61 protein-coding genes (2 of these 61 cut by a window edge) are annotated in these 57671 nt (G+C 37.2%); 6 read left to right on the top strand and 55 right to left on the bottom strand.

Features of this window, described 5'->3' with window-relative positions; all coding sequences use genetic code 11:
* The 10 genes from PGC35_RS02595 to PGC35_RS02640 all read right to left on the bottom strand — a co-directional run.
* Window positions 1–239, bottom strand: the beginning of a protein-coding gene (locus PGC35_RS02595; RefSeq protein ID WP_375218077.1) for an O-antigen ligase family protein. 961 nt of this gene lie to the left of the window's left edge; the window shows 239 of its 1200 coding nt (coding positions 1–239); it begins with the start codon at window positions 237–239; its stop codon lies off the left edge, out of view.
* Between the two features lie 51 nt (window positions 240–290).
* Window positions 291–1613, bottom strand: coding sequence for a lipopolysaccharide biosynthesis protein (locus tag PGC35_RS02600; RefSeq protein WP_375218078.1), 1323 nt, complete (start codon window positions 1611–1613; stop codon window positions 291–293).
* Window positions 1614–1678: 65 nt separating this feature from the next.
* Complete coding sequence (locus tag PGC35_RS02605) at window positions 1679–3499, bottom strand: polysaccharide biosynthesis protein (protein ID WP_375218079.1); 1821 nt, start codon at window positions 3497–3499, stop codon at window positions 1679–1681.
* A gap of 27 nt (window positions 3500–3526) precedes the next feature.
* Window positions 3527–4450 carry a Wzz/FepE/Etk N-terminal domain-containing protein gene (locus PGC35_RS02610; RefSeq protein ID WP_375218080.1) on the bottom strand — a complete coding sequence of 308 codons (924 nt, stop codon included), beginning with the start codon at window positions 4448–4450 and terminating at the stop codon, window positions 3527–3529.
* Window positions 4447–5994, bottom strand: a complete 1548-nt coding sequence (locus PGC35_RS02615; RefSeq protein ID WP_375218081.1) for an O-antigen ligase family protein — start codon at window positions 5992–5994, stop codon at window positions 4447–4449. Before PGC35_RS02615 ends, PGC35_RS02610 begins: the two co-directional genes overlap by 4 nt.
* 14 nt (window positions 5995–6008) lie before the next feature.
* Window positions 6009–6407, bottom strand: coding sequence for a tetratricopeptide repeat protein (locus tag PGC35_RS02620; RefSeq protein ID WP_375218082.1), 399 nt, complete (start codon window positions 6405–6407; stop codon window positions 6009–6011).
* 328 nt (window positions 6408–6735) lie between these two features.
* A complete protein-coding gene (locus PGC35_RS02625; RefSeq protein WP_375218083.1) occupies window positions 6736–9000 on the bottom strand; it encodes a hypothetical protein in 2265 nt (754 codons plus the stop codon).
* Window positions 9001–9842: 842 nt separating this feature from the next.
* A complete protein-coding gene (locus tag PGC35_RS02630; RefSeq protein ID WP_053590472.1) occupies window positions 9843–10571 on the bottom strand; it encodes an amino acid ABC transporter ATP-binding protein in 729 nt (242 codons plus the stop codon).
* A gap of 21 nt (window positions 10572–10592) precedes the next feature.
* Window positions 10593–11249 (bottom strand): amino acid ABC transporter permease, encoded by a 657-nt coding sequence (locus PGC35_RS02635; RefSeq protein ID WP_053590473.1) that lies wholly within the window; start codon window positions 11247–11249, stop codon window positions 10593–10595.
* 31 nt (window positions 11250–11280) lie between these two features.
* A complete protein-coding gene (locus tag PGC35_RS02640) occupies window positions 11281–12108 on the bottom strand; it encodes a transporter substrate-binding domain-containing protein (protein ID WP_375218084.1) in 828 nt (275 codons plus the stop codon).
* Window positions 12109–12376: 268 nt separating this feature from the next.
* Between PGC35_RS02640 and PGC35_RS02645 the strand changes: the two genes are divergently transcribed.
* Window positions 12377–12931 carry a helix-turn-helix domain-containing protein gene (locus tag PGC35_RS02645; RefSeq protein ID WP_375218085.1) on the top strand — a complete coding sequence of 185 codons (555 nt, stop codon included), beginning with the start codon at window positions 12377–12379 and terminating at the stop codon, window positions 12929–12931.
* Window positions 12932–13017: 86 nt separating this feature from the next.
* Here PGC35_RS02645 and PGC35_RS02650 read toward each other — a convergent pair whose 3' ends face one another.
* From PGC35_RS02650 to PGC35_RS02735, 18 genes are all read right to left on the bottom strand, one after another.
* Complete coding sequence (locus PGC35_RS02650) at window positions 13018–13398, bottom strand: DUF1761 domain-containing protein (RefSeq protein WP_375218086.1); 381 nt, start codon at window positions 13396–13398, stop codon at window positions 13018–13020.
* Window positions 13399–13413: 15 nt separating this feature from the next.
* A complete protein-coding gene (locus PGC35_RS02655) occupies window positions 13414–13869 on the bottom strand; it encodes an SRPBCC family protein (RefSeq protein ID WP_375218087.1) in 456 nt (151 codons plus the stop codon).
* Between the two features lie 212 nt (window positions 13870–14081).
* On the bottom strand, window positions 14082–15206 hold the full coding sequence (locus tag PGC35_RS02660) for an acetylornithine transaminase (RefSeq protein ID WP_375218088.1): 1125 nt from the start codon (window positions 15204–15206) through the stop codon (window positions 14082–14084).
* A complete protein-coding gene (gene argB / locus PGC35_RS02665; RefSeq protein WP_375218089.1) occupies window positions 15203–15982 on the bottom strand; it encodes an acetylglutamate kinase in 780 nt (259 codons plus the stop codon). The genes PGC35_RS02660 and argB overlap by 4 nt, the downstream gene beginning before the upstream one ends.
* On the bottom strand, window positions 15945–17171 hold the full coding sequence (gene argJ, locus PGC35_RS02670) for a bifunctional glutamate N-acetyltransferase/amino-acid acetyltransferase ArgJ (RefSeq protein ID WP_375218090.1): 1227 nt from the start codon (window positions 17169–17171) through the stop codon (window positions 15945–15947). Before argJ ends, argB begins: the two co-directional genes overlap by 38 nt.
* Before the next feature lie 45 nt (window positions 17172–17216).
* Entirely contained in the window at window positions 17217–18251 is a 1035-nt protein-coding gene (gene argC, locus PGC35_RS02675; protein ID WP_375218091.1) for an N-acetyl-gamma-glutamyl-phosphate reductase, read from the bottom strand.
* Between the two features lie 216 nt (window positions 18252–18467).
* Window positions 18468–19532: an anti-sigma factor domain-containing protein gene (locus PGC35_RS02680; protein ID WP_375218092.1), complete on the bottom strand. Its 1065-nt coding sequence runs from the start codon at window positions 19530–19532 to the stop codon at window positions 18468–18470.
* Window positions 19532–20290, bottom strand: coding sequence for an RNA polymerase sigma-I factor (gene sigI / locus PGC35_RS02685; protein ID WP_375218093.1), 759 nt, complete (start codon window positions 20288–20290; stop codon window positions 19532–19534). The genes PGC35_RS02680 and sigI overlap by 1 nt, the downstream gene beginning before the upstream one ends.
* Window positions 20291–20695: 405 nt before the next feature.
* On the bottom strand, window positions 20696–21385 hold the full coding sequence (locus PGC35_RS02690; protein ID WP_375218094.1) for a hypothetical protein: 690 nt from the start codon (window positions 21383–21385) through the stop codon (window positions 20696–20698).
* Window positions 21386–21565: 180 nt separating this feature from the next.
* The gene (locus tag PGC35_RS02695) at window positions 21566–22495 is read right to left on the bottom strand and encodes a DMT family transporter (protein ID WP_375218095.1); all 930 of its coding nucleotides are present in this window, start codon (window positions 22493–22495) and stop codon (window positions 21566–21568) included.
* Between the two features lie 15 nt (window positions 22496–22510).
* Complete coding sequence (gene panF, locus PGC35_RS02700) at window positions 22511–23956, bottom strand: sodium/pantothenate symporter (protein WP_375218096.1); 1446 nt, start codon at window positions 23954–23956, stop codon at window positions 22511–22513.
* Window positions 23953–24213 (bottom strand): YhdT family protein, encoded by a 261-nt coding sequence (locus tag PGC35_RS02705; protein WP_375218097.1) that lies wholly within the window; start codon window positions 24211–24213, stop codon window positions 23953–23955. Before PGC35_RS02705 ends, panF begins: the two co-directional genes overlap by 4 nt.
* 246 nt (window positions 24214–24459) lie before the next feature.
* Entirely contained in the window at window positions 24460–25719 is a 1260-nt protein-coding gene (locus tag PGC35_RS02710; protein ID WP_375218098.1) for an efflux RND transporter periplasmic adaptor subunit, read from the bottom strand.
* Window positions 25716–26393: a hypothetical protein gene (locus tag PGC35_RS02715; protein WP_375218099.1), complete on the bottom strand. Its 678-nt coding sequence runs from the start codon at window positions 26391–26393 to the stop codon at window positions 25716–25718. Before PGC35_RS02715 ends, PGC35_RS02710 begins: the two co-directional genes overlap by 4 nt.
* A gap of 15 nt (window positions 26394–26408) precedes the next feature.
* Window positions 26409–27791 carry a S41 family peptidase gene (locus PGC35_RS02720; RefSeq protein WP_375218100.1) on the bottom strand — a complete coding sequence of 461 codons (1383 nt, stop codon included), beginning with the start codon at window positions 27789–27791 and terminating at the stop codon, window positions 26409–26411.
* Between the two features lie 340 nt (window positions 27792–28131).
* The gene (locus PGC35_RS02725; RefSeq protein WP_375218101.1) at window positions 28132–28947 is read right to left on the bottom strand and encodes a flagellin N-terminal helical domain-containing protein; all 816 of its coding nucleotides are present in this window, start codon (window positions 28945–28947) and stop codon (window positions 28132–28134) included.
* Window positions 28948–29383: 436 nt separating this feature from the next.
* On the bottom strand, window positions 29384–29839 hold the full coding sequence (locus tag PGC35_RS02730; RefSeq protein ID WP_375218102.1) for a transcriptional regulator: 456 nt from the start codon (window positions 29837–29839) through the stop codon (window positions 29384–29386).
* Between the two features lie 129 nt (window positions 29840–29968).
* A complete protein-coding gene (locus PGC35_RS02735) occupies window positions 29969–30355 on the bottom strand; it encodes a hypothetical protein (RefSeq protein ID WP_375218103.1) in 387 nt (128 codons plus the stop codon).
* Between the two features lie 169 nt (window positions 30356–30524).
* Here PGC35_RS02735 and PGC35_RS02740 point away from each other — a divergent pair, with 169 nt between their 5' ends.
* From PGC35_RS02740 to PGC35_RS02750, 3 genes are all read left to right on the top strand, one after another.
* On the top strand, window positions 30525–30917 hold the full coding sequence (locus tag PGC35_RS02740) for a helix-turn-helix domain-containing protein (protein ID WP_375218104.1): 393 nt from the start codon (window positions 30525–30527) through the stop codon (window positions 30915–30917).
* 507 nt (window positions 30918–31424) lie between these two features.
* On the top strand, window positions 31425–33005 hold the full coding sequence (locus PGC35_RS02745; protein ID WP_375218105.1) for a hypothetical protein: 1581 nt from the start codon (window positions 31425–31427) through the stop codon (window positions 33003–33005).
* Window positions 33002–35716: a DEAD/DEAH box helicase gene (locus PGC35_RS02750; protein WP_375218106.1), complete on the top strand. Its 2715-nt coding sequence runs from the start codon at window positions 33002–33004 to the stop codon at window positions 35714–35716. The genes PGC35_RS02745 and PGC35_RS02750 overlap by 4 nt, the downstream gene beginning before the upstream one ends.
* 87 nt (window positions 35717–35803) lie before the next feature.
* Here the strand turns inward: PGC35_RS02750 and PGC35_RS02755 are convergent, their stop codons facing one another.
* Window positions 35804–36202 (bottom strand): single-stranded DNA-binding protein, encoded by a 399-nt coding sequence (locus PGC35_RS02755; RefSeq protein ID WP_375218107.1) that lies wholly within the window; start codon window positions 36200–36202, stop codon window positions 35804–35806.
* A gap of 267 nt (window positions 36203–36469) precedes the next feature.
* Here PGC35_RS02755 and PGC35_RS02760 point away from each other — a divergent pair, with 267 nt between their 5' ends.
* Window positions 36470–36910, top strand: coding sequence for a YwpF family protein (locus PGC35_RS02760; protein WP_375218108.1), 441 nt, complete (start codon window positions 36470–36472; stop codon window positions 36908–36910).
* Between the two features lie 22 nt (window positions 36911–36932).
* Here the strand turns inward: PGC35_RS02760 and PGC35_RS02765 are convergent, their stop codons facing one another.
* The 12 genes from PGC35_RS02765 to spoIID form a co-directional block, all read right to left on the bottom strand.
* On the bottom strand, window positions 36933–37289 hold the full coding sequence (locus tag PGC35_RS02765) for a hypothetical protein (RefSeq protein WP_375218109.1): 357 nt from the start codon (window positions 37287–37289) through the stop codon (window positions 36933–36935).
* Window positions 37290–37373: 84 nt separating this feature from the next.
* A complete protein-coding gene (locus PGC35_RS02770) occupies window positions 37374–37736 on the bottom strand; it encodes a hypothetical protein (RefSeq protein WP_375218110.1) in 363 nt (120 codons plus the stop codon).
* A 104-nt stretch (window positions 37737–37840) separates the two neighbouring features.
* Window positions 37841–38191, bottom strand: a complete 351-nt coding sequence (locus tag PGC35_RS02775; RefSeq protein WP_375218111.1) for a hypothetical protein — start codon at window positions 38189–38191, stop codon at window positions 37841–37843.
* Window positions 38192–38315: 124 nt separating this feature from the next.
* A complete protein-coding gene (locus PGC35_RS02780) occupies window positions 38316–38681 on the bottom strand; it encodes a hypothetical protein (protein WP_375218112.1) in 366 nt (121 codons plus the stop codon).
* A gap of 154 nt (window positions 38682–38835) precedes the next feature.
* Window positions 38836–39276: a 3-hydroxyacyl-ACP dehydratase FabZ gene (gene fabZ / locus PGC35_RS02785; RefSeq protein WP_053590503.1), complete on the bottom strand. Its 441-nt coding sequence runs from the start codon at window positions 39274–39276 to the stop codon at window positions 38836–38838.
* A gap of 21 nt (window positions 39277–39297) precedes the next feature.
* Entirely contained in the window at window positions 39298–39564 is a 267-nt protein-coding gene (locus tag PGC35_RS02790) for a DNA-directed RNA polymerase subunit beta (protein WP_375218113.1), read from the bottom strand.
* 24 nt (window positions 39565–39588) lie between these two features.
* Window positions 39589–40428, bottom strand: coding sequence for a flagellar hook-basal body protein (locus PGC35_RS02795; protein ID WP_375218114.1), 840 nt, complete (start codon window positions 40426–40428; stop codon window positions 39589–39591).
* Between the two features lie 91 nt (window positions 40429–40519).
* Window positions 40520–41359, bottom strand: coding sequence for a flagellar hook-basal body protein (locus tag PGC35_RS02800; RefSeq protein WP_375218115.1), 840 nt, complete (start codon window positions 41357–41359; stop codon window positions 40520–40522).
* Between the two features lie 39 nt (window positions 41360–41398).
* Window positions 41399–42391, bottom strand: coding sequence for a rod shape-determining protein (gene mreB / locus PGC35_RS02805; RefSeq protein ID WP_375218116.1), 993 nt, complete (start codon window positions 42389–42391; stop codon window positions 41399–41401).
* Window positions 42392–42773: 382 nt separating this feature from the next.
* A complete protein-coding gene (locus PGC35_RS02810) occupies window positions 42774–43049 on the bottom strand; it encodes a sporulation transcriptional regulator SpoIIID (RefSeq protein ID WP_053590508.1) in 276 nt (91 codons plus the stop codon).
* 255 nt (window positions 43050–43304) lie between these two features.
* Window positions 43305–43967: a M23 family metallopeptidase gene (locus PGC35_RS02815; RefSeq protein WP_053590509.1), complete on the bottom strand. Its 663-nt coding sequence runs from the start codon at window positions 43965–43967 to the stop codon at window positions 43305–43307.
* A 10-nt stretch (window positions 43968–43977) separates the two neighbouring features.
* Window positions 43978–44940: a stage II sporulation protein D gene (gene spoIID / locus PGC35_RS02820; RefSeq protein ID WP_375218117.1), complete on the bottom strand. Its 963-nt coding sequence runs from the start codon at window positions 44938–44940 to the stop codon at window positions 43978–43980.
* Window positions 44941–45290: 350 nt separating this feature from the next.
* Between spoIID and PGC35_RS02825 the strand changes: the two genes are divergently transcribed.
* Window positions 45291–46268: a nuclease-related domain-containing protein gene (locus PGC35_RS02825; protein WP_375218118.1), complete on the top strand. Its 978-nt coding sequence runs from the start codon at window positions 45291–45293 to the stop codon at window positions 46266–46268.
* Window positions 46269–46384: 116 nt separating this feature from the next.
* On the opposite strand, the gene murA is transcribed toward PGC35_RS02825, so the two are convergent.
* The 14 genes from murA to PGC35_RS02895 all read right to left on the bottom strand — a co-directional run.
* The gene (murA, locus tag PGC35_RS02830) at window positions 46385–47680 is read right to left on the bottom strand and encodes a UDP-N-acetylglucosamine 1-carboxyvinyltransferase (protein WP_375218119.1); all 1296 of its coding nucleotides are present in this window, start codon (window positions 47678–47680) and stop codon (window positions 46385–46387) included.
* A 333-nt stretch (window positions 47681–48013) separates the two neighbouring features.
* Window positions 48014–48250 (bottom strand): DUF1146 family protein, encoded by a 237-nt coding sequence (locus tag PGC35_RS02835; RefSeq protein WP_375218120.1) that lies wholly within the window; start codon window positions 48248–48250, stop codon window positions 48014–48016.
* Window positions 48251–48432: 182 nt separating this feature from the next.
* On the bottom strand, window positions 48433–48837 hold the full coding sequence (locus PGC35_RS02840) for a F0F1 ATP synthase subunit epsilon (protein ID WP_375218121.1): 405 nt from the start codon (window positions 48835–48837) through the stop codon (window positions 48433–48435).
* 24 nt (window positions 48838–48861) lie between these two features.
* Entirely contained in the window at window positions 48862–50277 is a 1416-nt protein-coding gene (atpD, locus tag PGC35_RS02845) for a F0F1 ATP synthase subunit beta (protein ID WP_375218122.1), read from the bottom strand.
* A 34-nt stretch (window positions 50278–50311) separates the two neighbouring features.
* Window positions 50312–51172, bottom strand: a complete 861-nt coding sequence (locus PGC35_RS02850) for a F0F1 ATP synthase subunit gamma (protein WP_053590516.1) — start codon at window positions 51170–51172, stop codon at window positions 50312–50314.
* Between the two features lie 44 nt (window positions 51173–51216).
* Window positions 51217–52725: a F0F1 ATP synthase subunit alpha gene (gene atpA, locus PGC35_RS02855; protein WP_375218123.1), complete on the bottom strand. Its 1509-nt coding sequence runs from the start codon at window positions 52723–52725 to the stop codon at window positions 51217–51219.
* A gap of 27 nt (window positions 52726–52752) precedes the next feature.
* Window positions 52753–53289, bottom strand: a complete 537-nt coding sequence (locus tag PGC35_RS02860; RefSeq protein WP_053590518.1) for a F0F1 ATP synthase subunit delta — start codon at window positions 53287–53289, stop codon at window positions 52753–52755.
* Window positions 53286–53810 carry a F0F1 ATP synthase subunit B gene (gene atpF, locus PGC35_RS02865; RefSeq protein WP_053590519.1) on the bottom strand — a complete coding sequence of 175 codons (525 nt, stop codon included), beginning with the start codon at window positions 53808–53810 and terminating at the stop codon, window positions 53286–53288. Before atpF ends, PGC35_RS02860 begins: the two co-directional genes overlap by 4 nt.
* A gap of 131 nt (window positions 53811–53941) precedes the next feature.
* Entirely contained in the window at window positions 53942–54166 is a 225-nt protein-coding gene (gene atpE / locus PGC35_RS02870) for a F0F1 ATP synthase subunit C (protein WP_053590520.1), read from the bottom strand.
* 68 nt (window positions 54167–54234) lie between these two features.
* Complete coding sequence (atpB, locus tag PGC35_RS02875) at window positions 54235–54948, bottom strand: F0F1 ATP synthase subunit A (protein ID WP_053590521.1); 714 nt, start codon at window positions 54946–54948, stop codon at window positions 54235–54237.
* A 32-nt stretch (window positions 54949–54980) separates the two neighbouring features.
* Window positions 54981–55349 (bottom strand): ATP synthase subunit I, encoded by a 369-nt coding sequence (locus PGC35_RS02880; RefSeq protein ID WP_375218124.1) that lies wholly within the window; start codon window positions 55347–55349, stop codon window positions 54981–54983.
* Window positions 55350–55355: 6 nt separating this feature from the next.
* Window positions 55356–55574, bottom strand: coding sequence for an AtpZ/AtpI family protein (locus tag PGC35_RS02885; protein WP_053590523.1), 219 nt, complete (start codon window positions 55572–55574; stop codon window positions 55356–55358).
* Window positions 55575–55826: 252 nt separating this feature from the next.
* Window positions 55827–56456 (bottom strand): uracil phosphoribosyltransferase, encoded by a 630-nt coding sequence (upp, locus tag PGC35_RS02890; protein ID WP_053590524.1) that lies wholly within the window; start codon window positions 56454–56456, stop codon window positions 55827–55829.
* 310 nt (window positions 56457–56766) lie between these two features.
* Window positions 56767–57671: the 3' portion of a serine hydroxymethyltransferase gene (locus PGC35_RS02895; RefSeq protein ID WP_375218125.1), read on the bottom strand. It continues 331 nt past the right edge of the window; only the last 905 of its 1236 coding nucleotides appear in the window; the start codon falls outside the window, past its right edge; the stop codon is at window positions 56767–56769.

The following is a 57671-nucleotide window of genomic DNA, read 5'->3' on the forward strand; positions in this document are numbered from 1 at the left end:
TGAACAAAAAACTCATAATCTGGACTATTAATAGAGCTTGTAAGAATACCCAATAATAATGTTAGAACCCCAATTCCTAAAAACGGACTTACTTTAATACCCTTTTTAAAGAAGTCTTTCATCATATAAGGAAATATCAACAGCGCCCAAGCTATCCAATGTATGAAAGGGAATACTGTTACTTTAAGATCCGCTGAAAATGTTAAAAAGATAAATAAAAGTATTGATATTTTCCTCATAAGTACTCTCCCAATATCAAGCGTAATCATTTTGCAACTTGAAACAATCTTCTAATTTGTAAATAATATTAATAAAACAACAACAGAAAGAAATACCCCAAAATTAAACAATAATGTAGAGATCCATTTTCTAAACTTTAAATCTTTAATTGCAGAGTAATCCATTACTAGGCTATAAAATAATTGACTACCTAACCAACTTAACCCGACAGCATACAGACCAATCTTATCTACAATCAAATAAAATCCTACTATCATTGATATTAGTACAGTTACGCTAATTATAATTACTTCCTTTAGTCTTGAATCGGCTTGTAAAAACTCATAACTAAGATTTGTATGTGCGTTTAAACATACTCCTAATAATAATAAGAAAAATAAATTAAAGTCCTCAATTAACAATATATTAGGTATATTCGGGTAGATAAAAAATACAATCAAAAAGCATACATTATATAAAATCCAACTTCCTTTTAAATATACTCCTAATTTATTTAAAAGTGCCTTTTTACTATTCTTATCTGTAATTAAATTTGAAAATCTTGGAAAAATAACCATACCTAGACCATTTGATAGAAACCATACTTTGGTTGCAATATCAAATGAAGATTTATATATTCCAACTTCAACTAATGAAAAATTCTTATTCACTAGATACGTCCCAACTGCTAATATCGTAATTTGTAATAATTGTGCAGCCGATAAAAAAAGAGAGTGATTAATAATCTTTAGAAACTCACCTTTTTTATAGGTAGGTTTCCAAGCACCTTCTGGAAGAGGGTCCAAATATCTAAATGCGTACACCAAATCAAAAAATCTTCTTATAACGATAATACATATTAATACTATTACAGATTTAAAAAGTAGTACTCCGCAAATCAAAAATGCATGTCTTGTTATTCCAGAAATCAAATTGTATTTGGATATTTTATAGAATTGTTCTTTCCCTGTATTGAACGCTAATAATATTGCTACAGGTATTGAAAAGAGATAATCTAAAATCGAAAGGATTACCATCTTACCTATAATTCCATTCTCATCAAGAATAAAAATGTATTTTGGTATTATATATAAAAGAAATGGCATTAAACATAAAAGAATTAAAGCGATTCTAATATATGTTCCAACAGCAGTTTGCATTTTATTTCGTTGATCCTCAACTAGATAAGTCTGAGCGATTGTTCTAGTGAAGTATTTAGCAACACCCATTTCTACAAAATATATGTAGGACGTTAATATAATGAAAATAGAATAAATTCCATATCCTTCCGCTCCAAGCGAATGGAGAGCTAACGGAATAAAAGCAAGTCCTGCCAAACCATTTACAAAGTTAACACCATAAACATATAATAGGTTTTTCTTCATAGCGCTCATACTACATTCCCCTAATTTCACAAAAGTATCCTCATATATCTGAAATAGATAATCATCTATCAAAACTAATATGAAACAATTTCTATATTTTCTATTCTATTTGTATTTTTAATAAGTGTATTCCTCAAATTTTCTTCATTCATTTCCAATAAATTTTCTAATACAAAATTCATTTCAGCTTTACTAATCGGAGTCGCTTTTCCAATATGGATTTTAGGAAAAACATAGCCATTCTGTATTTCATTCTCATTCAACAATTCTTCATATAGTTTCTCACCAGGTCTAATACCTGTAAATTCAATGTTTATTTCATCTTCAGTATAGCCTGATAACCTTATTACATTTCGAGCTAAGTCTACAATTTTTACAGGTTCTCCCATATCAAGAACAAACACTTCACCATCATTGGCAAGTGTACCTGCTTGGATTACTAGTTTTGACGCTTCGGGTATCGTCATGAAATAGCGAGTCATTTCAGGGTCTGTAACTGTTACTGGACCACCTTTTGCAATTTGCTTCTTAAATAATGGTATAACAGATCCACGCGAACCAAGAACGTTCCCAAAACGCACTGCTGCAAAATTCGTATCACTTTCTTTTGCTAAATTTTGTACAATCATTTCAGCAAAACGTTTTGTTGCTCCCATTACATTCGGTGGGTTAACTGCCTTATCGGTTGAGATCATAACAAAATAACCAATACCAAAAGTATCTGCTGCTTCCGCTATATTTTTGGTACCAAAAATGTTATTTTTCACAGCTTCCATTGGATTATATTCCATAAGCGGAACATGTTTATGCGCTGCTGCATGATAAATAACATCCGGTTTATATTGTGAAATAAGGTCGAAAATTCGATTTCGATCTTGTACATCTGCGATTATTGGAATAATTTGTGTTCTTGAAAATGTATTTTGACGAAGCTCCATGTCGATTTGATAAATGGAATTTTCTCCATGTCCTAATAGTAAAATTTTCTTCGGATTAAACTTCATTACTTGCCTGCAAATTTCTGACCCTATTGATCCACCGGCACCAGTAACAAGAATTGTTTTATTTGTTAGTTTTCCAGAAATGGCTTCCATGTCTAACTCCACTTCTTCACGCCCAAGTAAATCTTCAATGTTTACTTCTCTCATTTCACTTACGGACAATTTTCCAGTCATAACACCTTCAATGCTTGGCATAATTTTTACTTTTGCTTTTGTCTTAGAGCAGTGTTCGAATATAGCCTGTATGTCTGCTTTAGTTAATGATGGAATTGCAATGATAATATGGTCAATTGCATATGATTCTACTATTTTAGGAATATCTTTCACTGTCCCTTGAACAGTAATATCTAATACTTTTAATTTCTGTTTATTTGGATCATCATCTACGAATGCTATTGGTACTAGATCTGAATTTACAGACTGCCTCATTTGCTTAGCTAGAATAGTGCCTGCTTGTCCTGCACCAACGATTAACGCACGATGTTTCGGATGCTCTGTCTGCAACATCTTTTGTTCGCTTAACACACGAAGGGCAAACCTTGATCCACCAATTGCTAGAATATGAAGCATCCATGTTACTGCCATAACTCGAAAGTATACGTCTTGTTGAACGGCATACTGTAGAATACTTGCTGTTCCTATTGAGATAGTGACAGAATTTACAATCGTTAATAATTCACTGACAGAGGCAACGCTCCAAATTCGATCGTATAAGTGAAAGAAATACGCAGCAATGTGATGTGAAACTAACAATGTAATAGCACTCAATATCATCATAGGAAGTCCATACACGTTAAGTGTCGGGTGCAATAAAAAATAACTAAAAAATATAGCTGTTAGTACAATTATGGAGTCTAAAATGACAAATGTTGCAATTCTCAGACTGTAACCCACGTATCATCACCCCTTACTTACTACATTTCACTTCTCTACTGGATTCGTTTCTGTCCAATACTTTCTAAAAAACACAATACCTAAACCGATTATGGCACCTAACACAATACTAATTGTACTATTCAACAAAGTATTTGGTGAACTTGGTGTTTCAGGTAATGTAGGAGCTATTACTGTTTTGATCAACGGATCTGGTCTAAAGCTTTCAATGTTTGTTAGCACTGATTGATATTGATCTAACACTTTTCTATATTCTTCAGACTTAGAAGAAATTTTTGCTTGGAGTTGCATTAGCTCATTTTGTAATGCCCCATCAATGTTCACAAGTGTTGCTTGTTGTTCAGTAGACAAATCAATGATTAACTCATTAGGAATCATTGATTGTAATATTAAGATTTCTGGTAAGTTGTTTGTTTTTATTGTTTCATTATATAGCTTGATCAAATCACGAATTTCATTCGACAGTCTTTCACTTTCTTTTGTATACGAGTCTGCTAATAATGTGAATTCGTTTGTCAAAGTTTCCGACATGTACTTTTTTTGCTCATCTATAAGCGTTGATAGTATTTTTTGAGCACCGTCTGAACTTCCGCTTGTGTATGATAGACTAATCATATTTGTTTGTACATCCACATTCACGGCAAGATTTTTATTACTTACCACTTTTTTTCCAGATTCATTAAAAATTTGGTCAATAAATGCTTGGTTTTTCATTCTTTCCGCAAAGACTTGACTAGTAAATTCACTATCAATATATTGCTTTACAATACCCTCTGCATTTGTATTTGCAGTAACCTGTACCGTAGCTTCCGATACATATTTCTTATCTAAAACAATAAAACTTAAAACAGTTGCTATTAATATTGATACTACCATTGATAAAATGATAATTTTCTTACCGTTCCAAACTATTTCTACTAATTCTCTTAAACTGATTGTTTCTTCGTTCATGATATCTCCTCTACTGGTTGTTCATTTTTTTGAACTGTATACAAGATTGCTCCTATAAGTAATGGTGCAATTGTTAAACCTATAACAGAGTCATTAAATAATGCTTGTATTAAGAACGCACCAAACCCCATTGAGAGAGCTATAAAATAAGGGTTAGTACTGGAGATTTTTCTGTAAACACCCTTTAAAATAGTTGCTGTGAAAATTAGTAATGTAGCGACAAATACTAGGAAACCAAATATTCCTGTTCCCCACAGAATTCCTAAATACATATTATGTGGCTTGTCTACTAATACAGTTTCATCCAAGAAATCCGCACGCTTATCTAACTCATTTTGAGGAAAGTGGAATAGCATTGTGTCCAACCCATAACCAACGAATGGTTTATCTTGAATTAATTCCAACATTGTTGACCAAATATAGACGCGACCAGACCCGGCGCTAGTCCCTCTTTCGGGTAGTGTCGGCAATTCAAACTCACTGTCTGCTGCATATGCTCTATTATTTAAAAGTGAGGAAGCTCCTTCCACTTCTTTAAATGGATTTTGTTTTACGAACATACCCATTGAGTTATCCCAAACACGTGGATCACGCTCACTAAACATACTTAAAGGAACACTTACAAAACAAAGGAATACTAAAAATACAATGATTCCTTTCACTTTCGGACCTTTTAATAGAAGTGCAATTAACATAATTACAGACATGACAACAAAAGCTAAAAAACCACTAGAAGAAATCGATACTAGCAGCGTTGCAAATGCAGCTACCGCCGTGAATAAATTTAGAATTCGGAATTTAAGGTTCTTTTGAAAGATTGAAAGCGCTAGGAATATCATCACCAATATCGCAGATATCCCACTCATATAGTTCCACTGGTTTAAAGTACCAGAAACTACTGAACCCTCTATGAACCCCGCACCTGATTTATCCATAATTGTAAGTATTTTTTGCACAATATCAATTAACAATATATTTTTACCATAAAACGTTAATAACGCTATAACCACGTTAATCCAAACAAATGGATAAAGTGCATAAGTTATAATGTTTAGTGCTTTTTTAGGGTACATAATATTTATTGCAATAAACATTAATATAGAAAAACAAATGTATGTAATTGCCCCATCGTGGCGGTTGTACATACCCCAAAGAGCAATTGTCTTATACTCAGCGAAAATAACAGACATAAGTAAAAAGAAAATGAATGCATAGATTGAAAATGTTACTTTATCTTTTTTTAGCTGGTAGTTTAAAAATAAAAGCTTATACAAAAATAAGACTAGACTAATTATTGTGACTGTTACTAAAACAATGAATTTATAATATGTAAACATATCTGATTGATAGGCGGTTTGTGTTATGCCTGTGCCAGAAATTAGAGGACTTACAAATAAAGAAGTATGCATTCCAATTATTAGAGGAATTACTCCTATCGCTACTACCAACATGTAAAATATCCATCTATCTACTGTTTTTACTGATTGTTCATCTTCTAATATATCTCGATCTACATTTATTTTGTTTAGCGCTAAACGTGCCATTAATGAATTCACCTCTAATTTTGTTCAATACTTTCAAGTAAAGCTGCTAACCTAGTTTGATATTCTTCATCTGACGGTAATTGCTCTGCTCTTTCTACAACAATTTTGGCATTATCAATTTGTTCGTTATTAACTAATATAAATGCGTATTGATACATGAATTCCTTATTTTCTACAATATAAGGATTTAAATCTAGTGTGCGTCCATACATTATCAAAGCCCGCTCCATATTGCCCTTATTCAAATGAGCTAGTCCTAATTGGTATGCAAACAAATACTCATCAGAATATTTTTTTTGAAGAATTTCAAGTTGCTCTGTAGTGTCTTGTATTTCTTCGCTGGATTGCTTATCTGTTAGTTTTTGAAACAGAGTATAATCATTTAAAAATTCCTCGTCCTGTTTGTTTGCCATTTTATTCGTCCAAATGAAGACCATGACTATCAAAATTAATAACAATATAAATATGTAATTGAGCAGTTTCAATTGATTAGAATTCTTCGAGATAGAGATTTTTTTCATACTATGTCATTCAATCCTTTCAAGCTAATAGCAGTTGAATCATATCATATTTTAGTAAATTTTACTACCTACCCTATATATTATCCATTAATTGAATATCTTTCTTAAGATAATTTATTCAGATAAAAAAATTGACTATAATATAAAAAGACTGTTCAGAAGCTGATATTATTATCAGCTTCTGAAACAGTCTAATTTATTGAATCAATAATTCTTATAATTACTTAGATAATACAGTAATTACAGGTTGTGCTATAAGACCATAGCTATTCGTTACACCTGTAAATGAATCAATGCTGAATCCTTTACCAAAACCAGCAATACTTCCGTTTGCAACAGGAGTATAAGCTCCAGTAATAGTGATTGTAAATTCGCTAGTGTTACCAGAAGTAACAGCAAATCGTGCATTTACTCCATCAGTATATTTAACTTTTGTTCCATCTTCGTCAACTAAAGTGATAGTTGCGCCAGCTTTTTTAACAAAGTTATCATTTGTTGAAACAACAGAATCAGTAAATGTAATTACTTTTCCTAATAGAGAATCTGCAGAAGATCCAGTAAGTTCAACTTGTTCAATTTCAAATGCACCTTCAAGAATGTTCACGTTAGCAGTTGCTGTTTTTCCAGCAGGATTTTCACCAGCTGCTAATTGGAACGCTTCAAATGAAGAGAAAGCTAGTTGATCAAGGTTTACGTCTACAGACCAAGTACCATTAGATTTTACAGTAGTAGTGTATTTAGTAACACCGTTAGCTGTAACATAAACTGTATAACCTGCTTGACCAGTACCTTCTAATGCGAATTTACCATTAGAATCTACACGGTAAGCTCCAGTTAGTTTATCTTCATTACCTTTAACGAAGTATTTAGATGCAAAATCAAAATCAGCAACAACTTTGTTGAATTCAATTTTGAATTGTGAAGCAGAATTTGAAGCTGTAGTATAAACAGGTGCTGCAAGTACATCACCTTTGTTTAATGCAGCCAAGAACTGTTCTACAGTAAGACCATTTGTTGACTCATTAGCAAATGCATCAGTTGCTTTTACTTTGTACTTAGTTAATGTAGGAGTAAGAGCTCCATCAGTTACAACAAAGTATTTGTTTGCTGCATCTACATATTGAACAGTTTTACCAGAACCTAGAGCAATTGCTCCAGTTAAATCTGTAGCTGGAACATAAAGGTAAACACTTCCACTGTAACTTGTATCAGTTACAGAACCATTGAATAATTTTTCGAATTTAGCTTTTTCACCGTTTACTGAAGTACCTGCTGGTGAAGTAACAACAACAGAAACAGTACCTGTTTGTGTTGGAGTAGTTACTACAGCACCATTAGCATCTGTAGTTAAACCAGTAGCACCGTTAACTGAAACGATTGTAGTGCCTTCTGGAGGTGTTATTCTAATTTGGCCGTTATAAGCTTGACCAGTTTTCTCTTTAAAAGTAGCAGAAAATGCTACGTTTGTACCAGCTTCTCCGTGAACTGCAGTTCCATCAGTTATGATTGTTGAACCACCACCTGAAGTAGGTACTGTATAGCTTACAGTTTTACCATTGTAAGCAATTGTGTAAGTTTTTCCAGCTGATTGAGTGCCTGTTGTAAGTGTAACAGTTCTCTTATCATCACCTAATTCTACTGCATTGATAACTAATTCTTCAGAAGTGAATTGAGATAAGTTTACAGCATCAACTTTTTTGCTTAGTTTAACTTGAACAGTGTTAGCATTAACATAAGATGCAGAAACTGCAACTAGTGGTAATGATGTTGCTACATCGTCAACTGATTTTTGAAGAGCAGTTTCCCATTTAAGAACGTTAGCATCAAGGATTGCTTGAGCTTCAGCGATCTTTTTAGAAGCATCTTCAAGTTTGTCAGCTTTAACGTCTGCAGCTGCTGCTTTAGAAAGCATGTTAACAGTTACTTCGTTTTTAACTGAAGCAACTAATTTTTCGATAGCTGGTTTAACTTCGTTACGGATACCGTCACGAGTAGATTGACCATATACGCGGTCTAGAAGAGCCGCTTGTTTACGGTATTCTCCAGTAGCTGCATGGTAAGCTGTTTCAACTTTTTCGATGTCATCAGTTTTAATAGCTGCATCTAATTTAGAAGTTAAGTCTTTGATTTTTTCACTTGAAGTGATTGCATCGATGTAAGCTGCTGCACGTTTAACTTGTAATTTTGGTTCAACAAGTTTAGCGTCAACGCTTAATTTTTCAGATGCAGAAAGTTTTTTAGCTGCTGCTTCTGCAGCTGCGATTGCTTTTTTAGCAGCATTGTATTGAGTGTATGGACGTGTAACGTAATCAGCAGAACCTTCTACTGAGATAGCCCATTTTAATACTGTACCTGCATTTTGTGCGTCTGTTGCTAATTGGTTTACATTAGTTGCTGCGTCTGCTTGTTGTGCTGGCGCTGCTGCAACGAATGCTGAAGCTGCTACTGCAGTTGAAGCTGCAATTTTGATAGCTTTTTTCTTCATAAACTTGTGATCTCCCTTCGCTTGTGTGTTGCAATTTTTTTTAGTGTGTAACATCGGTCGCTTGATCGCGTCCAATATCGTCACCCTAACTAATATATGAGTATACAAAACTCATATGCTAAAATCAACTAATATCTTCAAAGATTACCAGTTTTTTATAAGGATGACTGTATGAAAGCACCAAGGACAACATTACATATTCCATATTACAGCAACATTACCAAAGACGCTAGTCTTTTTTTGTGAATATTTCTTACTATTTTTATTTTTATAGATTTTACTTAAAATTTCTTTAATACAACTATTTTAAATTTATTTTTATTTTATTTAATTTAATGCGTGCAATTTTAAAATTATGTGTTATGATTTACAGTATAGAAGGTTACTTATAGATGTGTAACGCCGTAAACTTGTTTGTACATTCATTAGTGTGCAGCCTTCTACTTCCTTCGTTTTATCGCTCAAGAAAAGAAGCATCTGAACATCGGATGCTTCTTTTCTTATTTTATAAGGGTTTTGGTCTACTGGCCAAAACCCTTTTTTAGTTTTCAGAAGTTATTCTCGCATCCAGATCTATTGAAAATGAAAAATACTGGAACACATTTGAACTACTAGTTCTAGTTTATATATCACACTTTCATATGTTTTTTTATTTTAATGTAGGTAAAAAGATTTCGGAGTCATAAATCTGACATTAATTATATTACATCTATATTACGACCCCCACGCCATTTTAACACTGCTGTAATATAAAATATGAAGAATATTCCTATTGAATGCGCTCTTGAAATAGTTCTGTAAAGAAACTGAAAGTAGAGAAAAGAAAAAACCACTAGAAATTTCTAGTGGTTTAGGACTTTTGATAGGAAATCCTGGGCACGTTGCGTATCCGGATTGGTAAAGAATTTGGAAGGAGCTGCACGTTCGACGATTTTGCCATCAGCCATGAAGACGATTTCATCGCAGATTTCTTTAGCAAAGCCCATTTCGTGCGTTACAACTACCATGGTCATGCCGTCTTTCGCTAGTTTTCGGATGGCATCGAGCACTTCGGTTACCATTTCTGGGTCGAGTGCAGAGGTTGGTTCGTCAAATAGCATGACGTGCGGATCCATTGCCAGGGCACGTGCGATAGCTACACGCTGTTGCTGACCACCGGAAAGCCTGCTAGGGTAGGCATCGAATTTATCTGCAAGACCAAGAGAGGTTAGTAGTTCTTTCCCTCTCGCTTCGGCTGCTTCTTTGCTCATTCCTTTTACTTTAAGTGGTGCCATTGTTACGTTTTCTAATGCAGTTAAAAACGGAAAAAGGTTAAAGCTTTGGAATACGAAGCCGATGTTCGTTCGAGCTGCATTGATATCCGTTTTTTTACTGTGAATGGATACACCATCGACCGTGATTTCTCCGTCGTCGATTGGCTCTAGAGCATTAATGGTACGGATTAGTGTAGACTTCCCCGCTCCACTTGGTCCGATTAGTGCGACTACATTCGATTTTGGCACTTCGAGCGAGACGTCGGTTAGGACGTGGTGATCGCCGAAGCTTTTATTGACATTTTTGATTGATATCATGATGATACACCCTCCCTACCGTTATGCTTCACTCTTCAGTAATCGTTTTTCGAAATATCGAATGATTAATGATAAGCTGAATGTCATGATGAAATAGATTAGCGCAACAAATGTCCACACTTCAATAGAACGGAACGATGTTGCCACTAGGTTTTTCGCGTTAAGCGTTAAGTCTGTTGCCGCTATTACGGATACAAGAGATGAGTCTTTTATTAGCATAATAAATTGGGATGCTAAAGGTGGTAATACTCTTCTAAATGCTTGTGGCAAAATAATATGTGTCATTGCCTTCGTATGGGACATACCTAAAGAACGTGCTGCTTCCATCTGTCCTCTTGGTACACCTTGAATCCCAGAGCGCACGATTTCGGCGATAAACGCACCGGCAAATATCGCAAGTCCGATGATTGCTCCCCAATATGAACCAAGTTTATAGTATTGTCCGAGTACAAAGTAAATCCACATAAGTAATACAAGCAGTGGAACCCCACGAATAATTTCTACATATATAGAAGAAATCAATTGTATTATTTTATTTTTTGAGATACGTCCCAATCCAAATAAAATACCTATTGGTATAGCTATAAGAATTGCTAGTAAGGAAATTTCTAATGTTTTTAGTGCACCGTCAATAAAGACATCCATATTGCGCGGTATAACACTCCAGTCGTATATCATAGCTGTTCCTCCCCTAAGCTGCTAGAGTGTTCTATTCGTCTACAACTTCACTTAGCCAGTCAGACGTTTCAAACCATTTATTACGAGAAGCTAGTTCTGCAGGACTTCCAATATAACTGTTTAGGAATGAGTTAACCCATTGAACTGTTTCAAAATCGTTTTTCTTCAGAGCAATCCCTAAGTTTTCAGAGGAAATTAATCCTTCTAATTGACGAACTTGGTCTCCATTTTGTAATTTCCAAACTGCAATAGCAGGCTCATCATATACTACTGCATCTGCTTTACCTTGTGCCATTGCTGCTGCTGCAGATGGGAATTCTTCAAAATCTAATACTTCAGCGTTTTTAAATACATCTTTTGCAAGTAGTGCCCCAGTTGTTCCGATACCTACAGCAATTTTTTTCCCTTTCACATCAAGCTCTTGCCAAGTTTTTGTTGCTGTATCCGATGTAGGAAGCATAACTGCTTGACCAGTTTGGAAGTATGGGTTTGAAAAGCTTACTGCTAGAGCGCGGTCTCCACGAATAGTCATACCAGCAAATACCATGTCTACTTCTCCCGCTTGAAGTGCAGGAATTAATCCATCAAATGTAAATTGTTTGTATTCTACTTTAATGTCTTTACCAAGTGCTGCTCCAAGAGCGTTTGCAGTGTCTACGTCATATCCAACAAAGTCTCCATTCGGATCCTTCATATCGAATGGGAAATACCCTGGTGACATCCCAATAATTAGTTTTTTGTCTTTTAGTGCTTTCTGGATTGTCGAATTTTCTGTTGAAACTCCGCCTCCTGAATCGTTACTACATCCCGCGATAATTAAAACGGTAATCATAAGTAGTGCTGCTAACCATTTTTTCATAACTTTTACCCCCATATATATTTTCTTCAGATCCCCTATTAAGCTACTGAATTATTAAAAGTATAAGTTATTAATATTCACGTGTCTACATAAAAAATAATTTGGTATAATATTTTTATTATTGCATCTATTGGAAGAAAGATGCAAAATAGTATATATATATTCTTTGTATTAAGAGTTTATTAGGTTTGTTAGTGTTTTATTACAAAATTGATTAGTATGTTTAATTATTCTGCTAATTGAATATTTATTCAAAAGGGGTGTTTTTTTGGAATTTCCAAAAGAAGAAGTTGGTAAACGAATTAGATATTTACGGAGATTGCAAGGACTCACATCGGACGAGCTTGCGAAACTTGCCGGAGTAAGTCAAAGCATGATCTCGCAAATAGAGCGCGGACAGGTGTCCCCATCGCTTGAGACACTTTGGAAATTGAGTCATAGCTTGAAAGTACCGGTATTTTCTTTTTTCGAAACAGAGGAAACAAACGCCGTAACGATTTCCCGTGCAGGAGAAGCGAAGAACATTAAACGTGTACGCCCCAATGTGAGCTATGAACTGTTGTCGCCAAGCTCTGGTAAGCAGATGAGCTTCTTCAAGATGATTGTGGAGCCTGGAGAAGATTTAGAAACTCCACTTTTGTATCATTCTGGCGAAGAATGTGGAATTATGCTAGCTGGAAGTTTACGTATTGAAGTAGAAGGTGAGATACATACGATTCACGAGGGAGATAGTATTTATTTTGATAGCTCGTTGCCGCATAGGTTTACGAATGTTGGAGATGAGAATGCCGTGGCTATTTGGGCGATGACGCATAGCTTTTAAAAGGTGGATGGAAGGCTTCTCGCTTAGGCGGGGGCTTTTTTTGTTAGAAAAAAACTCTCTGATTGACTCAAAGAGCTTTTTGATATTTATGACAGCCAACCATGTAAAGCGCCTAACAATGTAAAGATAACAAGGTGATCGCAAATTGCTATTATTGTGGATTTTTTCGAAATCAAACCAAACAATGAATTTTTCACATAGACCATTTTTATGATAACTCCAATGATGAAGCCGATGATTGCTCCTTGAAATAACGTTTCTGCACCGGTTGCGTTTATAAGAATCGCCATTAAAATAGAACTGATGAATGCAATGATGACCGAATAAATGTATTTTAACGGGCCTTCTGTTTGTTTCTCTTTCTTATTTCCTAATAAAACCGAATAATAGATTGTTCCATAGATCATATATAAAAGCCCGCCAATAATGATAGCTACATAGTTTAAATTACTCCAATCAATAGACATGAAAATCCTCCTAATTTATAAATCTTTCAATGCTTCTGTACGAACTAATTCCACGAATCCGTCTACTACTTTATCATTGCTTTTCTTTGGACCTAGTTTAATAAACGTTTTCCCCATGAGGTTAATTCCTTCATTTTGCCCTGTATAAATAAATCTTGTGGATTGTTCATCTACTTTGATGAGTGTATAAGCAGCTTGAATTTTAAAGGTTTCCGCAAGTGTAAATTCAATTTTGTTGTGTTTTTTTTGGTCCATGTTTTCGTGTTCTATATCCGTCACGATGTAAGTTTCGGTTCTCTTACCTTCTCTATAGGTTTGCTCATATGTAGAACCGACAACTCCTTCTTTTATTTCTAAAGGTTTGTGTTCCACTATATTTGGCATAATTCTCTGGATGTTTTCTAGCTGAAAGAGATTCCATACAGTTTCAATTGGTGCAGGGATGATAATTTCTTTGTTCCAAGTTAGCATTAGTTTACCCCTTTTCAAAAGTAGTAGTGAATAAGATTTGGTGCGAATTTCCTAAAGTGTACCATAGAAATTTGTTGAAGCAATAGGTTTGTCGTGTTCGCGGCTTGGTTTGTCTCGTTCAACCATATTTTAGGTAAAATTAAAGGACCTGCCAAATTGGCAGGTCCTAGTTTGTGAATAGCGGTTCGCAGAGCGCTTTAATTCAAGGTGTATTATTTTAAGATAGAAGAAAGTATATTTACTGCTTGGTCAATTTCTTCCAATGAAACAGTAAGTGGTGGCAGGAGTCGAATGACGTTTGGTCCTGCTGCAACTAGAAGTAGTCCGGCTTCTTCCGCTAGCGCTATATATGGAGCTGCTTCCTCTTTGCATACGATTCCGAGCAATAATCCCGAGCCCACAATCGGGTATTCAGGTAGCTCCACTTTTAGTTTAGCCAAAAAGTAGCTAGATTTTTCATTGACTTCATCTAAAAATTTTGTAGTAAAAACATTGTCTAGCACTGTTTGTGCTACCGCTACTGCTAATGGGTTACCACCAAATGTTGTACCATGAGTACCAGGGCCGAAAGAATCATGTAAAGCACTCGTTCCGAGCATTGCTCCGATCGGAAAGCCTCCTCCGAGTCCTTTTGCTAACGTCATAATGTCAGGTTTGAGTACAGTTTGCTCATAAGCATAGCGAGTTCCTGTGCGGCCGATGCCTGTTTGCACTTCGTCGATTATTAATAATATTCCTTTGGATTTGCAAATGTCAGCGATTACTTGAGCGAATTCAGGCGTTACTTGGTTAACTCCACCCTCCCCTTGGATCACTTCAAGCATGATTGCCGCTACTTTTTCGTCGATAGCCGACTCCAGTTGCTCGATGTCATTGAACGGTACTGTTCGGAAAGTATCCAGCAAAGGTCCGAATCCATTTCGAACTTTGTCTTGGCCAGTAGCGGACATTGCACCAAATGTACGTCCATGGAATGATTTTTCAAATGTGATGATAACGTGTTTTCCAGTATGTTTGCGAGCTAGCTTGATTGCCGCTTCATTCGCTTCGGCTCCACTGTTACAGAAAAATGCGTGTGCTAAATGCGTATCTTTTACTAAGGTTACAGCTAACTGTTCCTGTCCAGGACTTTCGAATAAATTCGAAGTATGCCATAGTTTTTCACTTTGTTGTTGAATTGCTTCAACAATCGCCGGATGTGCATGACCGAGGCTGAGCACTGCGATACCACTTGTAAAGTCGAGATACTCTTTCCCTGTATCATCTAAGATAAGCGTCCCTTTCCCTTGCACTAAATGAACTGGTCGACGTGCGTAATTTTGAAATAAAGAACTCACACTAGTACCCCCTGATGTAAAATGGTTGTTCCTTCTAGTTGCTCCCCGACAATTTGAACGGAAGGAATACCTGCAGCTAAACAATCGAGTGCTGCAGTCACTTTTGGAATCATTCCTCCGTAGATTTCTCCTGATGTGATCCATTCCGCAATTGCAGTGGAAGTTACAACTTGTTGCACTTCCCCTTCAATTTTAATGCCAGGTGTATCTGTTACGAGCTGCAGGCTTTCCGCTTTTATTGCGAGTGCTACTTTATTTGCTACTGTATCAGCATTAATATTGAGTGGTGTGCCATTATCGGTGCAGCTTATGCTCGAGATTACTGGTGTTATGCCGTTTGCTAGTAGTGTTTCTAGCATTGCGCAGTTTACTTTATTTATTTCTCCTACAAAGCCGTAAGTTTCTTTGTCTAAAAACGTACATTCTAATAAATTGCCATCATATCCGCTTAAGCCAATTGCCACAATCCCGCTTTTATTCAACTGATGAACAAGTGTTGGATTGACTTGACCGACTAGGGTCGACTGGACGATTCCGATTGCTTCTTCAGATGTGACTCGAATGCCGTTTATAGAAGTTGACGTTATATTGTTTTTTGCGAGTTCTTTATTAATTGCAGGGCCTCCGCCGTGGACGATGATTATCTCATTGCCAGCAGCTTGGAGTTTTTTGAAATTGGTGAAGAAGTTTTCATTTAACCCCTCCAGCATGCTTCCACCAAGTTTGATGACGATGCGTTTAGGAGCGATAGGTTGCGTTGATTTGGACGTAGTCATATGTCAAATCGCACCCCCATGCAGTTCCTTGGCCATCGCCTTGGTGTATATCTACAAAGATTTTTACTTCTGGTTGTTTTAAATAGACTATCAAGTCATCCTCTGAGAAAGCGACAGGTTCACCTTTTTCTACAACTTTTGAAGTCCCAATATGAATCGTGATTGCGTTAGGATCAAGGGTAGCTCCACTATAGCCAACTGCAGCGATAATTCGTCCCCAGTTCGCGTCGTTTCCGAACACAGCCGTTTTCACAAGAGGCGAACCGACAACTGTTTTAGCTATTTTGCGGGCTTCTGCGTCAGTAATTGCTCCCTTTACTTCTACTTCAATCAGTTTTGTTGCACCTTCTCCATCTTTTGCAATCATTTTCGCCAATTCTTGGGACACGATGTGTAAGGTTTGCACGAAGTTTTCCCAATCAGGATGCTCAGGAGTAAGCGTTTCGTTTTCTGCCATTCCGTTTGCCATGACAATTACCATGTCATTAGTGGATGTATCGCCATCGACAGTAATAGCATTGAACGTCACGTCAGTAATTGATTTTAGTGCTGATTGCAAATGTTCGGATTCAATGTTTGCATCCGTTGTAATGAAACCAAGCATCGTCGCCATGTTAGGTTCAATCATACCGGAGCCTTTTGCAGTTCCAGCGACAATCACTTCTTTTCCATCAATCATTGTTTGATAGGAAGTGTTTTTCGTAACGGTGTCCGTCGTCATGATTGCTTGAGAGAAGGACATTGCCCCTTCTAACTCATCTACTGGATCCAATTGTTTGATTCCTTCTGTTACCGGATCCATTTTCATCAATTCGCCGATGACGCCTGTTGATGCCACACCAACTAGATTCAGATCGATCCCTAGCTTTTCGGCAGTTAATTTTTGCATTGTATAGGCATCTGCCATTCCTTGCTTGCCTGTGCATGCGTTGGCATTACCGGCATTGACGATGATTGCTTGCATTTTACCTGTCTGGTACACCACATCTTTTGTAACAAGTAGCGGCGCCGCTTTAATAGCATTCGTCGTGAATACACCCGCAACGCTTGCTGGAACTTCGCTGACTAGTAGAGCGAGGTCTTTTTTCTTATGCTTAAGGCCGCAGTGAATGCCAGTCGCTTTAAATCCTTTTGGTGATGCTATATTTTTATATGAAATACGCTTCATTGCCATGGTGGTTATAGCCATTTATTTTATTCCTCCTAATCAGCGTTTACGCTGAACTAATTAATGTTAAATGAATAATGGGACGTGCTTGAGGCCAGTTGTTTGATCGAAGTTAAATTGAACGTTCATGTTTTGAATCGCTTGACCAGCAGCTCCTTTAACCAGATTGTCGATAACCGATACTACGGTCGCGCGGTTTGTGCGCGGATCAACCTTGACATGAATGTCGCAGAAGTTGGAGCCATATACTTGATTTGTTCCGAATTTGTTAGTTTCTTTTATTATTCGAACGAAAGGATGCTTTGCGTAAGTTTCTTCTAATGTATCGATTAGTTGTTTTTCTGTTACACCTTCGTTTACGGGAGCATAGCTTGTTGAAAGAATTCCTCTTGTCATCGGTACAAGATGAGTAGTGAAAGTGATCGGTGAATTTTGATTGGCAAAGAGGCTTATTGCTTGCTCGATTTCCGGGATATGTTGGTGTTGATGTAATTTGTATATGGCAGTATTTTCATTCGTTTCACTGTAATGTGTCATCTGCCCCGGCTTGTTACCCGCTCCAGATATTCCACTCTTCGCATCGATAATAAGATGTTTTACGTCGATGAGGTTTTCTTTCAAGAGAGGAAGTAATGAGAGTAAAACAGCTGTCGGATAGCATCCTGGGTTCGCGACTATATCAGCTTGCTGAATGTTCGTTTCGTTCCATTCCGTCAGACCATATACGCTTTTTTTAATAGCTTCAATAGGAGCTGGTATTTTTTTATACCATTGCTCATATTGCTTTGGATCCTTCAAACGGAAGTCACCAGATAAATCAATGAGTTTTGGACCTTTATCTATTAATGATGGAAGTAACTCGCTCGATACCCCTGAGGGAGTGCTCGTAAAAATCACATCATACTCTTTTAATCTATCGGGCTCTATTTTTAATAACGGCTGGTCATGAATATTCAACAAATGTGTATATTTATTCGAAAACACGTTTCCTTCATCTGAAGAAGTGAACAAATCCAGTGTCCCTATTTCAGGATGTGTATGCAGAAATCTAATTAACTCAAGCCCACCATAGCCAGTTGCACCAATAATTCCAACCTTCATTTTCTTCACCTCTTCAGTAAGTTAGAATCTATTATAATACTGCATAAATATAAAGTCAATCGTATTTTTATAATTTTTTTGATTATTTTATAGATTTATGAATAAGAGGGGAATAATATTACAGAGGTGTTACTGGTGCCAGGCACCAGTAACACCTCTGTAACAGATTTCTCCCATAGAAAAAGGAGCGAATTGAGGGATTCGCTCCTTTTTCGTTTAGTTGTTTCCGTTGCCGTTGTTGTTTCCATTACTATTACCATTGCCGTTATTGTTTTTTTCTTGATCCTTTTGGGATTTTTCATTTTCTTTTTGTGTTTTTTCTGCATCTTTTTGCTGGTTTTCTTTTTCTTTATTCATTTCTTTTGCTTGGTTTTCGGTAGATTTACCGTTACTATTTTGTTGATTTCCTTTTTGTTCCGGGAGCTTTTCTTTTTGTATTTCCTGCTTTTCTTTAATCTTTTCTTGTTGCTGTTTAACTTTTTCTTGTTGTTCTTGCTGTTTTTGTTCAATTTTTTCTTGTTGCTCTTGTTGTTTTTCTTTATTGGATTGTTCATCTATTTTGTTTTGGTTGTTGTTGGATGGTATCTTTTGCATATTACTCTCTTGGTTTACTGGAACACCATTGTTTCTTAAATTATCTTTTATTTTATCGTTCTCTACTTCTTTTAACTTTTGAATCGATTTGTCGTGTTTGTCAGCTTCTTCACGTTCTTCAATGGTACTTTCATTAACTATCCAGACTTTTTCGGTGTGCTCGCTTTGTACTTCTTCTACTGCTACTTCTATAATTTCTTTCATATCAGATGATTCTTTATTATTTTCGTATATAGTTGTTATTGCTATTTCTTTGGCAAGGGGACTTAGTTGCTTTACTACTTTTGACAATACAATGTCCACTGGGTTCCCCTCCCAATCTTCGAGCATAATAGGAGCGGTATCATTTAGCGACCGAAGCGTCACTACTAATCCTTCTTGATCAACACCTAATTCTACTGAATTATTTGCATCCAATTGAACATAAGCTAGTGCTGTTCCTGGGTTTGGGATAAAGGATGCTATCACAAATAGAAGAAACATTGCTGCGACAATAACTGGCGCGAGAAAAGAAGGTTTTGTCCATTTCCTACTAAGAATAGTTTCCCCCATTAAACGGAATTCAACTTCTTGTCCAATCTCAGGATTCGAAATAATGGGAACGCCTCGAAGAAATTTACCTTCCTTCGTTAGAAAAATCATATATTTAGTTTTCTTTTCGCAAACAATGCCTTTATAAGTGCGCATCATATGATTTCTCCTTTTACATACTCTTTTATATAATTGAAGTCACTTTTTAGCAGTAAAGCAACTGCTATTATGTATTTTCTATGCCGCTCTAATGTTTTTCGTGAAACCTCGACGATTTCTTCCATTTCTTTCAATGGTAATCTTTTATATTTTATAAGAAATTCATAGAATTCTTCTGTCTCAGCAATAATTTGTGCTGTTTGAAATGCTGTTTTTCTTGCATCTTCATGCTTTGGAGCAACTTTTGCTAGATCTTCAAATGATAACCCGAATTCTGCCAGTAGTTTAGTATAGCGAGAAATTTCTTCTCTTCTTGCTTCTGCCTGCTGTTCTATTGAATAGGAATCAAGTGCTTGAGCGTCAAATAACAGCTGGTGCTCCGTTAGCGCTTCTTCTCTTGATGCATGTATTAATAGAACTTTCTCTTTTCTGACAGATTCTTTGCGAATAAAATCAATGATACGTCTCTTTATTATTAAGTGTGCATAAGTTTGCAATGATGCATTTTCACTAGGATTAAAGCTCATGATAGCTTCATGAAATCCATTCATAGCTACACTAAATTCTTCGTCATGTTCATCAATTGTTCGTTTACAAACAAAGGATGCGGTTTTTTTCATAAATGGGGTAAAGGCAAAAAGAAGGTCATTTAAAACCTCCTCATTCCCTGCTTTTGCCATTTGAGCAAGTTCAGTCGTTATTTGTTTTTGTTTTGTTTTGGTTTTGAAAATCCCGTGAATAATGGACAAAAGCATACATACCCTCCCGTTCTCATCTTTCCCTTAGCCTATCATTGTAACTGGCTGATTGAAGAATGAAAAGCGGTTAAACTATAAATAGTTCAATCTTCGTCATTATTATAGTACTAGCGATGTTAATCTCTTATTGCTCTAGTACTATATTATTCGTTCGTCAAGATACATTTGTGGGGGTGGCTAGAGGATAAGTTTTATGTAGAAATATAGATAGTAGTTTTTAATATTGATTGAAAATAATATATTAAACAAAAAGGAGGCTCTTAGGAACCTCCTCTTTGCATTGTTTTGTTTTGTTTTGTTTCCTTGTAATAATAGACGAAATCATACGTATCTACACGTTTTTACTTCATCTAAAGTACTGGGTGTTAAATAAAATTAAAATAGTGTATTGATAAAGAGGATTTATTTATCTTCTTTATTTTTTTTATTTTCTTGTTTTTCAGCTTTGTGTTCTTCTTTTAAAGCTTTTCTTTCTTCTTTATGCTCTGCTTGAAGTGCTTTACGCTCTTCTTTTTGCTCACCTTTAAGAGCTTTGCTTTGTTCTTTAGCAGATTCCTTTGAAGGTTCTTCTACAACAGGTTTTTCAGCTACTGGTTTTTCCACTACTGGTGTAGGTTCAACTTTTACAGGTTTTTCTTCAACTGGTTTCTCAACTACAGGTTCTTCCGTTTTAGGTTCCTCTGTTTTTGGCTCTTCTACTTTAGGCTCTTCAGCTTCTTTTTGGGCAGCTTCAAATTTAGCGATTGCTCTTTCAGCATTACGTTTAATTGCTGCTTTCGCAGTTTCACTTCCAGCATTTTCATAAGCTTTTGCAAGTGCTGCTAGATTTCCAGCAGTGTAACCTTCAGGAATTTCAATTCCAATAGAATCTCCTGTAGTAACTTCTCCTCCAACAGTGTCCCCTGTAGTAACTACTCCCCCAACAGTGTCTCCTGTAGAAACTGGAGCCGTAGTTTGCTCTGTTTCTTTAGTCAAATCATTTAAATTAACCGTGTCGAACAAATTTTCATTCGCCCATGCATAACTTGCACCTGTTACTGTCATTGTTGCAACTAATAATGCTGCACTTGTTTTCTTCCATTTCATCTGCATTTTAGAATCACCTCGGATAGAATTTTGTCCCGTACTATGCTCGGACACTATATTATTCGTAATAAATTCATATCTTGTGGGGGTGAAGACAAAAAAATAATATTACAGATGTGTTACTGGTGCCAGGCACCAGTAACACATCTGTAATATATTAAGCAAAAGTATAGTAAGGAAGCGGTTTTAACTGCTTTTAGGTTGTTGCATTTTTTTCTTTTTATGTTTTTTCCACATATCTTCGGCTGCTCCGGATCCTAGCATGACACCTGCTACGATTAGGAAGAGGCCGATGAAATGGCGATAGTTTAGTATTTCACCTAAGAAGATGGCTGATAGAATCAAAGAGAATAGTGGATTTAAATTCATAAATATAGCCGATTTTGTTGCTCCTGCTTTACCTACTGCGTAGTTGTACATTAGATGCCCGACGGCTGTAGATAATACGGCTGATGCTAAAAATAGAACCCAAAAAAGAGGTTTTGTTTCAGCAAATGTGTAGATACCTCTTGGTTCTTGCACTAAGCTGATCACGATTAGCACAACTGCTCCGATTAGTAGCATATAGGCAGTGAGCAATCTTGGATCAAGTGTTCTCGCTGCTTTGCTCACGACCATATAGCTCAGCACTTGCGCTAATATCGCAAGGAACACATAGAAATCACCAAGGTTGGCTCCGCTGGACTCTCCCCCTCCTACTAGGATGGATACTGTTACTCCAGATAAACCGAGTAAGAGACCAAGCCACTGAAATCGTGATGGGAAGTACTTTAATATAATAGCTCCTGAAATGGCAGTTAACATTGGTCCCGTTCCCAAGATTAGGCCTCCGTGGGTTCCGCTTGTAATCGCAAGTCCCATATTCAAAAAATAATGATGGAGTACCACATTAGAGAGTGCCCCTAATAATATGTATTTCCATTCTTGTTTCGTTGGTATTCGTAGGAGATTCATTTTCCATAAAATGACCAGCACTACTAGACCGGCTGTTAAAATTCGAAAAGCCGTCAGGGTGACTGGGGGCACTACTGTTACTAAATATTTAAGTATCGGTAGGTTTGCTCCCCAAACGAACATGACGAACACGAGCATTAAATATATATTCCATTGCTTCATTTGAGGAACTCCTTTTTAAAATTTGTATTTTGTTCTCTTTATTAATAAACTACACACGACATATGCAAGTAGCGATAAGATGACTGGTACTACGACCGTGTGCACACCGAATAGATTGCCGTTTGATTGATTGTAAAAATGCAAAGCAATATATGAAACAATTCCGGTGATCATGGATGCTACCGCTCCGTATTTATTGCCATAAGACCAATAAAGTCCAAGGACGACCGGCCAAATAAAGGCTGCTTCTAACCCACCAAATGCAAAAAGGTTTAAGAAAATAAGTAAGTCAGGAGGATTCAATGCTAATAAAAATACAACAGACCCTAATAGAGTCGTCACCCCAAAGCTTAGATTTTTGACCATTTTCTCGCTTGCATTCGGATTCAGATAGTTAATATAAACATCCTTTACAATAGAAGAACTCACTAGAATAAGAAGGGAGTCAACTGTCGACATAATCGCAGCAAGTGGTGCAGCAAGTACAATCCCTGCAAGCCAAGCAGGAAGGACCTTAAGTGCCACAAGTGGAATCACCGTATCCGGAACTTCTACGCCCGGTAAAATAGTGCGTGAAAAAATACCGATTAAATGCATGTTCAGCATAATAAAACCAGTAACAACCGTTCCGATTACAAGTGCTCTGTGCATAGAGCGAGTGTTTTTATAGGACATTGCACGTACTGCCATTTGCGGAAGTCCAACAACTCCTACTCCGACAAGTATCCAAAAGGAGGACACATACGCTGCTGATAAGTTCCCTTCATTGCCGTATGGCGTTACAAGGTTTGGATTTTCAGCAAGCAGGTCCTGAATAATATTTGGCACGCCGCCCCCAGCAATTATAACGGCAATCAATAATATCAAAGTTCCAATTACCATAACTCCACCTTGGACAGCATCAGTTACCGCAACTGCACGGAAGCCTCCGATTACTACATAAACCAATACAGACACTGCAAAAATAAATAAAGCTGTTGTATATTTCATACCAGTCAACGATTCGATTAAGCGACCACCACCGACCCATTGTGCGGTCATAGCTGAAAATAAAAAGATGATCATACTAATTGCTGCAAGCAACACAACGGCCGTGCTGTTATAACGAACTTTCAGGAAATCAATTAACGTGATGGCATTATATCGTCGAGCTAAAATTGCAAACTTCTTCCCTAAAATAAGTAAGACAAAGTAACCCGTCACTACTTGGGTCATCGCAAGCAAAACCCAACCAAACCCCATCGTATATGCTGTTCCTGGCCCTCCAAGAAAACTTGAAGCACTTCCATACGTTGCAACCATCGTCATTGCCAGAACAAAGCCGCCAAGCTCTCGTCCACCTAAAAAGTACTCCTGCAAAAATCCCCCTGTAGATGATTCCAGCTTTTTACTAGACCAAAATCCGATGATAAAAATAATTGCAAGAAAAATAATAAGAGGGATAATAACTCCAATATTCACAGCCCTTCCTCCTCTTCTTCAAACGAAACATCCTTCAAAACAAATTTCGCCAAAACAATAACCGTCACACATATGAGAATAAAACCAACAATACAGCTATAGAAAAACCAATCCGGAAAACCAAGAATATAAGCATACTCTTCTACCGGTCGAGATCCAAGCCCATATGCAAAACCAAACCACCATATAAAATGAGCAATCGCCAGTCCAACTCCAATTAGTGCTTCCCGATGTGCAATTTTAAAACGAGGATCCATCTTTCCATCCACCCCTATAATTTCAATTCATTACTTCAGTATAGCGAAGTTAAATTAACTTGTTAACAAGTTAATACCAGAAACTTAGACTTTCTAAATATTACAACAGTGTTACTGGTGCCAGGCACCCAAACAAACACGAAAAATAAAACAATCACGAAAGTTGAAACTTTCGCGATTGTTTAAACTAACATGAATGTTTGGGTGCCTGGCACTTGTCACAAAGTACTTGTCACCTTACATTTCTTACTTATAGGTCAAGTATCTGATGTAGTCTTTCCAGCCGACTGCTTTAATACTATTCCATGTTGGAAGGTCCATAGGGAATGGTAGGAATGCGGTTGAGTCATCTCGTTTTAGGTCTGCATTCATGATTACCATGTTATTCTCTAATCCTTCTGATAGAATAGCATATTGTTTTAAGTCAAATGGTACTGTTACTGGAGTGCGCACGATACGACCACTGTTTGTTAATGTGTATATTTCAGCTTTTTGTTCTGCTCTGTTTAGTAGCCATTTTGACTTTACTTGTACAGCGTTTTCCACTTCATCTGTTGTGATGACGGAATTTATGTTTGCGGCAAATGGTAATTCTTCTGGCTGCTCATTTAATTGAATTTTTACTTCGTATAGTGGTTCTTTGATTTTATTGTCTAATTGTTTGTATGCTTTTAGCCATTCTGACTTGTTGGCAGGCACTGCAGACTTAGTAAGTATACTACCTTCCGCTGCACCTTCTCGATGTGTCGAGTAGTTCATTACTTTTTGGCCTTCCATGATCTCATGCCATTCTTCTTCATTGGCAAATGTGAGTACCGACTTTTCATTCGTATATATACGAATGAAATAAATACCGTCTCCCTCTTCAATGCTCGCCACACTTCCATCAATAGGACTTAGTAATGAGAGATCGCCTGTTTCTTGACTAAGCTGCGTTGTGACAATTTGTAGCTTGCGATCGACTTCCGCAAGTTTTTGCTCCGCTTCTGCGATTGCTTGTGCGTAATTACCATCTTGCGGAACATTCACATCTACTTGGACATTGACGTCAATCACGTCATCGGTCGTCGTGCCTGTTGTAGAGCCTTCACCATAGGAAGTGGCGTCCGAGCCTGCACGTTCCGATTCAAGTGAACTTATAATTTGTTGAAGCTGTGACTGCTCCTGCATATATGCTTGCTGCTCTGCTTCCCAAATTGAACGCTGGTTATCGGCAGATTCTGTTTTTAATTGCGCAAGTTCTGCCCCTTGTTGGACAATATCCCCTTCCGCAACTTTGAAATCACTGATTGCCTCTGCATCAATTGTAACAACCGTTTCTTTCGCCGGAACTACTAGCGATTCTTTTTCTATTTCTTGAGCGTACGTATTCGCCTGAGCTCTGTCGTATTCTTCTATATAATAGCTTCTAGCCAATTGGCTTTTTTCTGAGAATAAAAGAATGGCATTCGCAGCAATAAATGTTGAGACAACGATTGCTATACCTATAGTAAATCCCTTATTCATACAGATTGCCCCCCTTCAAACCAAGTTTCAAATGGGATAATATGAAATCCTGCTGAAACGAGAGCAAGTACGATTTGGATAACCATTAAAATGATTAATAGTTTACGAGTGGACATTTCTGTGAATGAACGCAGAAAATGAAACTGAATCGCAATAATCAGTCCAGTGATTAACGTTAAATAATTAAAGAAATGAATGAAAAATTCATTATCTAAAAACGTTGCTGCCAGTGGTCCAAAAGACAAAATTGAAAATTCAGTTGTGTAGCCAACTATAGCATAAATGAAAAAATTTAAGGCTTTTTCGATTAATAGTAAAGCGACAACGAATAGTTGCAAAACAGCCGCTTTAGATAAATCAATACTAGTTATTTTATGTAAGAGAAAGGCAATTCCAAAAAAATGAAATGCCATATATAAGATTGCCCAAATGAGTACACCGATCAAGGAGACAATTCTCGCTACCGAATAAGTGTCCTCATATCCATTCGCGAAAATGGAGGTAAGTGCTTCTGTATTCATTCCCCATATATCTTGAAGTGCGAACAGGAGAACACCTAAAAGTGCGATAAACCATACTCTCTTCTCAAAGCTACGCATCGTTGTAGTCTTTAGCGAATCAATTAATTCATTTCTGTTGAAAAGATATTTCCAAAATCGAAATTCAAAAAACATTCCTTTGTTCCCCCTCTATGGTTGAACAGTTACTTCCACATAAGCACCGTTTTTCATCGCGGTCCCATTTTTCGGTTGAAAATTGGGATGGATGAGTAGTAAGTATGCTGCTCCTTTATCTAATGGTGCATTTGGTTTTACAACGAACTGCTTGGATGAATTTTGTTTAATCGTTATAGGCACGCCGTTGGTTTCACCAAGCTTTACTAACTCAATATTCTTTTGGTCCTTATTGTCTTTTATTTCTTTCGAAAAGGTAACTGTAAATTCTTTTGTGGCTGGTATGTTCGAAAGTGTACGAATTTTTTTATACGTTTTATTTGTTTCTAAAATTGTGTCTAAATGCGCTTGGGAAAGCTCCTTTCCTGCTTCCGTCACAACATTTGGAGTGACACCTGTTTTATTGATAATTGTCCCTTTTGGTCCAGTAAAAGATGCTACTGTCAACTTCAAGAAAGATCCATCTGACAACTCATAAAATGTCTGCATTGTTCCTTTTCCATACGTTTTTTGACCATAAAGTTTTGCAGATTTTTGGTCCAGTAAAGCGGCTGCCGTCATTTCAGAAGCACTTGCGCTATAGCCATTTACAAGAACCTTTGTATTTTTAGGAAATAAGGACGCATGCTTTACAGATTCCACAAGCCCAGAAGGACCTCTCGTTTCAAGATAATACGCGTGAGGACTATTTGGGAATAAACCAATAAGTTCCTCAGCAGTAGGCACATACCCCCCGCCATTATTTGTTAAGTCAAGAATAAATGAAGTAGCACCCTGCTTTTGCAATGCATTCTTTGCATCTTGAACGAGTTTTGCCCCATTTTCGGAGAATGAATTAATTGCGATATAGCCTGTGTTTCCATAAAGCAACTTCTTTGTCACAACAGGTACATGGAATTTTTTGCGTGTTAACGTATACGATTCTTTTTTATTCGTTTCTTTTAAAACGGTTAATTGAACCTTCGTTCCTTCTTTACCTGTAATGAGCGATGAGGCTTGCTGTATAGACATTTTTTCAGTAGAAGTACCGTTCACCTCTAAAATAATGTCTCCCGATACAATACCAGCACCAGCAGCTGCTCCACCATCAAACGTGCTAACAACCTGAATCCCTTTTTCATGCTCTTCAATAACAACACCTATCCCAGTTGTCGTATTGTTGATGGAGTTTGTGTACTTTTCGTATTCTTCCTTTGTAAAATATGTAGAATAAGGATCCAATTGATTCATAATGTCATCAATCGAAGTGGCGCTTTGCAGATTAGTCGGAACTTCTCCCTTATAATCCTCACGCACGATTTGCTTCACTTCATCAAGTGGAGCACCAAAAGCGGAAACTGGAGCAACCAATATACTAAAAATAAATAGAATAATTGCAAAACCAGAAAACCTCTTCATTCCATTTCCCCCTTTTAAAGCTTATAAACCTATCATAACCGAAAATCTTCCATTCTGCCGTAAATTTATTACAGATATATTACGAAAAAATATACAATATAAAAAAACCACTCAATGGAAGCGAACAAAATACAACATATCCCAAATTTCTAGGGTTTATTACGGAGGTGTTGTTGGTGACAGGGATGTTACTGGTGCCTGGCACCAGTAACATCCCTGTAATAATATATGAACCATAAGTCGTAAGTATCTATAGAAATAAAAACAATCGTGAACGGTTAGCTCTTCACGATTGTTTAGTGTGTTATATGATTTTAGGTTTTGCTTAGAAGTGGGCGGTCTATTGTTTTAATAGTTGCAAGATAGATTGGGCTTGTTGCATGTGGAGTCTTAACACATATTGGCCAGCTTGCATTAAGATATTAGCTTTTGTTAACGCCATCATTTCTTTAGCAATATCCGCATCTCGTATACGAGACTCTGCTGCTGTTAAATTTTCTTCCATATTTACCGCGTTATTATATGCATGTTCCAATCGATTCGTATATGCACCCATTCGCGAACGTTCACTAGACACTTTATTAATCGCTTTATCTAGTTCTCCAATCGCTTCATCAGCTTTTTCTCTTGTTGAAATCGAAAGATCATTTACTCCTATGCTTACTGCTCCCATATTTCCAAAAGTTAGCTCGATGTGTTGTCCGGCATTTGCTCCTGCTTGAATTTTTAATGAACTTTGGGAGCCGTCGAGTAACTTTTTCGTATTAAATTCAGTATCTGTAGATATTCTAGTAATTTCTTTTTTTAATTCCTCAAACTCAATGCCTAGTTGTTCTCGATCATTGTCTGTTAGCGTATCATTTGCAGCTTGGACACTAAGCTCTCGCATTCTTTGTAAGATGGAGTGGGTTTCATTTAACGCACCTTCTGCCGTTTGAACAAGTGATATCCCATCTTGAATATTTCTTGCTGCTTGTCCAAGACCACGAATCTGTGCTCTCATTTTCTCGGATATAGCTAGACCTGCAGGATCATCTGCAGCACGATTAATACGGTATCCAGAAGTTATTCGCTCCATGGACTTATTTGCAATTGCCCACTGGGCGTTCATGTTTCTTATTATCGACAACCCAGTAGAATTCCACTTTCCAAGCATCTGATCATCCCCCGAAGCCCCTTTTTGTATATATCGTCTACTTCCAAATATTTTCAAGTTTTCTAGTAAATTTATTACAGGGTTGTTACTGGTGCCAGGCACCGGTAACAATCCTGTAATAAACCTGAAATATTGTTGTATTTTGAGGATTATATTTAACTATTATGGGTAAACTATGGAAAGTTATATTTATATTATTTTTTGCATTTATACTTTAGTGATATTTCCCGGGAAATCTACAAATATGGAGGACAAATGACATGAAAAACGACAAATTCATAGGTTTAAGCTGGGGGGATATTTTGTTTGGATTATTTGGTTCGAGCGCTTTCGTATTAATTCTCTACTTTTTTACTTCCTTTTAACTTTTGAAAACATAAAAACACCTATCGAAAATTACTTTTTTCGTTAGGTGTTTTTTATTTGGCTATTAGCTTCAAAGGTGGCATCCTCCATCAGTGTTCTTGATTTCTTGGATTTCATGGAATAATGCTTCGTTTCTATGGAGTAAAGAGTAATCAATCATTCTATCATAGTTTTCTTGCTCTAGCTGCTGGATGATTTCTTCCGCACCTTCTATTGAAGTCGAGACAGAGTCATTATTCGTTGCCTCAATTATTGACAGTAAGTGGATATGAATATCAGAAACAAGTAAGAGCTGGTAAAGTGGAAGACGAATGAATCGGTTTCCTTTTTGGAAAACGAATACTTCGGATAAATTCTCTACTTGCAGCGTAGTAGCATTAACTATTATTTCTTTTCCTTCTACAGGTATAAAGTGAAATAGTTCATCTTCTTTTCGAATGGAAAAATATTGATAAGCAAACACTAATTTAATTCTTCCAGCCTCGTGCTTTGTATAAAATGGTTTCATCAACTGTACTAGTAACATTTCATCCCCTCCCTCGTGTTTAGAATTTTCTGATTAATATTAGTTTATCATATTTTATGATTTACGTGTAGTGCATAACGCCAAAAAGCGAACACATTATTATGTATTCGCACTTCTTACTTCCATATATTATTTCAATGATAAAACCTTAGCTGACTGCGGTCTATTTCTTCCAGAACCATATAGTAAGTAGCCTACTTTTCTTTCATTGTATCGTACAGCAAATGTTTGAAACACTTTTTGAAGGATGACTGATTCTTGTGGCATGTCTTCGCTTTCTAAGTAAAAGGAAAGTATTTTAGTTTTGAAGTTTAGATGCAAATCATAGATTGTAAAATCATCTGCTACTATCTGTTCAATACGTGTCGTTTCTTGAGTAGGATAACCAATAAAATACTTAATATTACTTGTTTTAACACCGACTATTTTTACTTCTTCCAACCACTGTTGTCGCTCATGATCTAGAAAATCAAGCAATGAAGGTATGTAAAACTGTATTTTATTTACACCACTCACTCCCTTTCTTATTGATTTAATACCTAATTTTTACATCACTGTAATAGGATGTATGCTCTCTTTATACCTTATTAATTAGATGGTTTTATTAATATCGCCAATTTGGCGATTTTCATATTTCACTTTCAATAATTAGATATTCTAGGTTCAATGATAAGGGGGTACTCGGATGCCTTTTCATGAACATATTCGTGAATATCGGGAACAATTAGAAATCACACAAATCGAAGCAGCTGAGCGTTTAGGCATTGATCATTCCGTTTTATCTAAATATGAATTAGGTAAATTGGCGATTCCCCTCGATTTATTGCCAGACATTCGAAGAGTTTATGCTATTCCTAAGGAAAAATTTATAGATATGCTGGAAGACAAGCTTGGTAAAAGTAGAAATCCTGGCTTAGAGGCTAGAGAAAACAAGATTCGTTATGCTGCTGCTCTACAAAATGAATATATGCCATACATTATGAATTCAAAAGAGTTTCGACTTTTTATGACTAAATTAAACGCTTTAGACAAAAAAGATGCGAAGAAACTTTTAACTGAAGCTATAAAAAATAATTAAAGCTTATGTTACTTATTCTGCAAAAATTGTGGAATATTAAACAGCATAAGCTTTTTTTGTTTAGTTATTGAACTGAACTGTGTTTAGAAAATTGTCTCGGTTCTAGTTAGATTGGTCTCTGTTAGCACTTAATTTGTCTCGGTCTAAGCTGAATTAGTCTCGTTTAGTGACAATTTGGTCTCGCTTCCAGTGGAAATGGTCTCGTTCTGACAAATAATGTCTAATTTAAATATTATTTTTCATTACATGAAGTTAACTCTTTATTATTAGAAATGGTCTCGCCCAGCACTTAATTTGTCTCGGTACAAGCTGGATTAGTCTCGGTTTGCGACAATTTGGTCTCGCTTCCAGTGGAAATCGTCTCGTTCTGACATTTACTGGTCATTATGTTCCCCTTCTTTTTTGCCACTCACTCATCTTTTTACCTAGGTTTGGAGCTATGCCTTTTATTAATGACCGTTTATACGTATAATGGAAGGAAAGCCTTTTTTCTTAGGAGAGATTTGTTTGAACCTTACTTCTTCCCAAAAACTAGCAAACCATTATAAAGAAAATATCGAGAAGTCCATGCAGACGTTTGAGAAGAAGTTTCATCCTGCAATTTTAGAGGATGAGGAGCTTATTCGTCGTGCTGCTTTTTTTGTTCGTAACAATGCTGTGCTTGTAACGAATTTTTATCCACAAGATCACCGGGTGGATTTTATCGTGAGAGATGTCAGCAGTTTAGAGGTCTCTTACAATATTTTTGAAGATACTTTTCACTGTCCGTGTCCCATGCACAAGCCATGTCGGCATATTGTAGCGGCAGTTTTTTATTTGTATCAGCAAAATGAGTCCTTATCGACATGGATTTCTAATTGGCGTTCTACTACGGATCAGGCACAATTGAAGTTACTGAGAGACGAGCGAAGTCCAAGAAGCTGGGATATTCTGATTGAGAACTTTTTCCGTAAATTTATTTCCAATTATCCACCGAATAGCTTTTATCTTTTAGAGTTCGCGGTGCATGATTTACAGACGCAAATACGCAAATCTCGACCTTTTGAACGGGAATGGCAGCCGATTTTCGATGTGTATGTTAACTTTGTCGTCCTAATGAAGGTTTGGCCATATTTAGAACCATTCGCAGAATCCAATATGCGAAACCGTGTGCTTCATTTTCTGAACGAATATATAGAGGATTTAGATGACTCACTATCTCAGCTAGCTTCTAAGCCAAGACTATTTGCTGCTGATGCATTTTACGACGAATTAATGAAGCGTGTTCGCCATTTCTATTTTGAGATGGAAACACTGATGAGTTATCGAAAGCATGTCTATTTGTCTTTTTGGGATGCCCTAGTTACAGATAAGGCTACACGTGAAAAAGAAGTAGCTTATTTGCAGGCACTCGATAAAACAGAAGATGATATTCATCTAAATATGGTACTTCCATATTTTTATCTTACATTGTCTCGAATGGACGATTTAATAAAAGCTGCTGAACAAATGGAGTCAGTTCAGCTGTTGGAATGGGTCGAAGTTTGCGAGAAGGCACTTCATTCTTCCAACAAAGAACTTGCTAACCAGCTTGCTCGAAAGTTATTGTCACACATACCTACTTATTTAAATGAATATGCTCAAAATCCATCAAGAGTGATGTTAATTCGCAGATTGGAACTGCTTTTTGATGCAATTCAATTAGACACAAACGAAATGGAGAAGCTATACCAATCTTTTGGCCTATATGGAGTTCAGGCGTATTCAAATTTATTAATCAAAGAAAGACGTTACCTGGACTGGATGGCTCTGCATCATTCTGCTAACTCTTCACTAGAGTATGCCGAAGCTTGTGGACTTCCTATCGTCAAAGAAGAGGCACCAGAAGTATTATTACCGCTCTATCATCATTATGCGATGCGCTTTCTATTAGAAAAAAACCGCTATAGTTATAAACAAGCGGTACGAATTTGGAAGAAAATGAAGCAAATTGCGAAAAAAACAAATGACACGGATTATTGGAATCAATATGTAGATACTATCCGGGAAAAATATCGCCGTCTACGTGCATTACAACAAGAAATAGAGAAAGGAAATTTGCCATTATGATACAACCTTTATCTATTACAAAAGATCTGCCCTTGAAAATAAATGTGACAGAAAACGGGAACTTCCGCTTAATATCTATTGGTACATCAGCTGAACAATGGGTTCCTTCCTTATATATCAATCATCGCCAAAGTTTTTTTGGATTGCAGGCACAAATAGAAGAGAATGCTCTTATTGCTACTCCTGTTGAAATGATGGAGATTTTCTCAGGGAAAGCCCACCCTTTTATAACGTTTACAGGTGATAATCATGATTCTAATGAGTGGCTTCGAACTTTTAAAGATGCGGCAACTACTTGGTCCTCTCCTGATTTATGGAGCCAGCTTACGATTGATGGAGTTAACATTGAAGTAAATGCGCCTCTCGAGGAAAAAGGAAAAATACTTATTGCAAATGCTGTCAAACAAAAGCTTTTTCAAGCAGGACTGACAATGGAAGATGTCCCATCGCTTGTTCCTTTCTTCCAACAAGGTGGATGGCCAATTAAATCTCAGGCAACTCATCCAAGCTTAATGGTGGCTATACGGTTATCTGAACCCGATGAGTTTGATGATACATGGTTGTTGGAAACAGTAGTTCGTGGCAAAAAGAGCAGTGTGTATTGGACACCTTCCTTTCGGAAAAAAACTTTGCCAATTAAGGATGCTTTACCAGATAAATGGAATGCTTTTAGTGAATATATTGCTGAAACACAAGCTAAAATCTTCTCGCTCATATCTTCTATTGACCCATCTAACTTAGACATTTTCTTTTCTTCCCCATTGGCTGATGAGGAAGTACGTGTCTTCCTTAGAGATGACTTAGTGAAATTACAGGCGCTTGGATTCGAGGTTATCCTTCCTGCTTGGTTGAAAGCAGTGAAAGAAACAAAAATGCGTGTAAAAACCATTGCTCAAACAGCAAATACGTATAAAACAGCTGCTGGTCTCGATGAGATCCTAAAATTTAACTGGAGCTTTTCTTTAAATGGGCAGGAAATATCTGCAGAGGATTTTCAAACGCTAGTGAATGAAAATCGTTCTTATATTCAAGCAGGCAATGAATGGTTCCGAATCGATGCAGCATGGATGCATGAAATTAGGGAACTCATGAAGAAATCGGAGGATGAAAACTGGACGGTTAAAGAGCTTTTATTCCGAGAGATTCCCGAAGAAATTGCACTTGCATTAGATGATGATAATGATCAGTCAAATGAAGATCCATTATTCGAATTTGAAATGCAAAAGTCTCTGAAATCATTGATGGATCAGTTATCAGAGAAAAAAGGATTTCCTGAAATTCCGATCTCGCCAAATTTGTTGACAACATTGCGTCCTTACCAACAGCTTGGTCTTGACTGGCTAGTATTTATGCGAAACGATAAATTCGGAGCTTGTTTGGCCGATGATATGGGACTTGGGAAAACCGTACAGTTAATCTCGTACTTATTGCATGTACATGAAAAGGATAAACAGCCAACTCCGTCTCTTATCATTTGCCCTACATCTGTCCTTGGGAACTGGCAAAAAGAGCTTGCAAAGTTTGCACCATCTTTAAAAGTACAGACACATTATGGATCTGGCCGTACGAAAGAAATTGATATGACAGCGGATGTTGTCATCACCACTTTTGGTACTGCAATGCAAGATATCGAGTCATTGGAAGAAATCGTGTGGGCTAGTGTCACACTAGATGAGGCTCAAAATATTAAAAACATGCATACAAAACAATCACGTGCCATTCGTAAACTGAATGGTGCACATCATATTGCGTTAACTGGAACACCTGTTGAAAATAGATTGTCTGAGCTTTGGTCTATTTTTGATTTTATTCATAAAGGGTACTTAGGCTCTTTCCGAAAGTTCCAAGAAAATTACATTGTGCCGATTGAGCGCGATAATTCAGAATCCATTAAGCATAAGTTACGTGTGAAAATCCAACCTTTCTTATTAAGAAGAACGAAGCAAGATCCTGAATTACTTCTTAACTTGCCTGAAAAACTGGAGCAACGGGAATATTGTGCGTTAACTACTGAGCAGGCTGCGCTATATGAATCGCTTATACAAGAAACAGTTAGTAAACTTGATACGCTCAGCGGCTTTGAGAAAAAAGGACTTATATTGAAAATGCTAAGCAAGCTTAAACAGCTATGTAATCATCCTGCCCTTTATTTAAAAGAGCCATTTGATGATGCAGAAGATATGCTCGATCGTTCCGAAAAACTTGCACGTATAGTGACAATGGCGGGAGAAATCGCCGCTAGTGGTGAGCAGTGTTTAATCTTTACTCAATATATTGGAATGGGCCATTTGTTGCAGCATTGCCTGACAGAGCTATATGATATTGATGCTCCGTTCTTAACAGGCAGTATGCCAAAAAATCAACGTGACCATCTTGTTGAAGCGTTCCAAGCAAAAGAGTTTCCAGTCTTTCTGTTATCATTAAAGGCAGGTGGAACTGGATTAAATTTAACCGCAGCAAGCCATGTATTGCACGCCGATCGCTGGTGGAATCCGGCTGTTGAAAATCAAGCAACTGACCGTGCTTACCGTATTGGACAAACGAACTTTGTTCATGTGCATAAATTTATTACAATCGGTACAATTGAAGAAAAAATAGACAAACTTCTTGTTGAAAAACAAGCATTATCGGAAGAATTGATTCATTCTAGCCAATGGATTACCGAAATGTCCGACACCGATCTGAAGGATCTTCTTACTTTATCGATCTAATCTTACAGAAACCAAAACCTGACCGTGCTTCTTCGGTCAGGTTTTTCTCTCATGATTCAACGGTAATGCGTGCGGTCTGATAAGTATTTATACTGGAAGTTGATTTGTATGTGATGTTGGAAATTCGAAGTCTGATTCTATTTTCTTTTCGTACGGTTGATGTGGTTCTTGATCATCTCTTTTCTTCGTTACTAAAAATCGGATGTCCTCCACAACTACTTCAGTTACGAACACTCTCCCTTCTCCTTTTTCATATGACCTCGTATTAAGTCTACCTGTTATCCCGACAAGTGAGCCTTTGCCACAATACTTTACGGTCGTTTCTGCGAGCTTTCCCCAAATCGTGCATAGCACAAAGTCCGCTTCATCGGTTTTATATCCCTTGTTTACTGCAATTACAAAACTTGTTTGTAGCCTTCCTTCGGATAAATATTTGAGCTGTGGAGCTTTTGTCATTCGTCCGATTAATGAAACTGTGTTCACCATTTCACCTCCTTCTATTTGATTAGCAACATCATAAAGCTATTCCAAATAGTTAGCAAAAGTCGAAAATGGCATTTTAGGCTCGTTTTTTCATTCAAAATGCGATTCTTGTAACATTCATTTTTCTGAAACCTTCATAATACAAGCTTTATAAAAATCAAAAATGGAAATTTCGCATTTCTTTATTATTTTGCCAGTAGTTCCACCTATCCGTGCATCCTTCTTATGTTATAATATGGTTTAATTAAATCCTTCATAAGGAGAATGCAGATGAAAACTTTTAAAATGATTTCAATTGATGTTATTCGCGAAGATGAGATAGTTCCTATTTCTCTTGAAGATGGTATTGTGATCAATCAGGAAAATACAAGCCGTTCTTGGATATTGGAGCTATTTATCGATAAAAAATATGAGAATCTTTTTCAAGAATTTCAATCAACCAATGAAATCCTGAATGTGCAAGTTATTATTTCTTATCCTGAAAATGAACCCGCAAATTTTGAAGTTGTTACATATTCAGTGAAAGAAATTGGACAACATATTTCTGTATTGTTAAAAGGTACATTAAAGCACGTACGAAGAAAATATGCAGAATCGCTCCTTGAAGAATTGATACAAGAAGGACTAACTGGAGAAGAATTACTAGCTAAATTTGAAAAAAACATGAAAACAAGACCTAAGCTAAAAACAGACCAAATAAAAAAAAGCTGACTCAATGGAGTCAGCACTTTTTTTACTCATTTCTCTCTTTTATATCTTGTTTAATCGTTTGACCTGCTTCGTTGTTTGCCCCATTCATTTCAGGAACTACATCTTCATTAACACCATTGAAACCATTCGATTGATTTGGAACTGTATCTTGGTAACCATTATTTGTCCCATTTGTTCCACCTGTTCCATTCATTCCGTTTGGTCCTCTTGTCCCGCCATAACCGTTAGTACCATTGTTATTATTCCAGTCGTCCCCACCTCGCTGAACATCTTCCATTGGTGTGTCATTATAGTTAGGAGCGGCACCTTCATCGTTGTTATTACATCCGACTAATAAGAAAGTACTCATTGCTACTGCAGGAATTGCCTTTTTCCACATAAATAAATTCCTCCTTTTTATGTTCATCACATGGTTACAAGATGGGAGGAACTATCCCATGGGCTGTTATGCAAATTAATCTAATCATTGATCCTTGTCGTTTATTATTCCATCCATGTTGTTACCGTTGTTGCCATTATTGCCGTTGAGGCCATTGTTATTGTTGTTATCGTTGTTGTCGTTTTCACCGATTTCGCCATCGTCACCGTGGTCAACGCCATCATCGAGGTCTAAATCGTTATCGTTATTAGTATTTGTTCCACCCATACCATTTCCGTTTGTACCATTATTATTGTTATTATCCATGTCAGGTGTGATCTCGTCTACACCCTCTTGAACATCTTGCATTGGAGTTTCATTATCATCTGGAACACCATTGTTGTCGTTATTACATCCAACCAATAAAAACGCACTCAATGCTACAGCAGGAACGGCTTTTTTCCACATAAAAAAAATTCCTCCTTTCTGGATTATGTTCGTCACACTTTAGTGACTTACAATAGGTTATCCAGGAAAGGAAGGAACTATCCCATGGCAATAATGCCTGTTTTTTACTCCGTTATTTCTTTTATTTCTTGTTTCGTCGTTTGACGATTATTGTTGTTTGCGTTCGGAACAGTCTCGTCATTTACACCATTGTTAGTACCAGTACCTGCGCCACCATCATTGCCGGCTGGATTGTTTTGGCCATTATTATTGTAATTGTCATTCGTATTTGTTCCACCTGTGCCGTTCATTCCATTGCCATTGTTATTATTCATATCAGGTGTGAGATCATTTACATCTTCTCGAACTTCTTCCATTGGTGTTTCGTTATTGTTCGGAGCTGCATTATCGTTATTATTACATCCTACCAATAAAAAAGCGCTTAATGCTATAGCAGGAACAGCTTTTTTCCACATAAAAAAATTCCTCCTTTTATGTTCATCACACTAAGGTGATTTACGATAGATTGTCCAGGAAAGGAGGGAACTATTCCATGGCATAAATGCCTGTTTTTTCATTATTGATTGTATCAGATTGCTTTTACTTCGTTATTTCTTTTATTTCTTGTTGCATCGTTTGACCAGTATCGTTGTTTGCATCTGGAACTAAGTCTTCATTGATCCCTTTGTTTTCATTTGGAACTACATCATCTAGACCGTTGTCTCCAGCACCACCATTATATCCACTTTCATTCGTGTTAGTGCCACCTATTCCATTCATGCCATTACCATTGTTATTATTCACATCAGGTGTAAGGTCGTTCATATCAGGAAAGAGGTCGTTAACATCCTCCCCAACTTCTTCCATTGGTGTTTCATCATTATTCGGTGCTGCATTATCATTATTATTACACCCAACCAATAAAAAGGCACTCAATGTTAAAGCAGGAACAGCTTTTTTCCACATAAAAAAATTCCTCCTTTTCTGGTTAATGTTCATCACACTATGGTGATTTACAATAGATTGTCCAGAAAGGAAGGAACTATCCTATGGCATTCCTGCCTGTTTTTTTGATTGAAAAAATGAAAAAAGTATAACCCTCTTTTAGAGCGGAATACTATTATTGATTGTCTACTACTGGTCCTAATGCGAAGAGGATATCAGCCTCACAAACAAGTTCACCGTCTACTGTTGCGATACCATGCCCTTTGCCCATAGCTCCACGAAGTTTAACTAGTTCTACTTCTAGCTTTAATTGATCACCTGGTTTAACTTGGCGTTTAAATCTGCAATTATCAATACCAGTGAAAAAAGCGAGTCTTCCTTTATTTTCAGGAATTTGAAGAACTGCTACTGCTCCAACTTGCGCTAATGCCTCTACAATTAATACTCCCGGCATCACTGGGTATCCTGGGAAATGGCCATTAAAAAATTCTTCATTTATCGTGACATTTTTAAGTCCTACTGCTCGTTTACCTTCTTCTACTTCAAGAATTCGATCAATCATTAAAAATGGATAACGATGAGGTAAAATCGCTTGAACTTGCTCTGTTGTTAACATAATTTTCCCTCCGATATGTCCCTATTTACCGTCTTTAATATCTAAAATATGCTGATACGTTTCCCATTTGAGTGCGTCTTTCGAAGATCCTTCTCCAAGGACCCCGTATCCAACCATTAAACCAGCTGCAGCTGCTCCTACAAGGAGTGCGATAACTATTAGTATACGCAGCCATATTGGGAACATGCGAATTTGGACCCAATTGATTTTTTTCGTTTCAGTTTTAGTTTCTTGCGCTTTTTCTATTTTTCGTTGTTGTCTGCCAGAAATTTTAACTTCTTCTGTCATGAGCCCAACTCCTTACGGAAAAGATTATCTTATTCCATTTATTAGACCTAACATTTGGTCTGCTATCGTTATTGATTTTGCACTGAATTGGTAAGAACGCTGAGCAGTCATTAACTCAGTCATTTCTTTTGACATATCTACATTAGACATTTCCAATACTTGATTCGTTAAAGCTATTTCACGACGTTCAGCACCTTGAAGGTCAATTATCACATCTTGTGCATTGACACCTAACTCTGCCAAATTGTTCGGCAATGCAATGTACGTCTCAGAAAGCTGTTCCATTAACTGTGGTTTTTGTAAAACAGAAACAGCTAATTCTCTTTGATCAGTAGAACCATCTGGATAATTTGCTGTTAGTACACCAGATTCATTTACAGAAAAACTTGAAACGTTATCTGGAATAGTAATTGCTTGTCCAGCTGCATCTGCCACAGGATAACCATCTCCTGTTACTAGCATTAAGTTCCCATTTTCCATTGGCGAAACATAAAATGCACCTTGACGAGTGTAAGCAGTCTGTTGGCCATTTTCTCCATCTGGCATTAAAACATTAAAATATTGCTTTGGTTCCTGAAAAGCAAAATCTAAATCACGTCCTGTAGATTGGAGACTTCCTTGCTTCCAGTTCATGGATGCCTGTGCAAGTGATGCTCCAACACCATATCGGATTCCTACGGGTGATTGACGATCTACTTTGTCCAACTTGTCATTGTTAAATTGTTGGTATAGAAGCTCTTGAAATTTTACATCTTTCGCTTTATAGCCATGCGTATTGGAGTTCGCAAGGTTGTTTCCAATAATGTCGATTTGACTTTGAAGCTGTGACATTGTATTCGTAGCTGTAACCATTGTACGTAACATCTATGGGTGCCTCCTCTTAAATTTAGAAAGAAGAATAAATTTTTCTATATTGTTACTGTCTAGCTTCCGACTTCTGTTGCCTTACGTATTTCTAATTTACTCGTCCTACTTCATTTACTGCTTTTTGCATGCTTTGGTCGTATGCTTGAAGTACTTTTTGATTTGCTTCAAAAGCTCGGTATGCTGTTAACATTTCCGTCATTGTTTTAGCCGTATCTACGTTGGAGCGTTCAATATATCCTTGTTGCATCGAAAAACTAACGTTTTCCGTATCGTAAGCTGAAGGCAAGTTTGTGCCATCCGCAGTTTTAAATAAACCATTGTCTTGTTTAATCAATGTTTCTGGTTGAGTGGAAAAAGAAACACCAATTTGCCCGATTGCCGCATCTTCTACATAAATCTGCCCATCACCGGCAACACGAAAATCATCATTTTGAAGCTGAATACGTTGCCCATTTGAATCAAGAACATACAGACCTTGAGGATTTGTTAAAAATCCTTCTGCATCTAATGTGAAGCTCCCATTGCGAGTGTATGCTTCACCTTCCACTGGATGCTGTAAACGATAAAAAATGGCACCTGGTTGACCCGTTTCTGCATCTTCTGGTAGTAAACCATCAATCAAAGAAATATCCGTATTCAAGCCCGTTTCTTGCAGCTGACCTTGCTGCATCAAAGCGATTGTTTCTTGCATATAAACACCAGTGCCTACTGCTCCAACACCTGTCGCATACTTTCCGTTGATAGGAGCATCCGTTGGAATATTAGAAGGACCTAATTTGGATAAAAACATTTCAGGGAATGATCTGATCGCTGATTGATCCGCTTTATATCCAGGCGTATTTGCGTTTGCCATATTATTTGTCAGTAATTCCGTTCTACGCTGTTGCGCAATCATTCCAGATGCAACTGTATGAAATCCACGAAACATTAGAATGCCTCCTCTTTGTCCAGCTGCAGAACCAGCCAGTTATCTTCTTGAGATTCTATCAATATTATCTAACATGATTCCGGTGCCTATCGCTACACAATCCATAGGGCTCTCTGCTATAAATACTGGCACTTTCAATTCTTCTACAAGAAGATGATCCATTCCATGTAAAAGTGCTCCCCCACCAGTAATGATTACGCCACGGTCAATTATATCTGCCGATAATTCAGGCGGTGTCTTTTCTAAAACATTTTTTGCAGCTTGTACAATAACAGAAACTGATTCGCGTAATGCTTTTTCAATTTCTTCTGAACGAATGGTAATGGTTCTTGGAAGTCCAGTTACCATATCACGTCCACGAATATCCATCTCTTCATTACGACTATTTGGAAATACAGTACCTATCGTAATTTTTATGTTTTCCGCTGTACGTTCCCCAATTAAAAGCTTGTACTCTTTTTTTATATATTGAAGGATGTCGTTGTCAAAAACATCTCCGGCAATTTTAATAGATTCAGAAGTAACGATGTCTCCCATTGAAAGTACTGCAACATCTGTAGTACCTCCACCGATATCTACTACCATATTACCGCTTGGTTGGAAAATATCCATTCCTGCTCCAATTGCTGCAACTTTAGGTTCCTCTTCCAAATACACTTTTTTACCGCCCGATTTTTCTGCTGCTTCTCGAATTGCTTTTTGTTCTACACTTGTAATGTTAGTAGGACAACAAATTAAAATGCGAGGCTTAGATAGAAATCCTTTTACGTTTAATTTGTTAATAAAATGCTTTAGCATTGCTTCTGTCACGTCAAAATCGGCAATTACTCCATCTTTTAGTGGGCGAATAGCAACAATATTCCCTGGTGTTCTGCCCACCATTTGACGTGCTTCTTCTCCAACTGCAAGCACTTTGTTCGTGCTTTTATCTATAGCAACTACGGATGGTTCATTTAAAACAATCCCTTTACCCTTTACATGAATTAATACGTTCGCTGTTCCTAAGTCGATTCCTATATCCTTCGCAAACATTAACAATGTTTCTCCTTCCCTACCTAAACCTTTTTATATGTATAATTCCATACGTCTCTAACTTATAATTTTATCATAGTTTTGTCATAAAAACACTTTTTTTATTGACAAATAAACCCTTACTATTTTCCTTCTTTTTGATTTTTATTCAGCAAATGGAGAATTATAGTAGAACTTTATAACTAGTTCTATATCATTTGTGTAACGGTATTATTTTCTAGTTTACCATTCCATTCAGAATGGCAAAAAAATATTTTAACATAACAAGACCAATTTTGTTTAAAACCGAGACCAATTATTCTCCATTCGAGACTATTTGAGACCATTGATCATAAAAGAGTAGCAAAAGGCAACTATTCCAAAAGAAAAAAGCCGTGATTTATTACAAATCACGACCTTTCCCATCTTCCTTTTTTGTTTTCCATTTTCGTTTCGTTGCCTCTCCACCGCGTAAATGCCTGACCGATTTATGATACGCAAGTATTTCTTTGACTTCTTTCGCCAATTGCGGATCCACTAAATGGAGCCTCTCCGTCAAATCCTTATGAACAGTGCTTTTAGAGTGACCGGTCGTGCTCGCGATGGCACGGACAGTTTTCTTTGTTTCAATTACCATTTCCCCTAAACGTATGCATCTATGACGTATCGTTTCGTGCACTAACTCTTCCTTTCGTTAGTAAAGGAACACTTTTCATCACTTTATGCAATCGTATCGGTTTTTATGAATTTCAAATTCGACTTGAGTGTTTACTTCTGCAAAACGCAGAAAAGACTACATCGAATTTATTCAATGTAGTCCGAACGAAATCTTTACCTCCATTGGAGGCTTTAAGTCCACTTGATGCTTGAAACTCAGGTTTAACCAGAATTCCCCATTTCAGCACATTCACGCTAAAATTTAAATAAATAATGTTTAAAACGCTAGTAATGATTCCGGATTGACTAGGATACCCTCTTCGTTATAAACCTCAAATTGCAAGTGAACACCTGCAGTAGGGTTCCATTCATTTTCAGATGAAGTTGCAAGTGCTTGTCCTTGCTCCACAACATCTCCTACTTTTACTAGAATGCCAGTGACAGAGCGATATTTTGTTTGCATACCATTTGCATGGGATAAGACGATTTCATCTCCTACAAAAGGATCTACGTTGACTGCTTCTACTTTTCCACTCATTGCTGCAACTACTTCGAATGGTTCTCCATTCATCGACAGGGATACACCCGTATTCGCTACATAGGTTTGATTGAACACGAGTAATGATTTTTCACGTGTCGCTTCATCTGCTTCCATGTCATAATAGTGCTGTACGACTTCCATGCTATCCAACAAAGTTTCTTTGAAAGGATATTTCATAGATTCTGCTTGTGCATTCGTTTCGATAGTTACTTTATCAGGATCCTTACTAGCATCGGTCCATTTGGACTCCCCTGCTGTATCCGTGTCAACAAACACGTTATACCCCCAAATCATTCCTACGAATGCTACCGAAAACCCCGCATAAATTAGTGGCCAAAACCACGGTTTCTTCGGATTTTTATTCTTCTGAGAAGGCTTGTTTGATTGTTCTTCTCTCATTTTCATCACCTCAATTGCTATTATTTGCATTTGAAGGAGATTTTAAACACGTTGAAAAACTTTTTATTTCTGTTCCTTTATAATAGTGAAGAAGAATGTCATGTGCACCTACAGAATCGTGTGCCAGCACCTCTGCACCGTACTGGCTCATCCCTACTCCATGCCCATATCCGACCGTATCTACTATCACCTTATCATTCTTGAATGTAACTTTGAAATCCGTAGAGGGTAGTCCTAGTAATGTCCGAACTTCACGGCCTGTCCACGTTTTGCCGTTTATTTGTACTGACTCTACGCGGTTAGAATCTGTCTTCGTCACTTGAAATGTTTTCGCTATACTTTCAGACCACTTTAATCCAAAAGCATTTGCCCATTCCTTCTTTGTATACTCGAATTGCTTGTTTACATTTGGCGCAAACAGCTCTTCCTCTTCACTCGGTACAGAAACTAAATACGGAATCGCATACCCACTATAATTTTCCGCACTCTCTGTTTGTCCATTACTAGTCGAAAAGAACATAGCCGTGATTAGCTGATCCTTATAAACAATGATTTCTCCCTCGGTAGAAGCGACGACTTTACGGAGTTTTTCCTCATATTCCTCAAAGGAAGATCCCCATTTTTTCTTTCGTTCTTCTTCGCTTGCATACACTTGTTTTTGCACCGTTTTTTCAATAGGCGTTTCCCCATAATTCGTCTCGCGTAACACATACGTCCGAGCAGCGATAGATTGTGCTTTTAAAGCCTCTTCATGAAAAGAAATAGGCATTTCCGCAGCTACAACTCCTAAAACGTACGTTTCGAGAGGAATCTTCTGTTGTTCCCCTTTCACTTCGATTAGTATTGGACATTCAATTTCAAAATCTAGTTCCAATGAGGGTGGTGATTTTGCGTCATGCTTTTCTTTGATTAATAAGAACGGTAGTAACAGGAGGCATATGACAATGAATAATAAGAGTATGTTTTGTTTCATAGAGGTACTATATGCTAGAAAGAGAGGGAAAATGAACAAGCATTTTTAGATGGAAAACTAATGAGAAGGAATTATTTAACATTAAATAACGTTATGTGGCAAAGGGGTCCTAATTTATGTTTAAAACATATAATTAAATGCTAAGAGCGATCAATTTATAACAAGAGCAACTAAATCTCTATTTGAGCAACTATATCATTTTTAAAGTGCAAAAATCTTATTTTGAAACACTTTTAGTTGCAAAAATTCGATTATTGAATCATTTTCATACAAAATAGACCTCAAGAATTGCATTCTAGTGATTTCTATATTTTCATCCAGATATGGTAACCTATGTGCGAGGTGAGAGAATGATAGCCAAAAAATATTCAGCTTCTCAATATGTTAAAGCACTACGCACACTATATAAACGCTTACCAAAAAATCATCCAAAGTTTTTCAAAATTAAAAATGAATTTTATCAAAATCAGGCAGGTGAAATAGGAGAAGAAGCGGTAATGAAAGTTCTTGAAAAATTGAAGTTGCCCTATAAGTTCTATGTTTTTCATAATATTTCTTTATACTCTGATACTCTTTTTCAAATGGATATTATTATTATTACTCCCTACTATGCATTAATCTTCGAAGTAAAAAATATTAACGGAGAAATAATCTTCACCGATCAACAATTGTTAAGAAAGCTTGAGACAGGTGAATCTCATACTTTTGAAAATCCTGTTCTTCAATTAGAGGAATATGAATATCAATTAATACAACTATTTAAATCTATAGGAATTTCTTTACCTATCTATAGTGCAGTCGTCTTTGCGTTTACCTCTAGTTATATAAAAGTTGCTCCTGCAAATAAAGCCCTTATATTTCGAAGAGGAATCAAACCCTTTATTAGAAGTATTAATGTTGGCCTACCTATTCTTACTGATTCGCAATTGGATTCCTTAAAGAACTATCTGCTTAAAAATAACAAAGATTTTCAACCATTTCCTTTAATCAATTACTTTGGTATAGAACCTAATTCTCTTCTAAAAGGAGTAGAATGTGTTTGTGGATATATTGGAATGAAAAAAGTAATTAGGAGCTGGTATTGTCCAGCGTGTAAAACTTATAACAAAAATGCACATGAAAGTACACTTAAAGATTATTTTTTTGTATTTAAAAATACTATAACAAATCAAGAATGCCAACAGTTCCTGTTGTTAAACAATAAGCATGAAGCTTCAAAAATATTAAGAAATCCATTATTAATAAGTACTGGTCAGTCTCGTAACAGAAAATACTCACTAATAAATGGAAAAGAGCAACCATCTTTTTCTAAAAGCAACCAAACTTAAAACGTAAGCAATCAAATTATTCTTAAAAGCAACTAATTCTTCTTACTTAGCAACCAAAAATATCCTTCGACAAAAAAAGCACCATGCATGTATGAATGCACAGTGCTTTACATATATTATACAAGTTGAATTGCTTTCTCTGGGCTTTCGGTACCGATTCTTTCAATATCCGCACCAAGTGCTGCCAGTTTTTTGTCGAAATCAACGTAGCCACGGTCTAAGTGATAAAGTTCAGTTACACGTGTAATACCTTCAGCTACAAGACCAGCGATAATAAGTGCTGCTGCTGCGCGTAAGTCCGTTGCTGCGACTTCTGCGCCTTGTAAATTAGATGGTGATTCCATAATTACAGAACGTCCTTCGATTTTCATGTTGCCATTCATTCGTCGGAATTCTTCCACATGCATAAAACGGTTTTCAAATACAGTTTCCGTGATGATTCCTGTACCATGCGCAGTCATCATCAATGCCATCATTTGTGATTGCATATCTGTAGGGAAACCAGGATGTGGCATTGTTTTAATATCAACTGATTTTAATGGTTCTGATGAACGTATACGTAACCCTTGATTTTCTTCGGTTACTTCTACACCCATTTCTTGCAGTTTTGAAATTAGTGCTGTCATATGCTCTGGTACAGCATTTTCGATTAGCACATCGCCTTTTGTAATTGCTGCAGCAACCATGAATGTTCCTGCTTCAATACGATCTGGGATGATATGGTGCTCTGTTCCGTGTAATTCAGTTACACCTTCAATACGAATTGTATCCGTACCGGCACCTTTGACGCTTCCCCCCATTTCGTTGATGAAGTTAGCTAAATCGACAATTTCCGGCTCTTTAGCAGCATTTTCGATAATCGTGATGCCTTCAGCAAGCGCTGCAGCAGTCATAATATTTTCTGTTGCTCCTACGCTTGGTACGTCTAAATAGATTTTAGCACCTTGTAAGCGTCCATTTGTTTTTGCTTCTACAAAGCCATGTCCGAACGAAATCTCTGCGCCCATCGCTTCAAAGCCTTTTAAATGCTGATCAATAGGGCGTGAGCCTATTGCACAACCACCTGGAAGAGCAACACGAGCAAAACCATTGCGCGCTAAAATTGGACCCATTACAAGTATAGATGCACGCATTTTACGCACATACTCAAATTGTGCTTCACTTGAAAGTCTCTCTTGAGAATCAATTATTACTTGATTTAGTTCTGGATTGTATATAACTTTTGTATTTAAACTTTTTAACACTTCATTAATTGTCAAAACGTCTGCTAGTGTAGGTACATCTTTGATTACATTTTGTCCTTTGGTGGCAAGTAAAGCAGCAGCAAGAACTGGTAGAACAGCATTTTTCGCGCCTTCCACTCTTACATTTCCTTTTAAAGTTTGACCGCCCTTAACAACGATTTTATCCACTTCTTTCCCTCCGCGTTCTTATCCTCATTTGCTCATATATAATCGAAAATATGTATGATGTCATTATTAGGAATTACAAAACAATATACATCATACAACGAATTTCGAGTATATACAAGCATCAAAAACACTATTTTTCACTGCTAATTTAGTTCATTTTCATTGCTATAGTATACGTTATACCCAGTCTTTTCGTGTAGATAATCTTAAATTACCCCAGTATGTTTCACATAAAACCTAATCGACAAAATATTTCCCAGGAAATAAGAGGAGATTCTACATGCTCATACAAACTACTCCATTATTTGCATGAGCATAAAGAATCTTTTTCCATTAATTAAATAGAAATGGCAATTGATTTGACCAATTCGTTAGATTTAAGAAAAAATTAGCAACAATTGAACCGATCATTATACTTATTAAGATAAATAAAAGCTGTGCCTGAAAAACTTTATTTTTTTTAATTACCTTTTCAATCATAATTGCTTGTAGTGCATAAAATGAAATACCGATAAAAAAGATATTTGCTAAAATAGCAATGATTGCCTGTTGGCCATTTAATAAAAACATTTCCATCCTCCTACATTTAAACTAGAATAGTAGCAGCGTAGCCCTATAAGAAAAAAACGGACAGAACTAGTTCTGCCCGTTTGTTAAATCAGTTAAAATCAAAATTGCCTGCACGATAAACTCCCATAAAATCCGTGACATTCACAGGAGGCAGTCCTTATTTATCACAGGAATAATAAGGTTTAAATGTTACCCTCATAAACGTTGATACGATTCATCGCACGTTTCAAGGCAAGTTCAGCACGATTGAAATCAGTTGAATCTTGCTTATGTTGAAGACGTTCTTCTGCACGTTTTACCGCTTCTTTTGCACGAGCTACATCGATATTTGAAGCAACTTCAGCAGATTGAGCTAAAATCGTTACCTTTTCAGGTCGAACTTCTACAAATCCACCGTTTACTGCTACATACTCTGATTTTCCATCTTTTTTCAATTTAACTGCACCGATTACAAGTGGCGCAACCATTGGAATATGGCCAGGTAAAATACCGATTTCACCAGATGCTGTTTTAGCGATAATCATGTCTACTTCAGAATCGTATACCGGGCCGTCGGGAGTGACAATATTGACTATAAGTGTCTTCATATTTTTTCCTCCTGGTCCGAATTATTATACTTCTACGCCCATGCTTTTCGCTTTTTCTATAACTTCTTCAATGCGTCCCACTAAACGGAAAGCATCTTCTGGTAAATGGTCATATTTTCCTTCAAGAATTTGTTTGAATCCTTCAACAGTTTCTTTAACTGGAACATAAGAACCTTTTTGACCTGTAAATTGTTCTGCAACATGGAAGTTTTGAGATAGGTAGAACTGAATACGACGTGCGCGGTTTACTACCAACTTGTCTTCGTCCCCTAATTCATCCATACCTAAGATTGCGATAATATCTTGAAGCTCTCTGTAGCGTTGTAATGTATATTGCACTTGACGTGCTACATCATAATGCTCTTGTCCTACGATTTCAGGTGAAAGCGCACGAGAAGAAGAAGCTAACGGATCAACCGCTGGGTAAATACCCATCTCAGATAATTTACGTTCTAAGTTTGTTGTCGCATCTAAGTGAGCGAAAGTTGTTGCTGGAGCTGGATCCGTATAGTCATCGGCTGGTACATAAATCGCTTGGATAGATGTAACAGAACCAGTATTTGTAGACGTGATACGCTCTTGTAATTGACCCATTTCAGTAGCAAGCGTTGGTTGGTAACCAGCTGCTGAAGGCATACGACCTAACAGAGCCGATACCTCAGAACCCGCTTGAGTGAAACGGAAGATATTGTCGATGAATAAAAGTACGTCTGCACCTTGCTCATCACGGAAATATTCAGCCATTGTAAGACCAGTTAAAGCTACACGCATACGTGCACCAGGTGGCTCATTCATTTGACCGAATACCATCGCTGTTTTCTTAATAACGCCAGAATCGCTCATCTCGTGGAATAAGTCATTTCCTTCACGTGTACGCTCACCAACACCAGCGAATACCGAAATACCACCATGTTCTTGAGCAATGTTGTTGATAAGTTCTTGGATAAGAACTGTTTTCCCTACTCCGGCACCACCGAATAGACCGATTTTACCACCTTTGATATATGGAGCTAAAAGGTCTACTACTTTGATACCTGTTTCAAGAATTTCAACTTCTGTCGAAAGATTTTCAAATGTTGGTGCTTGACGGTGAATTGGATCACGACGCTCTTCAGTCGGAATTTCTTCTCCTAAGTCAATTACATCACCAAGAACGTTAAATACGCGTCCTAAAGTTACATTACCAACCGGAACAGAAATTGCTGCACCAGCATCTATTACCTCTGCACCACGTTTAAGTCCGTCAGTAGATGACATTGCGATTGTGCGAACAGAATCATCCCCTAAGTGTAAAGCTACTTCTAACGTTAACGTAGTAGGAGCTTCGTTTGGACGTTCAATAGCTACAGTCAATGCATTATAGATAGCTGGTAATTGGCCGTTGTCAAACTTTACGTCAACAACTGGACCCATTACTTGTAGTACTTGTCCTTTGTTCACTACTGTTCCCTCCTGTCTTACTTTCTTTCTTTACCTATTCTAGAGCCGATGCACCGCCGACAATTTCCGTAATTTCTTGCGTAATCGCAGCTTGACGTGCTCGGTTATATACTAATGTTAAGTTACTAATCAAATCAGTTGCGTTGTCTGTCGCGGATTTCATCGCAGACATACGCGAAGCATGTTCACTTGCTTTACCGTCGAGTAATGCACCGAAAATTAGGCTTTCCGCATATTGAGGAAGTAACACTTCTAGAATTGCCTCACTTGAAGGTTCAAATTCATAAGAAGCAGTTGTGCCTTTTTCTACTGCAATATCCGTAAGTGGCAGTACCTTTTTCTCCGTTACTTCACTGGAGATGGCACTGACAAAGTGGTTATAGTACATATAAAGTTCATCATATGTACCATCCGTGAACATACCAACAGCTCTGCGCGCAATTTCTTTAATATCAGAAAAAGCTGGTTGGTCAGGCAAACCTATAACTTCCCCGATTACATTAGAACCACGTTTTACGAAGAAGTCACGTCCCATACGACCAATTGCCAGAATTACATACTCATCTTTTGAAGCGTGACGTTGTGCTATTGCATTGGCAACAGCGCGAATAACGTTACTGTTGTATGCTCCAGCTAAACCACGATCAGAAGTGATGACAAGATATGCAGTCTTTTTTACAGGACGGGTAGTTAACATTGGATGTCCACTATCACTTGTACCTGAAGCAATTGCACCGACTACCTCTTGAATTTTACCCATGTAAGGAACATATGCTTTTGCATTCTCCTCCGCACGGTTCAACTTAGAAGCAGAAACCATTTGCATAGCTTTTGTAATTTGACTTGTTTTCTTAGTTGACGTAATTTTGCTTTTAATGTCGCGTAATGATGCCACTGGTATTTCACCACCTTATTGTTTTTTTCACATCGACAAAGATATTATTCAGATATTGCGAAAGTTTTTTTGAATGCAGAAATAGCATTGTTCATATCTTCATCTGAAGGAAGAGCTTTAGTCGTGCGAATATGATCTAAAACGTTTGTGTGGTTTGTATCTAACCAGCTATATAACTCTGCTTCAAAGCGACTGATATCTTTAACTGGGATATCATCTAAATGGCCACGTGTTAGAGCATATAAAATCATAACTTGTTTTTCTACTTTAATAGGAGAGTTCAAGTCTTGTTTTAATACTTCTACAGTACGAACACCACGGTTAAGTTTCGCTTGAGTTGCAGCGTCAAGGTCTGAACCGAATTGAGCAAATGCTTCAAGCTCACGGTATGCAGCTAAGTCAAGACGTAGTGTACCCGCAACACTCTTCATTGCTTTAATTTGAGCTGATCCACCTACACGGGATACGGATAAACCAGCGTTGATCGCTGGACGTACACCAGAGAAGAATAAATCAGATTGTAAGAAAATTTGACCATCTGTAATCGAGATTACGTTTGTTGGAATGTAAGCAGAAATATCTCCTGCTTGTGTTTCAACGAATGGTAATGCAGTTATTGAACCTGCACCTAAAGTTTCATTTAACTTCGCAGCACGCTCAAGTAGACGGCTGTGTAAGTAGAATACATCCCCTGGATATGCTTCACGACCTGGAGGACGTTTAAGAAGTAATGAAAGTTCGCGGTATGCAGCAGCTTGTTTAGATAGATCATCATAAACGATCAATACGTGCTTACCATCGAACATGAATTCTTCCGCCATAGTTACACCAGCATAAGGCGCTAGGTATAATAATGGAGCTGGCGCAGATGCAGATGCAGTTACAACGATTGTGTAATCTAAAGCACCTTTTTTACGAAGTGTTTCTACTACGTTACGTACAGTCGATTCTTTTTGACCGATAGCAACATAGATACAAATCATATCTTGGTCTGCTTGGTTAAGAATTGTATCAATCGCAACAGATGTTTTACCTGTTTGACGGTCACCGATGATTAACTCACGTTGTCCACGTCCGATTGGTACAAGAGCGTCAATCGCTTTAATACCTGTTTGAAGTGGCTCATGTACAGATTTACGTGCCATAACCCCTTGCGCAGGACTTTCGATTGGACGAGATTTTGTAGTTGCAATAGGACCTTGTCCGTCAACTGGTTGGCCAAGTGGATTGACAACGCGGCCAATCAATTCTTTCCCAACAGGAACTTCCATAATACGGCCTGTTCGACGTACTTCATCGCCTTCTTTGATGTCTGTGTATGGTCCAAGGATAACGATACCAACGTTGTTCGCTTCCAAGTTTTGTGCCATACCTAAAACACCAGTTGAGAATTCTAAAAGCTCTCCAGCCATGACGTTGTCGAGGCCATGAGCACGCGCGATACCGTCACCAATTGTGATTACTGTACCAACGTCGCTAACTTTCATCTCAGATTCATAATTCTCAATCTGCTGTTTAATCAAGACACTGATTTCTTCAGCTTTGATGCTCATGTATGTCACCTCTCAAAATTCATAATATTAACCGATCAAGTTACGTTTTAAGCGATCTAATTTAGTACTTAGAGTGCTATCGTAAATGCGGTTTCCGATTTGAACACGAATTCCACCAATAATAGATGGATCTACAATGTTTTGAATACGTAAAGATTGTTTACCTACATTTTTTGCAAATACAGATGAAACGCTTGCACGTTCTTCTTCTGTTAAATCACGTGTAGTGTATACTTTCGCTTCTGCAATACCTTGTGCTTCATTCGAAAGTGTCATAAATTCAGAAATAATGTCTGAAACTTCGCTTAATCTCTTTTTATCAATTAGCACTAAAAGTGTATTGATAACGATAGGATTTGCATTAGCAAAAACTTCACGAATCAACTCTTTTTTCTTGTCTAAGGAAAGCTTTGGAGATGTGAATAGAGTTTTCAAATCTTTATTGCCATTCCAGACAACTTTAAGTTCACGTAAATCATTTTCTACTGATTGAAGCTCGTTTTTTTGTTGTGCTAGTTCGAACAATGCGATTGCGTAACGCTGTGCTGCAGTTGATTTACTCAATTAACTTCGCCTGCCTTCGCAATCGTTGCCTCGATTAGCGCACGATTATCTTCTTCCGAAACTTCTTTTTCAAGAACTTTGGACGCTGCAAGTACAGAAAGTGAAACTACTTCTTGTCGTACTGCCGCAATCGCTCTTTCTTTTTCTGTATCAATTTCACGGATAGCAGATTCTTTTAAACGCGCTGCTTCAGAACGAGCAGTTGTGATAATTTCTTCACGAGATGCTTCGCCTTGCTTTTTCGCATTTTCTACAATCGCTAGTGCTTCCGTGCGTGCTTCTTTAAGTAAGTCACGTTGTTCTTCCAGTAATCGCTCTGATTCTTGGCGGCTAGATTCAGCTGCTTCAATTTCACTTGCGATTAATTCTTCACGTTGAGTCATAATCCCCATTAATGGACCCCAAGCTACTTTCTTTAAAAGTACAAGAAGTAAAATAAAGAAGAATAATGTAGCAAAGATATCCCAGGTGTTAAAACCACTATGGGCTTCAGCACCAAGTACAAGGTAATCAAAAGACACGATTGTTTCACTCCTTTCAAACGCTAATAAGAGATCTTGCTTCTATAATGTATAAATGTATTTATTGTTTTCTAATTCATAAAGAGAATGGCGGATAAAAAACCCGCCATTATAGATTTTGTAAGTGGTTATTATTTGTTTAATACGATGAAAGCGATAACTGCTGCGATAATTGGAATCGCCTCAACTAATGCTACCCCGATGAACATAACTGTTTGTAAAGCTCCACGTGCTTCTGGTTGACGAGCAATACCTTCTACTGTTTTTGAAACGATTAAACCGTTACCGATACCTGCACCAAGTGCACCTAAACCGATTGCTATAGCTGCTGCTAAAAGACCAACTGAACCTACCATTGTGTAATTTCCTCCTTGGAATGTTGTTTTTTTTTATTTATTTCTGCCTAGTTACCTAAACAGTTATATTAATGGTCTGACGACACTTTATGTGACATATAAACCATTGTTAACATAACGAAAATGAATGCTTGGATCCCACCTATAAATAGGGAGAAACCTTGCCATGCCATTGCTGGAATAATTGCTCCAACAAAGCCGAAAATACTAGAAGTTGCTAATCCTGCGATCAGTCCTAAAAGAACTTCCCCCGCATAGATGTTACCGTAAAGACGAAGACCAAGTGTCAACGTATTTGCGAATTCCTCAATAATTTTTAATGGAAATAAAAATGGAAGTGGTTTTAAATAAGTATCTACATTATATTGTTTAAAACCTTTCATTTGAATTCCGTAGTAGTGCGTTAAAACGATGATCATAACGGATAATGTCATGGTAATGGTTGGGTCTGCTGTTGGAGATTTCCACCAAAGTACCCCATCATACGTGATGGCAAATGGAAGACCTAATACGTTTGCTACTGCAATAAACATAATTAGCGTGATCCCAAGTACATGGAAACGCCCACCTGTTTTCCAGTCGAAATTACTTTTAATAATTCCCTTCACAAAATCCATAATCCATTCCATGAAGTTCTGCATACCAGTCGGTTTCATTTTCAAGTTTCTTGTCGCAATATAAGCAATTAAGAAAACGATAAGTGTAGTTACCGCAAGCATTAAAATGTTTGACCAGTTTCCATACAGTCCTAAAAACTTGAACGTTGGATTTGCATGTTCCACGATTCATTCACCTCTCTTTCACAATCTCATAGTTAATGTCTTGCATGAAACACAATTCTTTCTACTATTAGTAGAACATAGGGAATCATTAATCCGATAACTGTGCTGATCAGATGTATGTACTCTGGAAGGGCAAGGGCAATTGCAACAGCCGCAACACCTGATGCGAAGCGAAAAGTTGTGCCGAGACCTGCTCGTCCTTTTCCATTTGTCAACACTCGATCAAATTTCTCCATTCTACGTACTAGAATCCAGAAATTATACAGACCAAATAAAGAACCTAGTGCTAAGCCCGCAAATATTGTCGAATATGGGGTAAATCCCCAACCTAGCGCACATGCTCCGAGCAAAAAAAATATGTACTTTTTCTGCTTCGTATAAATACGTTGCATTTCCTGCATGGGTCTTCAGTCTCCTGAATCATATTTTCGAATGGTAGTAATAATAGCGAACACACCAACCGTAAGGCCAGCGAGTAAACATATTACTAAAAATACTGGAGTGGTTCTAAATGTATCGTCTATCCACATTCCTGTGAATATACCTATTAAGATAGAACCTACAAGCTGTGAGAGAATCGCAGAATACATCGCTATCCCTTGTAACGGACGTCTATTTCGACGCATAAAAGAGTCCTCACGTTTTTCCTATTTAAGTAAAAACTGTGAAACTAGTAGAAAGTTGATACGACAAGTGTTTCGAGCATGAAACCCCTATCATTGATATCCTTTGTAAGCATACAATAGGGGCAATTTGATGTCAATTAGAAGTAGTGAAATTCTTCACATATACTTCACAATTGACATCTTATCGACAAATTTAATAGAGTCAATTTACTGCTTTTTCTTAAAAAGTCATAAATGATTCTATTTACCCAATTACTTCGTACCGAATAGTCTGTCTCCTGCATCTCCTAACCCTGGAACAATATAGCCATGGTCATTTAGCTTTTCATCTAAAGCTGCAATATAAATATCTACATCTGGATGAGCTTTTTTCAATGCTTCTACACCCTCTGGAGCAGCAATCAGACACATAAATTTAATGCTCGTTGCACCACGCTTTTTCAAAGAGTTAACTGCTTCAATTGCAGAACCTCCAGTTGCAAGCATCGGATCTACAAGGATGAAATCACGTTCTGCTACATCTGCGGGAAGCTTTACATAATACTCAACTGGTTGCAATGTTTCTGGATCTCGATAAAGACCAACATGTCCAACCTTCGCAGCTGGGATGAGTTTTAAGATTCCATCAATCATTCCGATACCTGCACGTAAAATAGGAACGATCCCTATTTTCTTTCCAGCAAGTACTTTTGATTTTGTTTTTTGTACAGGAGTCTCCACTTCTGTCTCCTCTAATGGTAAATCACGTGTAATCTCAAACGCCATGAGTGTCGCAACCTCGTCTACAAGTTCACGAAACTCTTTAGTTCCAGTGTTTACATCACGGATATATGTAAGTTTGTGTTGAATGAGTGGATGATCAAATACAAATACTTTTGGCATATGGCGTATCTCCTTCACGTTTTATTTGCAATTCTACTAATTATAACAAAAGAATATGGTTACATACTAGTAATCCTACGTTCTTAATATTGCGTCTATTTTAAGCTGACATAGGATTGTAAATATATTGTCATTGATTGCCTTTGTTCTTTTTCCCACTCCTCACATATTGCCCAATAGTCTTTTTTAAAATTCATTCAAAAATAAAATATAGGAACATCCATTTTTCAAGTTGAAATGAAAGGTTAGACAGTATACAAGCGAAAAAGCTACTTTTCCAAAGAAAAGTAGCCTTCATATTACTAAACTATTAATTGTATAATGGGAATCTTGCTGTTAATGTAGAAACACGTTCTTTAGATTCTTTAAGTACAGCTTCGTCTTCATGGTTTTTCAGAAGTTTTGCAATGATTGAAGCGATTTCTTTCATTTCTTCTTCTTTAAATCCACGTGATGTAACTGCTGGAGTACCAATACGAACTCCTGAAGTAATGAAAGGACTAGATGTATCAAAAGGAATCGTATTTTTATTTACAGTAATTCCAACCTCATCTAATACATGCTCCGCTACCTTACCTGTTAAATCTAAAACAGAAACGTCTAATAGCATCACGTGATTATCAGTTCCACCAGAAACAATACGTATACCTTCTGCAGTTAAGCTATCTGCAAGAGTTTTAGCATTAGCAATCACTTGTGCTTGATACTCTTTAAATTCAGGTTTTTGAGCTTCCCCAAATGCTACAGCTTTTGCAGCAATTACATGCATTAATGGTCCACCTTGAATTCCAGGGAAAATTGTTTTATCAATTTTCTTAGCAAACTCTTCAGTTGTTAAGATTAATCCACCACGTGGTCCACGTAATGTTTTATGTGTCGTCGATGTAACGAAATGTGCATATGGAACTGGATTCGGATGAAGTCCAGCTGCTACTAAACCTGCAATATGTGCCATATCTACAAACAAGTATGCTCCTACTTCATCAGCAATTTCACGGAATTTAGCAAAGTCGATAGTACGTGAATACGCACTTGCTCCAGCTACGATCATTTTAGGCTTATGTTCTAATGCAATCGCACGAACATTTTCATAGTCGATCGTTTCTGTTTCTTTATCCACACCATAATCGATGAAGTTATATTGAATTCCACTAAAGTTAACTGGAGAACCGTGCGTTAAGTGACCACCATGGGAAAGATTCATACCTAAAATTG

Origin of the sequence: Psychrobacillus sp. PGGUH221 (assembly GCF_042055255.1) — a bacterium.
Classification (GTDB): Bacteria; Bacillota; Bacilli; order Bacillales_A; family Planococcaceae; genus Psychrobacillus.

Excerpts from the sequence above, each read along its gene's own strand:
- PGC35_RS02835 (WP_375218120.1), bottom strand. The coding sequence starts at position 48,250 with ATGTTTTTATTAAATGGCCAACAGGCAATCATTGCTATTTTAGCAAAT.
- fabZ (WP_053590503.1), bottom strand. The coding sequence starts at position 39,276 with ATGTTAACAACAGAGCAAGTTCAAGCGATTTTACCTCATCGTTATCCA.
- PGC35_RS02690 (WP_375218094.1), bottom strand. The coding sequence starts at position 21,385 with ATGCAGATGAAATGGAAGAAAACAAGTGCAGCATTATTAGTTGCAACA.
- PGC35_RS02815 (WP_053590509.1), bottom strand. The coding sequence starts at position 43,967 with ATGAGAGAAGAACAATCAAACAAGCCTTCTCAGAAGAATAAAAATCCG.
- atpE (WP_053590520.1), bottom strand. The coding sequence starts at position 54,166 with ATGGTAGGTTCAGTTGGTCTTTTAGCAGCAGCTATAGCAATCGGTTTA.
- PGC35_RS02620 (WP_375218082.1), bottom strand. The coding sequence starts at position 6,407 with ATGGCAAACAAACAGGACGAGGAATTTTTAAATGATTATACTCTGTTT.
- PGC35_RS02650 (WP_375218086.1), bottom strand. The coding sequence starts at position 13,398 with ATGTCTATTGATTGGAGTAATTTAAACTATGTAGCTATCATTATTGGC.
- PGC35_RS02680 (WP_375218092.1), bottom strand. The coding sequence starts at position 19,532 with ATGCGCACTTATAAAGGCATTGTTTGCGAAAAGAAAACTAAATATATG.
- PGC35_RS02715 (WP_375218099.1), bottom strand. The coding sequence starts at position 26,393 with ATGTTTTTTGAATTTCGATTTTGGAAATATCTTTTCAACAGAAATGAA.
- PGC35_RS02615 (WP_375218081.1), bottom strand. The coding sequence starts at position 5,994 with ATGGCACGTTTAGCGCTAAACAAAATAAATGTAGATCGAGATATATTA.
- argJ (WP_375218090.1), bottom strand. The coding sequence starts at position 17,171 with ATGGCTATAACCACCATGGCAATGAAGCGTATTTCATATAAAAATATA.
- spoIID (WP_375218117.1), bottom strand. The coding sequence starts at position 44,940 with ATGAAACAAAACATACTCTTATTATTCATTGTCATATGCCTCCTGTTA.
- PGC35_RS02695 (WP_375218095.1), bottom strand. The coding sequence starts at position 22,495 with ATGAAGCAATGGAATATATATTTAATGCTCGTGTTCGTCATGTTCGTT.
- PGC35_RS02840 (WP_375218121.1), bottom strand. The coding sequence starts at position 48,837 with ATGAAGACACTTATAGTCAATATTGTCACTCCCGACGGCCCGGTATAC.
- PGC35_RS02705 (WP_375218097.1), bottom strand. The coding sequence starts at position 24,213 with ATGGATCCTCGTTTTAAAATTGCACATCGGGAAGCACTAATTGGAGTT.
- upp (WP_053590524.1), bottom strand. The coding sequence starts at position 56,456 with ATGCCAAAAGTATTTGTATTTGATCATCCACTCATTCAACACAAACTT.
- PGC35_RS02775 (WP_375218111.1), bottom strand. The coding sequence starts at position 38,191 with ATGTGGAAAAAAGCTGTTCCTGCTATAGCATTAAGCGCTTTTTTATTG.
- PGC35_RS02825 (WP_375218118.1), top strand. The coding sequence starts at position 45,291 with ATGATAGCCAAAAAATATTCAGCTTCTCAATATGTTAAAGCACTACGC.
- PGC35_RS02710 (WP_375218098.1), bottom strand. The coding sequence starts at position 25,719 with ATGAATAAGGGATTTACTATAGGTATAGCAATCGTTGTCTCAACATTT.
- PGC35_RS02755 (WP_375218107.1), bottom strand. The coding sequence starts at position 36,202 with ATGGTGAACACAGTTTCATTAATCGGACGAATGACAAAAGCTCCACAG.
- PGC35_RS02655 (WP_375218087.1), bottom strand. The coding sequence starts at position 13,869 with ATGCTAACTTGGAACAAAGAAATTATCATCCCTGCACCAATTGAAACT.
- PGC35_RS02795 (WP_375218114.1), bottom strand. The coding sequence starts at position 40,428 with ATGTTACGTACAATGGTTACAGCTACGAATACAATGTCACAGCTTCAA.
- argB (WP_375218089.1), bottom strand. The coding sequence starts at position 15,982 with ATGACTACGTCCAAATCAACGCAACCTATCGCTCCTAAACGCATCGTC.
- PGC35_RS02790 (WP_375218113.1), bottom strand. The coding sequence starts at position 39,564 with ATGACAGAAGAAGTTAAAATTTCTGGCAGACAACAACGAAAAATAGAA.
- PGC35_RS02750 (WP_375218106.1), top strand. The coding sequence starts at position 33,002 with ATGATACAACCTTTATCTATTACAAAAGATCTGCCCTTGAAAATAAAT.
- PGC35_RS02720 (WP_375218100.1), bottom strand. The coding sequence starts at position 27,791 with ATGAAGAGGTTTTCTGGTTTTGCAATTATTCTATTTATTTTTAGTATA.
- PGC35_RS02635 (WP_053590473.1), bottom strand. The coding sequence starts at position 11,249 with ATGATATACGACTGGAGTGTTATACCGCGCAATATGGATGTCTTTATT.
- PGC35_RS02625 (WP_375218083.1), bottom strand. The coding sequence starts at position 9,000 with ATGAAGAAAAAAGCTATCAAAATTGCAGCTTCAACTGCAGTAGCAGCT.
- PGC35_RS02780 (WP_375218112.1), bottom strand. The coding sequence starts at position 38,681 with ATGTGGAAAAAAGCTGTTCCTGCTTTAACATTGAGTGCCTTTTTATTG.
- PGC35_RS02725 (WP_375218101.1), bottom strand. The coding sequence starts at position 28,947 with ATGCTTGGAAAGTGGAATTCTACTGGGTTGTCGATAATAAGAAACATG.
- PGC35_RS02740 (WP_375218104.1), top strand. The coding sequence starts at position 30,525 with ATGCCTTTTCATGAACATATTCGTGAATATCGGGAACAATTAGAAATC.
- PGC35_RS02765 (WP_375218109.1), bottom strand. The coding sequence starts at position 37,289 with ATGTGGAAAAAGGCAATTCCTGCAGTAGCAATGAGTACTTTCTTATTA.
- PGC35_RS02640 (WP_375218084.1), bottom strand. The coding sequence starts at position 12,108 with ATGAAAAAATGGTTAGCAGCACTACTTATGATTACCGTTTTAATTATC.
- argC (WP_375218091.1), bottom strand. The coding sequence starts at position 18,251 with ATGAAGGTTGGAATTATTGGTGCAACTGGCTATGGTGGGCTTGAGTTA.
- mreB (WP_375218116.1), bottom strand. The coding sequence starts at position 42,391 with ATGTTTGCGAAGGATATAGGAATCGACTTAGGAACAGCGAACGTATTA.
- PGC35_RS02885 (WP_053590523.1), bottom strand. The coding sequence starts at position 55,574 with ATGCGTCGAAATAGACGTCCGTTACAAGGGATAGCGATGTATTCTGCG.
- PGC35_RS02730 (WP_375218102.1), bottom strand. The coding sequence starts at position 29,839 with ATGTTACTAGTACAGTTGATGAAACCATTTTATACAAAGCACGAGGCT.
- PGC35_RS02630 (WP_053590472.1), bottom strand. The coding sequence starts at position 10,571 with ATGATATCAATCAAAAATGTCAATAAAAGCTTCGGCGATCACCACGTC.
- PGC35_RS02600 (WP_375218078.1), bottom strand. The coding sequence starts at position 1,613 with ATGAGCGCTATGAAGAAAAACCTATTATATGTTTATGGTGTTAACTTT.
- PGC35_RS02760 (WP_375218108.1), top strand. The coding sequence starts at position 36,470 with ATGAAAACTTTTAAAATGATTTCAATTGATGTTATTCGCGAAGATGAG.
- PGC35_RS02880 (WP_375218124.1), bottom strand. The coding sequence starts at position 55,349 with ATGCAGGAAATGCAACGTATTTATACGAAGCAGAAAAAGTACATATTT.
- PGC35_RS02770 (WP_375218110.1), bottom strand. The coding sequence starts at position 37,736 with ATGTGGAAAAAAGCCGTTCCTGCTGTAGCATTGAGTGCGTTTTTATTG.
- PGC35_RS02800 (WP_375218115.1), bottom strand. The coding sequence starts at position 41,359 with ATGTTTCGTGGATTTCATACAGTTGCATCTGGAATGATTGCGCAACAG.
- PGC35_RS02610 (WP_375218080.1), bottom strand. The coding sequence starts at position 4,450 with ATGAACGAAGAAACAATCAGTTTAAGAGAATTAGTAGAAATAGTTTGG.
- sigI (WP_375218093.1), bottom strand. The coding sequence starts at position 20,290 with ATGCTTTTGTCCATTATTCACGGGATTTTCAAAACCAAAACAAAACAA.
- atpA (WP_375218123.1), bottom strand. The coding sequence starts at position 52,725 with ATGAGCATCAAAGCTGAAGAAATCAGTGTCTTGATTAAACAGCAGATT.